The sequence below is a fragment of the Bacillus sp. (in: firmicutes) genome (assembly GCA_012842745.1).
Classification (GTDB): Bacteria; Bacillota; Bacilli; order Bacillales; family Bacillaceae_J; genus Schinkia.
This window is the reverse complement of the sequence record DUSF01000056.1, coordinates 115343-173013: the sequence shown is the minus strand read 5'-3', so window position 1 is coordinate 173013 and position 57671 is coordinate 115343. Positions and strand designations below refer to the sequence as shown.

Below are 57671 nucleotides of genomic sequence, written 5' to 3'. Positions count from 1 at the left end.
AAATTTTCGGTGCATATTGTGATAATTCACCACGTGGTTTCGAAAGTGTTTGTAGCATATGCTCTAAAATTTGCATACGGCCTTTTTTCGCTTGCATGAGGGCTTCCTCTAAAATTTCACGTGATAATCCATCAATCTTGATGTCCATTTGTAAAGCAGTAACCCCTTGGCTTGTCCCAGCCACTTTAAAGTCCATGTCACCAAGATGGTCTTCCATCCCTTGAATATCTGTTAAAACAGTATAGTCATCGCCTGATTTAACAAGTCCCATCGCTATACCTGCAACTGGCGCTTTAATTGGCACACCAGCATCCATCATTGCTAGCGTGCTACCACAAATACTTGCTTGTGATGTAGATCCGTTTGATTCAAGAACTTCCGATACACAACGGATTGTATATGGAAAATCCTTTTCAGATGGTATAACCGGCTCTAAGGCACGTTCACCTAATGCGCCATGTCCAATCTCACGGCGACCAGGTCCTCTAATTGGACCTGTTTCCCCAACACTGAATTGTGGGAAGTTATAATGATGCATAAACCGTTTTGATTCTTCAATGCCTAAACCATCTAAAATTTGCACATCACCTAAAGCTCCAAGTGTACAAATGCTTAATGCTTGTGTTTGTCCACGTGTAAATAGGCCTGATCCATGCGTTCTTGGCAGTAAGCCAACCTCAGATGATAAAGGACGGATTTCATCGATTTTACGGCCATCTGGACGGATTTTTTCTTTTGTAATTAAACGACGAACTTCCTCTTTCACAAGCTTGTACATAATTTCTCCCACTTGCTCTAACGTTCCTTCTGGAAGCTCTTCACGTTCTTCAAACTTTGCCTTGACAGCTGCTTTCACTTCGTTAATCGCATCTTCACGAGCATGCTTTTCAGCCACTTGAACCGCTTTTTTAATATCTTCTTCCGCCATTTCACGGACTTCAGCTTCAAGTGCAGCATCGAGTTCATAAAGGACTACTTCTGATTTTTCTTTGCCTACTTGCTTTGCGATTTCTTCTTGGAAGGCAATTAGCTTCTTAATTTCCTCATGTCCAAACATAATCGCTTCAAGCATCGTTTCCTCAGGCACTTCTTCTGCACCTGCTTCAACCATATTAATCGCATCTTTCGTTCCAGCAACTACTAAATGGATATCACTTTTTTCTTGTTGTTCAACTGTTGGGTTAATAATAAATTCGTTGTCTACGCGGCCTACTGTTACCCCAGCAATTGGTCCTTCAAAAGGAATATCCGAAACTGATAGCGCCAAGGAAGAACCAAACATCGCCGCCATTTCTGATGAGCAATCTTGGTCAACACTCATGACGATGCTGATTACTTGAACTTCATTTCTAAAACCATCAGCAAATAACGGACGAATCGGACGGTCAATTAATCGGCTTGCTAAAATTGCTTTTTCACTTGGACGGCCTTCCCGTTTAATAAAGCCTCCAGGTATTTTACCAACAGCATATAAACGTTCTTCGTAATTTACCGTTAAAGGAAAGAAGCTTAAACTTTTTGGTTCTTTAGATGCTGTAGCGGTGGACAGGACAGCCGTTTCTCCATATCGAATTAAACACGCTCCATTGGCTTGTTTAGCTAACTGACCAATTTCAACGGTTAATTTGCGGCCTGCCCAATTCATGGAGAAAATTTGTTTTTCATGTTCCATGTATCGAGACCCCTCTCATATATATTTTTTTATTTTATTGATGATTGCTTATGTTATTTATTATCTACTTTAATGTATGTAGTTATTTTCATAGTTCGATTGCTAATTCATACCAAAGATATTTGTGCTAACAAAAAAGCGGGAATATTCCCGCTTTCTGCAATAATTATCGACGTAATCCAAGTCTTTGAATCAATTCACGGTAGCGTGTAACATCTTTGTTACGAAGATAGGTAAGTAAGTTACGACGTTTACCAACCATCTTTAAAAGACCACGACGTGAATGATGGTCTTTCTTGTGAACACGTAAATGACCATTCAAATTGTTAATCTCTTCTGTTAGGACAGCAATTTGAACTTCTGGAGAACCAGTATCACTTTCATGAGTTTTAAACTCGTTGATTAGTTCTTGTTTACGTTCTTGTGTGATAGCCATCCTATTCACCTCCTTATCAAATATCCCCGATTACCGAGCAAGCGTTGGTGATTCGCATTGCCAAGCAATGGTTCTTTGTTCTTTAACAAATATAGAATACTATTATTTTAGACAAAATGCAAGTTTTTTCCCTTTCATTTCCTCGAAATAGTGGTTTGCTTCTTTCTTATCCCGCTGTATTTGTGAAACTAACTCTTTCACCGAATTAAATTTTTGTTCAGAGCGAATTCGTTTCAGCCACATGATTTGAACTTCTTTTCCATATATGGACTCATTAAAATCAATAATATGAACCTCTATCGATTGTTTAACAGTGTCTGGATCGTGAAAGGTTGGCTTGTACCCTATATTTAAAACACCATTATACCAAATTCCCGAAAGCTGAATGTATACAGCATAAACACCTGTATAAGGTAATATATAATTGGCAAGATGCTCTATATTAGCCGTTGGAAAGCCGATTGTCCTTCCGCGTTTTTCACCATGAATGACAACCCCTTTTGTTTTATAATAACGGCCAAGATAATTTGGTAAAATGTCAACTCGTCCATTTAGAATAAGCTCTCGAATTAAGGTCGAACTTACCTTTTCATTATTTTCAACAACCTTATCGACAACTGTTTGCGTAAATTGCTCTCTTGAATGAAAAGGCAGCGTCTCCATTGTCCCTTTTCCTAATCTACCATACGTATAATCAAAACCAGCTACAACATGCTTCACGTTCAGCTCGATTATGTATTGGTCAACAAATTGCTGCGGCAATAGCTCGGCAAATGAAGGCGTAAACTCAACAATAAACAAATAATCGATGCCAAGCTTCGTGATTTCTTCTTTTTTATCCTCTATCGATGTTATGCATTGTTCATGGGCACTGCTGTTTCGTAAAACAACTGATGGATGTGGATAAAAAGTCATAACCGCACTTTTACAGCCCAATTGTTCCGCTTTCTTAATGGCTGTTGTGATGACCTTTTGATGACCAAGATGCACCCCATCAAAATATCCTAATGCCACTACGATCTGGGGAAGCTCTTCCTTTTTTATAGTATGTGGATGTCTTATTTGAAAAATTTCCATATATCATTCACCTGCTTACATTAGAGACAAAAATTAATCATTTCTTATTACCTTCTCTGGTTTCATAAGCCCTTCTTTTGTTGGATGTGGCTTATAAATTGCAACACATTCTTTATTTTTATTAATAAGGGCAAACTTGTCAAGACCTTTACATTCTTCTGGCATGGTGAGAACTTGTCCATTTTTCACCCTAATCTCAAGTGTTTCATTAATTTCGTATTTCGTCAAATGGGAAAGGGCTCTTTCTATTGGGAAAAGTTTCAATCTTCCATTTTCAAACTGCTCTACAATTTCATCAAAGGTCAAACAATCAGTTGTTGTAAAACTTCCTGAAGCAACTCTCGTTAAATTGGACATATGGGCCGGGTAACCAAGTGCTTTCCCTATATCAACCGCTAGTGTTCGGACGTAAGTACCTTTACTTGCTTTCACATAGAAGCGAAATTTATTATGGGCATTGTCCAGCTCTTTGAACTCATCCAATAATTTTAATTCATATATAGTGATGATGCGCTGTGGACGCTCTACTTCGATTCCTTGGCGCGCATATTCATATAATTTTTTCCCATTTACTTTTACAGCCGAATACATCGGCGGCACTTGAGTAAGTTGACCATGAAACGTCGTTAACACCTTTTCAATTTCCTCAATAGGTAGTAAGCGATTGATTGTTTTTTCTTCGACAACTTCACCAGAGGCATCCTCTGTCGTTGTTGCCGTTCCTATCGTCACTTCGCCTTCATACGCTTTAGAGGAGTCTGTCAAATACTCCGCTACCTTTGTTGCACGCCCTATACAGATTGGCAAGACGCCATCAACGTCAGGGTCAAGCGTCCCCGTATGACCAATCTTTTTTGTTTTTAAAATCTTTCTTAATTTATATACACAATCATGGGAAGTTATACCTCTAGGCTTCCAAAGCGGCAAAATTCCATCCACATGTAAGGCCTCCTCTATAAATGAATGAATGACACAGAAAAAGGGGCTGACACAAAACAAACGTGTCAGCCTCTATGAATTAATGATCTTCTTTTTCTTTGTGTAGCTGTTCAATTAATGTTTCAATCCGGTTGCCATATTCAATCGATTCATCGAACTCAAAGGCAATCTCAGGTGTTTTTCGTAAACGAATTCTTTTCCCGATTTCGGAACGAATAAATCCATGTGCCTTTGCAAGAGCAGTTAATGTCGCTTGCTTTTGCTCTTCGTCCCCAAGGACAGTAATAAAGACCTTTGCTTGTTGCAAATCACCTGTTACTTGAACATCTGTAACAGTGACAAAACCGATACGAGGGTCTTTGATTTTGCGGCCAATGATCTCACTTAATTCTTTTTTCATCTGTTCTGCGACTCTTGTTGAGCGAAAATTACTCATATAAATCACCTCGAAATTATGCACTACTGGTTATTTACGTTCAATTTCTTGCATAACGTAAGCTTCGATAATGTCGCCTTCTTTAATATCATTATAATTTTTGATGGTCATTCCACATTCATAGCCTTGCGCTACCTCTTTTACATCGTCTTTGAAACGTTTTAATGTGTCAACTTCACCTTCAAAAATAACGACACCGTCACGAACTAGACGAATTCCTGAATCGCGGGTAATCTTCCCATCTGTAACATAGCAGCCAGCAATCGTTCCAACCTTGGATACTTTAAATGTATTACGAACTTCAACTTGACCAATCACTTTTTCTTCAAATTCTGGGTCAAGCATCCCTTTCATAGCTGCTTCAATTTCTTCAATCGCTTTATAAATAATGCGATGAAGGCGAATGTCAACATCCTCAACATCCGCTGTCTTTTTAGCATTGACATCAGGACGTACGTTAAAGCCGATAATGATGGCATTTGAAGCCGAAGCTAAAATAACGTCTGATTCAGTAATCGCACCTACACCAGTATGAATGATTTTAACCTTCACACCCTCGACATCAATCTTTTGTAAAGAAGCTGACATCGCTTCTGCTGAGCCATGAACATCAGCTTTGACAATTAGGTTAATTTCTTTCATTTCACCTTGTTTAATATGTTCAAATAAATCCTCAAGACTTACCTTATTTCTCTCACTGCGTTGTTCTTCAATATGTTTCTGTGCTCGAGCCTCACCGACTTGACGGGCTTTCTTCTCATCCTCAAAGACAATAAAACGGTCACCAGCACTTGGAACGTCATGTAATCCTGTAATCTCTACTGGTGTAGAAGGCGCTGCTGTTTTAACACGGCGGCCTACATCATTTACCATTGCACGAACACGGCCATACGTACTTCCAACTACGATTGGATCGCCAACCTTTAATGTACCATTTTGAACTAAGAGTGTAGCTACTGAACCTTTACCTTTATCAAGGTTTGCCTCAATAACTGTTCCAACCGCTAATCGCTTAGGATTTGCCTTGTACTCTTCCACTTCACTTACAAGTAAAATCATTTCTAATAGTTCATCAATTCCTTCACCTTTCAGTGCAGAAAGCATAACGAAAATCGTATCACCGCCCCAAGCTTCTGGAATTAAATTAAATTCAGTTAACTCTTGCATAACGCGGTCAGGATTAGCGCTCTCTTTATCGATTTTGTTAACAGCAACGATAATCGGAACACCTGCTGCTTTGGCGTGGTTGATTGCTTCTTTCGTTTGTGGCATGACACCATCATCTGCAGCAACAACAAGAATCGTAATATCTGTTACACTTGCACCGCGAGCCCGCATTGTTGTAAACGCTTCGTGTCCAGGTGTATCAAGGAATGTTATTTTCTTACCATTCGTTTCCACCTGGTAAGCACCGATATGCTGCGTAATCCCACCTGCTTCACCAGCGGCAACCTTTGCATGTCGGATTGAATCTAGCAATGTTGTTTTACCGTGGTCAACGTGACCCATAATCGTAACAACAGGAGGACGCTCCGCTAAATCTTCAGGCTTATCATCATTAATATAATTATCGAGGTCTGTCATATCAAGAACAACTTCTTTTTCAACCCCGACCCCGAATTCTGAAGCAATTAATTCAATCGTATCATCGTCTAAATCTTGATTGATAGTTGCCATAACACCAAGCATCATTAATTTTTTAATAATTTCGGAAGGCTCTTTTCCTAAGTTTTTAGCTAGTTCACCAACCGTTAGCGAATCTACATAACGAACAACCTTTGGCGCTTCTTCTTTTTTAGATGATTGTTGCTGTGGCTGCTGTTGATATGGCGGCCTTTTATTTTTTTGGTTTTGCTTTGTAGCTTTTTCATTTCCCTTATCTTTGTCCTGCTTCGGTTTTGTCTTTTTCTGACCTTTCATTTTAGCTTTTTGGTCAAGGTTATAATCCTCGTCATTAGAATGATTTACACCATCGCCTTGTTCTTTCTCGGTAATGGCAACCGTTGCTTCTTTCTTATTTTTCTGTTCAGGCATTTGTTTTTTATTTTCATTTTTCTTAGAATTAGCCTGAGGTTTTTCTTTCGTGAATGCAGTATCTAATACTTTAATTGCTTCTTCATCAATCATGGACATATGGTTTGCTACCTCGATATTATATTCTGTTAATTTCGTAATAATTTCTTTACTTGACTTATTATGTTGTTTCGCATATTCATAAACACGCATTTTACTCATACGTTCACCCCCAAGAAAATTAATCGAGCAACTCCACTAATTTCTTTGCAAAACCATTATCTAAAACAGCCACGACAACCCGTGCGTCTTTTCCAATTGCCTGACCTAACATATTTCGGTCTGTAACAGTTTTCAAAGGGATTTTATAATAGTGACATTTATCAGTGATTTTTTTTGAAGTATTAGAAGAGGCATCCATAGACAAAATCACAAGCTTCGCTTTGCCTTTTCGAATTTCTTTCAATACTAATTCTTCCCCGCTTGTTAGCTGACCTGCTCGATTGATAAGGCCTAATAAAGACATCCATTGTACTTGATTCAACCTTTTATTGCTCCTTTTCTAGAAAAACAAGTATTTCATCATAAAATGAATCTGGTATTTTAACATCTAAATGATGTTCAAGAATATTTTTCTTTTTCGCAAGTAACACGCATTCCTTATCCTTACTTAAATAAGCGCCTCTACCTGATTTCTTACCTGTTGGGTCGATTGAAACTTCCCCCTCTTTTGAGCGGACTATTCGAATGAGTTCACGTTTTGGCTTCATTTCTTGACTGGCAATACATTTGCGTAACGGTACTTTTCGAGCTTTCATCCAACCCACCCCTACTCTAAATCTTTATCTGCAAAATCTTCATTAGAAAGAAAATCATCTAATGGTGTAAAAAGAGGTTCCTCAGAAGACTCTTCATCGATAAGATTCTGAGCTTTTGCTTCCGATAAGCTTTTAATATCAATTTTCCAACCTGTGAGTTTTGCCGCTAAGCGAGCATTTTGACCGCGCTTGCCAATCGCGAGTGAAAGCTGAAAGTCTGGAACGACTACTGTAGTCGCTTTTTCATCTTCATCAACAATTACCTTTACGACTTGTGAAGGACTTAAGGCATTGGCAACATATTCAACAGGATCTTTTGACCAACGCACAATATCAATTTTTTCGCCTTTTAACTCGGTTACAATCGCTTGCACCCGCTGACCTTTTTGTCCAACACATGAACCAACTGGATCAACCTCTGGATTATCGGAATGGACGGCAATTTTTGAACGATCACCTGCTTCTCGTGAAACAGATTTGATTTCAACGGTGCCATCATAAATTTCTGGTACCTCTATTTCAAATAAACGCTTTAAAAGTCCTGGATGTGTTCTTGATACGAAAATCTGTGGTCCTTTTGTCGTTTTTTCGACCTTTGTAATAAAAACCTTGATGCGATCATGCGGTTTGTATGTTTCATTTGGCATTTGTTCACTGACAGGCAGGAGCGCTTCAATTTTTCCTAAGTTTACATAAATAAATCTTGAATCCTGCCTTTGTACAATACCGGTCATAATATCTTCTTCACGGTCGATATACTCTGAGTATATCACTCCTCTTTCAGCTTCGCGAACACGTTGCGTAACAACCTGCTTTGCTGTTTGTGCAGCAATCCGACCAAAGTCTTTCGGTGTTACTTCGATTTCGACAACATCTTCAACCTCATAATTTGGATTAAGCTTTTTCGCTTCCTCATGTGAGATTTCCAATCTTGGATCAAACACATCTTCAACGATTTCTTTTCTAGCAAAAACGCGCATTGTTCCAGTCATTGGATTGACATCAACGCGGACATTTTGCGCCGAATTAAAATTGCGTTTATAAGCTGATATTAACGCTGCTTCAATCGCTTCTAATAAAACATCTTTGCTAATGCCTTTTTCTTTTTCAAGTAAGTTTAAGGCATCTAATAATTCACTGCTCATTGTTTTCTCCCCTTTAAAATAATCAATCGAACGGTTTTAGTGGAAGGTAACAGCTAGCCTTGCACTAGCAACTTTATTGTAAGGAATTGAAAATTGCTTTTTTCTTGTTTTAATGGTGATTTCAATGATGACTGTCTCACCATCAAACGAAAGCAGCTTCCCTTCAAAAACTTTTTCATTTTCGATTGGTTCATATGTTTTAATATGAACTTGTTTACCAATTGCCTTCTTTACATCATCAGGCTTTTTCAGCGGGCGTTCAGCGCCAGGTGAAGACACTTCCAAAAAATACGGATATGTAATCGGATCTCGTTCATCAAGCCGTTCACTTAGTTTTTCACTTACTTTGCCGCAATCTTCAATATCAATTCCATTTTCCGAATCAATAAAAACGCGAAGATACCAATTCTTTCCTTCCTTTACAAATTCAATATCAACTAGTTCTAAATTCAACTCTGAAAGGATTGGCAAGACAAGTTCTTCCGCCACTTCTGTTACTTTTTTACTCATATTTACCCCCCTTATGACTAACGATTTGATATAAAATTCCCTGCTTAAAAAGCAGGGACAAGTAGATGAGTGTTATGCATTCCATAAGCAGAAATCATTGAAAATAAAAGAGCGGGTTTTGGCCCACTCTTCATCTTTTACCAGTATTTTTCGTATCATCGCCTTAAACTATACCATATAGCCTAAATTTATGCAACACACGAAAAGAGAAAGCGCCCGTTTAGCGACGTATGGACTGGAGCACATCGACCGAGATGAAGGAAACACGAAGCGCAAATGCGCTTCGATGTTGACTTATCGTAGGGAGGTGGCTTGCCCGTCTCGTCGCTGGGCGCTGTAGCTAGACAACATCTAGAATAGTGATAACTGGTTTTGATCTGGTAGCCCTTCTAGACAGCCTTGGTTTTCAAGATATTCTAACACTGTTTTCGAAATTTTACTTCGTTGCTGCAAATCCTCTTTTGATAGGAATTCGCCTTCTTCCCTTGCCTTGACAATATTTACAGCAGCATTTGTACCAAGGCCAGGAATCGAGTTAAAAGGTGGAATTAATGTATTGCCATCAACAATAAACTCAGACGCACTTGAACGATACAAGTCTATTTTCTGGAAAGAAAAGCCGCGCTCGCATGTTTCTAAAGCTATTTCCAGCACCGTTTGTAAATTCTTTTCCTTTGTTGATGCATCCAATCCTTTTGCATTGATTTCCTCTATCTTGCTTCGAATCGCATTGCTGCCCTTAACCATGGCATCGATATCGAAATCATCGGCACGGACTGTAAAATAAGCAGCATAAAAAAGAATCGGATAATGCACTTTAAAATAGGCAATCCGCACTGCCATTAATACATAAGCGGCAGCATGGGCTTTCGGGAACATATATTTAATTTTTTGACATGAATCAATATACCAATTCGGGACATTATTATTTTTCATTTCCTCGATAAATTCATCCGTTAATCCTTTCCCTTTACGAACGGATTCCATGATTTTAAAAGCTAATGAAGGCTCTAGACCTTTGTATATTAAATAGACCATGATATCATCACGACAACCAATAACTTCGCTTAACGTACACGTACCATTTTGAATGAGTTCATTGGCGTTATTTAACCATACATCTGTCCCATGGGATAATCCTGAAATTTGCACAAGCTCGGAAAACGTACTTGGTTTTGTATCTTCAAGCATTTGTCTTACGAACTTTGTGCCAAATTCCGGTATTCCTAATGTCCCGGTTTTACACATAATTTGTTCTTCTGTCACACCGATTGATTCGAGTCCAGAAAAAATTTTCATTACTTCTTTGTCGTCCGTTGGGATTGTTTTTGGATCAATCCCGCTTAAATCTTGAAGCATCCGAATGACCGTCGGGTCGTCGTGTCCAAGTATATCAAGCTTCAAGACATTATCATGGATGGAATGAAAATCAAAATGGGTTGTTTTCCATTCAGCACCAACATCGTCTGCCGGGTATTGAATCGGTGTAAAATCATAGACATCCATGTAGTCCGGAATAACAATGATTCCACCAGGGTGCTGGCCTGTTGTTCTTTTTGCCCCTGTACAGCCTGTGGCAAGCCGCTCCACCTCGGCATTTCGGAACGTTAAATTATGATCCGAAGCATAGCCTTTTACATAGCCAAAAGCTGTTTTATCGGCAACTGTACCAATTGTTCCTGCACGGTATACATAATCCTCTCCAAAAAGAACCTTCGTATAATTATGGGCACGCGGCTGATAATCCCCTGAGAAATTCAAGTCGATATCAGGAACCTTATCCCCTTTAAAGCCTAGGAACGTCTCAAACGGGATGTCATGACCATCTTTCTTGTAATTAGTGCCGCATTCCGGACAAAGCTTATCAGGCAAGTCAAAACCAGAGCTAACAGAGCCATCATCAAAAAACTCAGAATGCTTGCAATTTGGACAAACATAATGTGGTGGCAACGGATTAACTTCGGTAATTTCTGTCATCGTAGCAACGAACGATGAGCCGACAGATCCCCGTGAGCCTACTAAATAACCGTCATTAAGCGATTTTTTTACAAGCTTATGGGAAATTAAATAGATAACCGCAAAACCATGGCCAATGATACTTTTTAATTCTTTTTCAAGCCTCGCCTCGATAATTTCCGGGAGATTGTCGCCGTAGATTAGGCGAGCTCGCTCGTAGCTCATCTTGCGGATTTCTTCGTCTGCTCCTTCAATTTTCGGCGTGTATAAATCGTCTTTAATCGGTTTAATCTCTTCAATTTGCTCCGCGATTTTGTTTGTATTTGTAATCACAACTTCCTTCGCTTTTTCTTCTCCTAAAAAGGCCATACATTCAAGCATGTCATTTGTCGTTCGAAAATGAACAAGTGGCTGCGTTTGTCTATTTAGCGGATTTCCTCCTTGGGAAGCAATGAGGATTTTTCGATAAATATGGTCTTCTACATTTAAATAATGGACATTGCCTGTAGCGACGACCAACTTCCCTAACTTTTCACCAAGCTTGACAATGTTTCGTAAAATCGCTAGTAATGCTTGTTCATTGCGGATGAGCTCTTTTTCAATTAAATGATAGTAATTAGAAGGCGGTTGGATTTCTAGATAATCATAAAACTGAGCAATTTCCTCGGCCTCTTCAGGTGACTTTTGCATCATTGCTTCAAAAACTTCCCCTTTATCACATCCAGAACCGATAATTAAACCTTCGCGGTATTGAATTAACAAAGACCTTGGAATTCTTGGAACACGGTAAAAATAATCGATGTGTGAAAAAGATACTAGCTTAAATAAATTTTTTAAGCCCACGCTATTTTGAGCAAGCAAAATGCAATGGAATGGACGTGACCTTCGATAAGCATCCGATTGTCCCATATTTTTATTTAATTCGTCATGATAGCGAATTTCTTTTTCATTACTATCTTTTAGCATTTTTATTAATAAATAGCCCGTTGCTTCCGCATCATAGATTGCACGATGATGCTGGGTTAGTTCTATATCAAACTTTTTACACAATGTATTTAAACGATGATTTTTCAACTCTGGATATAAATATCTCCCTAATTCAAGCGTATCAATAACCGGATTTGCAGCTTTTTTCATGCCAATCTTTTGCAAGGCCATATTTAAAAAGCCCATATCAAAGCTGGCGTTATGAGCTACTAAAATATCGTCACCAATCCACTCATGATATTGTTTAATAACCTCGGCAATATCTGGCGCATCCTTGACCATATCATCAGTAATCCCTGTTAGCTCGATTGTTGTTGCTGAAAGGGGATGGTGTGGATTGGCAAATGCTTCAAAGCGATCAATAATTTCCCCATTTTTCACTTTCACAGCGGCAAGTTCAATAATCGTGTCATAAACAGCAGAAAGACCTGTTGTTTCTACGTCAAAAACAATATATGTTTCATCGGCAAGTAACCGATGACTAGGATTATAGGCAATCGGAACCCCATCATCAACTAGATTTGCTTCCAAGCCATATAATATTTTGACTCCATTCTTTTTACCCGCGGCATATGCTTCAGGGAACGATTGAACTACAGCATGGTCTGTGACCGCAATCGCCTTATGCCCCCATTTTCCCGCTTGCTTGACAAGGTCTGAAATGGATGTGACCGCATCCATTTGACTCATTGGCGTATGAAGATGAAGTTCTACTCGCTTTTCTTCTGCCGTATCCTCGCGCTCACTCGCTTTTATTTCATTTATATCTTGCGCCATCATCACAAGGTCGCGGACAAATGTATCATTTTGAATGCCGCCACGCACCTTAACCCACATGCCTTTTTTAATAGATTGTAACAATGGAACATCATCATTATCACGGGAAAATACTTTAATCATTAACGAATCAGTGTAATCGGTAATTTTGAATGTTAACAAGGAACGACCGCTGCGCAGCTCTTTTACTTCGCTGAAAAACACATAGCCTTGAATTGTGATGCGCCGCTCCTCCTCTTGGATTTCTTTTATCGGAACTGGATTATCTTTAATGATATAACCAATTGTAAGCGGGCCTGTTTGTTCTTCGACCTTCTCTTGGCTTGGCTTTTTATTCTGTTCAGAGAAGACAAGCGCTTCGAGCATTTTCGTACGGTCTTCTTGCTCCGTCTGATCCTTAAACTTGATAAACTCTTCATCAGATTGAATGATTTCCGTTTCAATCGCAAACAACGGAAAGCCTAACGTTTGAAAAATAGTTTCAAAATTTACCTGCTTCTTTTTAACTGTTGCCGCTTCTGGCTCATTGCGAACATTAAGAAAAAGCTTATTGCCATTCTGCTTCGGTTTTTGCTCCCTAAAAAGGGATAAGAGGGACGGTGAGATCCCCTCTAGTTGCTCGATTATAAACGGCCAATATTCCCGAATCATCGTCTCAGAAAAAGCTGGTGCTGAATATGATAACGAAAATGTTATAGTAGCAATATGTTGAAAAGTATTGATTAAATGAGATTTGAATAATAAGTACACTTCAAGAGGTAAGTGAGTTTCAAGTCTAAATTCAAAATGCCAAGACTTTGTACTCCGTTCAATTGTTAGCTTTTCAATCAACGCATCTTGAAAATATGAATCTATTATTTGTACGGGTAAAGAAATTTGCTCTACTAATAGCTGAAACCGTTCTTTTCTTATGGCGATATCTTTAGACATTCCATATCCCCCCTCTAAAACAAAAACAAATAAGGAAGGTACCTCAAGGCGAAAAAGAGGTACCTTAAATATGGTTGCTTTCACATAAATCTTAATAGGAATTAAGTTTTTCTTTTAAACAATCTATTAATTCAGCCACAGCTACTTCTACTACTTCGCCAGACTTACGAAGCTTTACTTCAACAATGCCTTCCTCGCACTTTTTACCAACGGTAACCCGAATTGGAAATCCAAACAAATCAGAGTCGGCAAATTTAACACCAGGCCGCTCATTGCGGTCATCATATAAGACAGAAATAGAGGCCCTATTTAACTGTTCATAAATCTCGTCAGCTAGTTCTTTTTGTGCTTCCGTTTTCATATTTATTGGAATAAGATGTACTTCAAATGGTGTCACTGAAACAGGCCAAATAATACCATTTTCATCATGATGTTGTTCGACGATTGCAGCAACAGTTCTTGAAACGCCAATTCCATAGCAGCCCATAATCATTGGGTGTGATTTTCCATTTTCATCAAGATAGGTCGCTTTCATTGACTCACTGTATACAGTACCCAATTTAAAGACATGGCCAACTTCAATGCCTTCCGCAAACTGAATCGTTCCCTTTCCATCAGGTGAAGGGTCACCTACTTGAATAAAGCGTAAATCAGCAATCTGACTCGGCTGAAAATCGCGACCAATATTTACACCAGTATAGTGGTAATCAGTTTCATTAGCACCGCAGACACCATTCACAACATATTGAACAGCTTGGTCTGCAATAATATCAATTTCCTCTGTTAACCCTATCGGGCCCACTGATCCAACCTCAGCTTTTAAAATCTCTAATGTTTCTTCTGGTGAAGCAAGCTCTACTACTTTTGCCTCTAATAAATTTTTCACTTTAATATCGTTGACTTCGTGGTCTCCCCGCACAACGACTAATACATATTTTTCATCAACTTTAAAAAGCAATGATTTTAAGCATTTTTCTTTTGATACATGTAAAAACTCGGAAACCTCTTCAATCGTTTTTTTATTTTTCGTTTCCACTTTTTCCAATGAAGCTAATGCCTCATTAGATTTTTCATATTGTACATGAACAGGTGCCATTTCGATATTAGCTGCAAATTCAGATTCATTGGAATAGGCAATCGTGTCCTCCCCGACTTCTGTTAGAACCATAAACTCTTGTGAATTTTTACCGCCAATCGCCCCAGAATCAGCAATAACCGCTCTAAAATTCAACCCACATCTTCTAAAAATAGTAGAGTAAGCCGTTACCATGTCATTATACGCCTCGTCTAAGCTCTCTTTCGAAGCATGGAACGAATAAGCATCCTTCATGATAAATTCCCGTCCACGAAGAAGTCCAAAGCGAGGACGGGCCTCGTCACGGAATTTTGTTTGTATTTGATATAAAATAAGCGGAAGCTTTTTATAAGAACTGATTTCATCACGAACTAATGACGTGATTACTTCTTCATGTGTAGGACCAAGGGCAAAGTCACGGGCATGGCGGTCTTTTATTCTAAATAACTCGGAACCATAATTATACCAGCGCCCTGTTTCCTGCCATAATTCCGCAGGCTGTAAAGTTGGCATTAATAACTCTGAACCGCCTGCAGCATCCATTTCTTCACGAACAATTTGTTCCACTTTTTGGAGAACCTTATTAGCTAATGGTAAATAACTATATACACCGGATGCATTTTGTCGCATGAAACCGGCTCTTAATAATAATTGATGACTTTTAATATCTGCATCAGCCGGAACATCTCTAAGTGTGGGAATAAGCATTTTACTTTGTTTCATCTTCGCACCTCTTCATTATAACAGCAATTATTTAGTTGATTAAAAGAACAAATTATAGGAAATATCTTTGAATATCATTCCAAGTTACAACAAGCATTAATAGCATCAATAAAGCAAAGCCAATAAAATGAACAATTCCTTCTTTTTGTGGATCAATCGGTTTGCCGCGTACCGCCTCAACGCCAATAAATAGGAGCCTTCCCCCATCTAGAGCTGGAAGTGGCAATAAATTAACAATCCCAAGGTTTATACTTAGACCAGCAGCCAATAAAATTAAATTGAAAATACCAGTTTGGGCCACTTGGTCAGTAAGATTGTAAATTCCGACAGGACCTGCAAGATCATCAATCGAAGACTGCCCAACAATGAGCTGTCCTAATGCAAAGATAATTTGTATGGTCAAATCATAGGTTTGTTCAAAACCATACACAACTGAACCAATAAGGGACTTTTCAAAAGTTTGATAAATACCAATATAGCCAATACCACTATTATCACGGAGTTTTGGAGTGACTTCGAAATCTAGCTGCTTTCCATTACGATCAACTATAAAGTGCAATGGTTTTTCAGCATTTTTTTGTATAATTCCCACCATTTCTTCCCAATTAGTTATTGCTACATTATCAATTGATAATACTCTATCACCTTGCTTTAAACCAGCCGAAACGGCTGAACTATCGTTTATTAATTCACCTAAAATCGGCTCTTTACTAGGAGTTCCGACAAGGCTGCCTAAAATAATGAACAACACTATAGCCAATATAAAGTTCATCATCGGCCCTGCAAAAATTTGCATCGCCCGCTGTGGGATAGTTTTCGAGGCAAACTGGCGATGGTAAGGAGCAATTTGTGTTTCTTGATCATCTGAAACTAACATCGCCCTTTCATCAATTCGAAACGTTTGCAACGCCTCTTCATCTTGTTCATATCCAGAAATAGACAATTGATAAACTAAATCAATATGTTCAACTTCAATGACTTTTGCATTCGGATATTTTGATTTATTATTGACGACAATTTTTGAAACTTTATCGTTTTTACCAAATACTAAGCCAACATTATAGCCAGGCTTTACTTCTACTAACTCTGGATCCTCACCTGCCACCCTAACAAATCCCCCTAATGGTAATAAACGGATTGTATAAAGGGTTTCATTCCTACGAAAGGAAAACACCTTCGGACCGAAGCCAATTGCAAATTCACGACAAAGCATTCCAGCTCGTTTTGCAAATACTAAATGCCCTAGTTCATGAAAAAAAACAAGCGCACCAAAAATAATAATGAATGCAATTACCGTGTTCAAATGAATAACCACCTTTTCAATTATTGTCTAATTTACAATAATGATTTAACGAATCTTCTCGTCTGTTCATCCACCGCTACAATTGTTTCTAAATCTGGATGGGAAAGAGGAGTATGTTGTTCAAGGGCCTGGGCAATATAATCCTCTATTTCAAGAAAGCTTATTTGTCCATTTAAAAATAGTTGCACTGCTTCCTCATTAGCAGCATTTAATACCGTTGTCATTGTGCCACCAATTTTCCCGGCGTCATAAGCATATTCTAAGCAACGGAATCTTTCTAAACTTACCTCTTCAAAATGTAGTTTTCCGACATCAATTAAGTTTAACCTTTTCAAAGTAGGTAGTGCAAGTCTTTCAGGATAGCTTAGTGCATATTGAATCGGAACTCTCATATCTGGTGAGCCCATCTGTGCAATCATACTCGTATCGTGAAACTCTACTAAAGAATGAATGATGCTTTCTCTGTGCATGACAACATCGATTTTTTCATAAGGCATATCAAACAGCCAGTGGGCTTCAATGACCTCTAGCCCTTTGTTCATCATCGTTGCTGAATCAATCGTAATTTTTGCCCCCATTGTCCAATTTGGATGCTTCAGAGCCGACTCAACGGTAACATCCTTTAATTCAGCTCGTGTTTTATCGCGAAAGCTTCCCCCTGATGCCGTTAAAATAATTCGCTCCAACGCTTTTTTATTTTCCCCATTCAAGCATTGAAAAATAGCTGAATGTTCACTGTCAACAGGTAAAAGATTGACATGATGCTTTTTAGCCGCTTCCATAACAAGATGACCAGCTGTTACTAACGTTTCTTTATTGGCGATGGCGATTGTTTTCCCAGCTTCAATCGCTTTTAATGTTGGCTTTAAACCTACACTTCCCATGACAGCATTAACCAAGACGTCCGTGTCACTATTAGCGGCAACTTCAATTAATCCCTCTTCACCATAGACAACCCTCACATGGTCGGGAACCTTTCGTTTTATGTATTCAGAACTTTCTTTATCAATGACTGAAACAACCTTTGGTATAAATGTATGTATAATTTCTAAACCCAATGTTAAATTTTTTCCGATTGAAATCGCTTCTAATTCAAATTGATTTGGATGCAACTTGATGATATCCAATGTTTGCGTACCAATTGAGCCAGTTGCTCCAAGTAAACTTATTTTTTTCATAGCTGCTCCTTATTAAATAAATTGCAAAAAGTGAAGAATCGGCAATACGAAAAGAAGACTATCAAACCTGTCCAAAATCCCCCCATGGCCGGGCAAGATTTGACCAGAGTCTTTGACAATATAATGTCTTTTTAAAGCAGACTCGACTAAGTCCCCCATCTGACCAAAAAAAGAAGTAATCATCGTAATAATCAATACAATTATCATGGAGGAGTGCAATGGACTAATCATTTGAAACACAAATCCTACTAATAATGCCGATAAAATTCCGCCGACAAAGCCGGCAACCGTTTTATTTGGGCTAATTTCCGGCCAAAGCTTTCTCTTGCCAAATGCCCTGCCAATAAAATAAGCACCAGAATCTGTCGCCCAAATAACAAACAAGGCAAAAAAGACAAAGGAAAGACCAGCAACTCTCGTTTCAATTAAATAATAAAAGCCTACGCCAATATATAAAGTTGACAAGATCATGAAGCCGGCATCATCAAACGTAAATTCATTTTTAGAAACGACCGTGTAAATCAAAAGCAGCATGACAACAATTAATGCAGCTTCGATTTTTGAAAAATTAGTACCGACCTGTTCAATTAAAAATGATTGTGGTAGTAATAAAACCCATAAAAATAGGAAACCAATCAAACCGGGTATTGATATGACTTTAATTTTTTTCATCCGCAATAATTCTTTTAACGCTATCGTTCCTAAAAGATAGACCAATATAACAAACGGTGTTTTTCCAATAATAACTAGTGGTAAAAAAAGTGCTGCTGCCAATATTGCTGTTCTTATTCTTGTTTTCATTTCAATTCACAACCTTTAATTAGACGCCACCAAACCTCCGGGCGCGACGCTGATATTCTATTATCGCCTCATAATAATGTCTTTCCTCGAAGTCAGGCCATAGTACGTCAGTAAACCAAAATTCTGAATAGGCTAATTGCCATAGCATGAAATTACTTAAGCGAATTTCCCCGCTTGTTCGAATCAATAAGTCAGGATCAGGTAAATCAGAACTCATTAGATAATTGGAAAATAACTCCTCATTAACGTCATCTATTTCTAGTTTACCATTATTGTTATCTTTTATTAACTGCTTAATGCCTTCAATAATTTCATAACGGCTTCCATAATTTAAGGCAAAGTTTAAAATAAGTCCATCATTGTTCTTCGTATCATCGATTGCTTTATTAATCGCTCTTAATGTATGTTGTGGGAGTTGGTCTTTGTTCCCCATCACACGCACTTGAACATTTTCTTCTACTAATTCAGGTAAAAATGACCCTAAAAATTCCTCTGGAAGCTTCATAAGATACTCAACTTCTGGCTTCGGTCTTTTCCAATTTTCAGTTGAAAATGCATAAAGAGTTAACGCTTTAACGCCGATTCCATTAGAAGCCTTAACAATTTTTCGAACTACTTTCATTCCTTCATGGTGACCAGCAATGCGAGGTAGCCCTCTTTTTTTTGCCCAACGTCCATTTCCATCCATAATGATTGCAATATGACTAGGTACGGAAGAAAGATCAATATGTTCTACCGAATAATTTGAAGCGCTAGCTTCTATTTTGTTCCTTCTAAAAGAGAACTTATCGAGCATTCGAATCCTCCACCTAAACTTTTTTGAATTAACTTAGTAAAAAAAACCCCCTGAATGTAAAGGTAGAGGGTTTCTTTGTAATTATTATTGTATCGCGAATTAGTCTAGACTTCCATTATTTCTTTCTCTTTTTCTTTCGTAATATTGTCAATTTCTTTTACATGGTTGTCTGTTTCTTTTTGGACATCATCAGTTAAGCCGTGAAGCTCATCTTCTGTTATCTGGGCATCCTTTTCAAGCTTTTTCAATTCGTCATTCGCGTCACGGCGAATATTTCTAACAGCAATTTTGGCATCTTCGGCCATCGCTTTTACATCTTTCACCAAAGATTTACGACGGTCTTCTGTTAATGGTGGGATTGAAATTCGAATAATCGAGCCATCATTTGATGGGTTCAGGCCAAGATCAGCCTTCAAAATTGCTTTTTCAATTTCATTTAGTACAGATTTATCATAGGGTTGAATCACTAAAAGACGTGCCTCAGGAACAGTGATGGAAGATAATTGATTTAACGGCGTTGGCGCACCATAATAATTGATTTGAATTCGATCTAACAAAGATGGATTTGCCCTTCCTGCCCGAACACTAGCAAGTTCACGTTTAAATGCTTGAATTGCTTTACTCATTTTTTCTTTTGCATTTTTAATTACCGTTTGTCCCATGATTATTTCCCCTTTACAATTGTTCCGATATTTTCACCATAGACTACACGTTTAATATTTCCTTCTTCCATGATGGAAAAGACAATAAGTGGAATATCATTATCCATACATAAGGAAGAAGCAGTTGAGTCCATAACAGCTAATCCTTCCTTTATTACATCAAGATAAGAAAGGGTTTCATATTTTACCGCATTTTTATCAACAGTAGGATCTGCACTATAGACACCATCAACATTGTTTTTTGCCATTAAAATGACATCAGCTTCAATTTCAGCAGCCCTGAGCGCCGCTGTTGTATCGGTTGAAAAATAAGGATTTCCCGTACCTGCTGCAAATATAACAACTCGTTTCTTTTCTAAATGTCGAATTGCTTTTCTTCTTATATAAGGTTCAGCTACTTGACGCATGTCAATCGAAGTTTGCACACGAGTTTCGATTCCCATACTTTCAAGACTATCTTGTAAAGCCAAGGAGTTCATACAAGTGGCAAGCATCCCCATATAATCCGCCGTTGCACGGTCCATGCCCATTTCACTACCGATTTTACCGCGCCAAATATTGCCCCCGCCAACGACGACAGCAACCTCGACGTTCATTTCGGCAATTTCCTTCACTTGTTTGGCAATGCTGTTAATAACGGCTGGATCGATACCAAAACCCTTTGGACCTGCAAGAGCTTCACCGCTTAATTTTAATACGACACGTTTATATTTTGGATTCGTCATGACTACCTCCACCGTTATAAAACCATTATTTATTTTAAAATAGGGAACACATCGTGTTCCCTATAGAATACCATTATTTTTTAATTTGGTTCATTACTTCTTCTGCAAAGTTTTCTTGACGCTTTTCCATTCCCTCTCCAACTTCATAGCGAACAAAAGCTTTTACAGATGCACCCTTTGATTGAACATATTTGCCAACTTTTTGATCTGGATCTTTAACGAAAGACTGGTCAAGCAAGCAAATTTCTTCAAAGAATTTGCCTAAACGGCCAATAACCATCTTTTCAACGATGTTAGCAGGCTTTCCTTCATTTAGGGCTTGTTGTGTTAATACTTCTTTTTCTCTTTCAGTTTCTTCTGCCGAAACTTCATCACGTGTAATATAACGTGGATTTACAGCAGCAATATGCATAGCAACGTCTTTTGCTACATCAGCATCATTTGTACCAGCAAGAACTGTTAAAACGCCAATACGTCCTCCCATATGTAGGTAAACGCCGAATGCTTCACTATCTTCTTTATCAACTAATTGGAAGCGACGTAAAGAAATTTTTTCGCCAATTTTTGCAATTGCAGCATTGATGTGCTCTTCTACTGCTGGACCATTTCCATTTAAACTTTGCGCTAAAGCTTCTTCTAAATTAGCAGGTTGTTGTGATAATAAATGTTCAGCCAATTCTGATACTAATTGTTTGAAAGCATCATTTTTTGCAACAAAATCTGTTTCAGCATTTATTTCTACAATAACAGCTTTATTACCATTTGTTAAAACTGTTGTAGTTCCTTCTGCAGCAATACGGTCAGCTTTATTAGCAGCTTTTGCAATACCTTTCTCACGAAGAAAATCAATTGCCTTTTCCATATCACCATTTGTTTCAGTAAGTGCTTTTTTACAATCAAGCATTCCAGCACCTGTTTTTTCACGAAGCTCTTTTACCATTTGTGCAGTAACTGCCATGTTGAATCCTCCTTAAATATTGATATGTATCCTTTATAAAGTTCATCTCTTTTAAAAAGGTGATAAAAGGCATTTCCCTCTTACCACCTTTATTATTGCTTTTATTATTCTGCAGCAACAGGCGCTACTTCTTCACCTTGTTTAGCTTCAATAATAGCATCAGCCATTTTTGCAGTTAAAAGTTTTACAGCGCGGATTGCATCATCATTACCTGGAATCACATAATCAATTTCATCTGGATCACAGTTTGTATCAACGATTGCAACGATTGGAATGTTTAATTTATGTGCTTCAGCAACCGCGATGCGCTCTTTACGTGGGTCGATAATGAATAAGCAATCAGGAATTTCTTTCATTTCCTTAATACCGCCTAAAAACTTTTCAAGGCGTTCTAATTCTTTGTTAAGATTAACAACTTCTTTTTTAGGTAACACATCAAATGTGCCATCTTCACGCATTCTTTCAATTTCTTTCAAACGTGCAATACGTTTTTGAATTGTTTCAAAGTTTGTTAATGTACCACCTAACCAACGTTGGTTTACAAAGTACATGCCACTACGTTCTGCTTCTTCTTTAACAGAATCTTGTGCTTGCTTTTTCGTACCTACAAAAAGAATAGTACCGCCATTTGCAGCTACTTCCTTCATGAAGTTGAACGCTTCTTCTACTTTTTTCACTGTTTTTTGCAAATCAATGATGTAGATGCCGTTACGCTCAGTGAAGATGTAACGCTTCATCTTTGGATTCCATCTACGTGTTTGGTGTCCGAAATGAACACCTGCTTCTAATAATTGTTTCATTGAAATTACTGACATTTTTCTTCCTCCTATTTGGTTTTGATTCCTCCGTACGTTTCATTTTAAAGCAACACTACGTATGTAGCACCACTGCTTTAATCAACGAACGTGTGTATTTAACACCGAAAGTTACTATACCATATAGTAACTCTTGAATCAAGTCTAATTATCCTTTTGACCATTAAATTTAAGTAGTAACTCGACTTCCGTTTTCCCCATATTAAGCTTTTTCGCTATTTCAGTTGGATTACGACCTTGCTCATGTAATCTAATCACTTGGGAAGCCGAAGATTCTTCGAACTCTTCATCACCGCTTGGTACTGGCGGTACATACTCAGTAGCTTCTTCAACCGAAGATGAGATTTTTGGCTTATTCAAATTTATATTTTGATAAACTTGTTGGGTCATTTTACTACGTAAATTCACCGGTGGTTCATATGTCTCTAGAGGTCGTGTTTCGTTTGAAAAATGATTGCTTTGTTCATCATTTTTACCTGACTCTTTGTTGTCCATACTAGTTTTTGCAGATTTTTCAATCATATTCAACAGTTTTTCGTTTTCTTCCTTCATTTCAAGCAAATACGATTGAAACAAATCTTCTATTTCATTTTGTATTTCTTTTTGCCTCGTTTCAATCTCATTTGAACGTTTTAAGCGCATTGATAATAAAATAATCCAAAAAAACGCAAGCAGGTGCAAAATAAAACTTATTACTAGTAATAATGGATACATTTTATCCCTCAATATCAATTAGATTTCCTTTATAGGGATGATGAGTTTCTTGTTGTTTCTGTTTTTGTTTCTTTTGTTTTCTATTTTTCTCAGAATCGTTCATTCCATTAGAGCCTTTGTGATCATTATTCAGCTTACTTTTTGTAGTTTCGTCGTATTTATTTACTTGTTTTCTTTTATCGCTTTCTTCTTTTAAGTGTTCTGCAGTCAAATGGTCTTGGGTATGTCGAGCTCTTTGCTGTAATTCTTCTTGCAATTTTCCTACATCTTGTGTTCTTGGAAGCGCAACCTGTAATTCTACTAGCTTTAAGCTCACTTTTATCACTTCCTTTTAACGGTTAATGAATGGCGTAGCTTAAAAAGTGCTTTTGAATGAATTTGCGAAATCCTTGATGTCGATAATCCTAGAACTTGACCAATTTCAGTTAGTGTAAGCTCCTCTTGATAAAATAAACTAACAACTAACTGTTCCTTCTCATTTAATTCACCAATTGTTTCTGCAAGCTCGTTATATAGTTCCTCTCGAACGATATGTTCTTCTGGCGTTAGCGTATTTTTATCGCGAATCGAAAAGCTCTGTCCATCTTTTTCATCAACATCTTTGTTTCCTTCATCAATCGATAAAATATTGGCAAAAAAGCCTTCCGTAATAACATTACTTACTTCTTCTTCTGTCATCTCAACTTCTCTAGCTATTTCTTCGACCGTGACATTCCTCATATATTTTTGTTCTAGCCGTTCAATCACAGCTTCGATTTTTTTATTTTTTTCTCTTAAACTTCGCGGTAGCCAATCTTCCTTTCGAAGTCCATCTATAATCGCACCTCTAATTCGGAATGAGGCATACGTATCAAATTTTAAATCCCTTGATCGATCAAATTTTTCGAGTGCATCGTATAGGCCGATAAGACCATAGCTTTTTACATCTTCTCTACTTACATTTTTAGGTAAACCGACGGCAATTCTTTGAACATGGTAATTAACAAGAGGCATATATAGACGTATTAATGAATCACCAGCTTGAGGATCCTTTTGATTGATCCACTTTTGCCATATTTGATCCTCATTTGATGGTAATCGCGCCATTGTACTCCTCCTTAAAGATGTATCAATATTAAATATCTTTAACTCCCTGATTTACTGTACGAATATTCAACAAGCGTGTACTCGGATTAAATTCGATTGTGCGGCCACTGTTGCCACCGACATCTTCTGCTATAATCGGTATGCGAAAACGCTGTAGTTCTTTTTTTACTGCTTCAACATTTCTAGGACCGATTCTCATCATTTCATTTTGGGAAGCAAATTGAAACATTTGCGCTCCACCGGCAATTTTAGCCTTAAAAATGCTTTGTTTACCACCTATACGCTGAATTCTATTAAGTAATTCTTCAATAGCAGTATCTGCATACTTAGCTAAGTTAATAGACGAGCCCTTCGCTAAAGACGAATCAGGAAGCATAACATGTGCAAGTCCGGCAATTTCTTTTTGAGTATCGTAAATGACCACTCCAACACATGACCCCAAACCTGATGTGCGTATGAGATTTGGGGATTCAACGATATTCATATCCGCAATCCCAACCTTAATAATATTAACAATCTCATTCATCAACAGGTACTCCCAACGCACTAAATATTTTTTCAAATGATCCAGGGTCTAGCAAAAGGAAAAAATGCCCCCTTACACTAGCATGAGTGAAGTCATCGTCTTCACTGACAGCCGTATCAATCACAATTACAAAATCACTCTCTTGTGATACTTCCATTAACCCGTAGCTAAGGATTGCCCCAACCATATCAATTCCTAAAGCAGGAACAGAAGGATAGAAATCCAACTTTGTAAAATCAGACAAAGCTGATAAATAAGAGCCTGAAAGAATGTTTCCAAGCTCTTGTAAAGCAGAAACAGATAGTTCGGAATAAGGAGGATTCTCAAAAGAGAAGTTTTCTTCCCCCGTCATTTGTTTAATATACTTTCTTGCTTGTTCAAGTGGGAGCATAAAATAAATACTACCAGGTGCATCACCCTCAATTCTAAGAAAAACAGAGGCAATGACTTTTTCTGATCCACCGACCAAATCCATCATTTCATCAAACGATACAATTCTTACGTTAGGTACGTTCATGTCTATTTTTTTTCCAAGTATTTTTGAAAGAGCCGTTGCTGCATTCCCAGCGCCAATATTCCCTACTTCTTTAAGAATATCTAAATGGTGACTTCTAATATGTTTAATAAATGACATATAAATTAAACCTCAATATGCTTAAAGTCCTTCATGCCTTCTGTATTTAAAACTTTTTCTAGATTCAATAAGATTAATAGCCTTTTATCAAGCTTTGCTACACCATTTAAATATTCCACTTCAATAGAGCCTACTACTTCCGGCGGAGGCTCAATAGCTTCTTCAGGGATATCAACAACATCATTAGCAGCATCTACAATTAAACCAACTTCCATATCTCCTACACCAACAATAATGATTCGTGTGCTTTCAGAGTACTCAGCTTCCTCGATTCCAAATCGGTTCCGTAAATCAATAATCGGTGTGACGACACCACGTAAATTCATAACGCCTTTTACGAATTTGGCAACCTTAGGTACGCGGGTAATATGCATCATTCGCTCGATTGATTGAACCTGTTGAACCGGAATGCCGTATTCTTCATCTTTTAATTGAAAAACGATGACTTTCAGGTCGGTTAAAGTAGTAGTAGACATTTTAGTTTCCTCCTCATCAGCATTATTTATCACCACAAAAAATCTATTTTATTAAAGCATTGCAATCAATAATTAAAGCAACTTGTCCATTTCCAAGGATTGTGGCGCCAGATATTGCAAATGCGGATGTTAAATAATTCCCTAGTGACTTTAAGACAATTTCTTGTTGACCTATGAAAGAATCGACAACAAGTCCAGCCATTTTGTCCCCTTTACGAACGATAACAACAGATAAAAGGCCGTCCTCTTCCCCGACAGTTGGTACTTCAAAGATATCCTTTAAAAATACTAAAGGTACGACCTTTCCTCTGAAATCAATCACCTTTTGATTATGGGCATTTAAAATGTCCTCTTTTTTTATAATAGCCGTTTCAATAATTGACGATAAAGGAATGGCATATTTTTCCTCTTGAATTTCTACTAGCATGACAGAGATAATTGATAATGTTAATGGTAGTTGAATTGAAAAAATAGAGCCTTCCCCATACTTTGAATCAATAGAAACTGAACCGCTAAGTGATTCAATCGTGTTTTTAACAACATCTAGACCAACACCCCGTCCGGAAACATCAGAAATCTTATCTGCTGTAGAAAAACCAGAGGCCAAAATAAGCTCGTACACTTGCTTATCGGTCATATTAGCTCCCATTTCAGCTGTGACAACACCTCTTTCAATTGCCTTTTTCAAGACTTTGTCACGATTAATGCCAGCCCCATCATCTTCAATTTCAATAAACACATGATTTCCACTATGATAGGCTTTTAAGACAACCCAACCTTCTTCTTGCTTTCCTTTTGCGCGACGTTCTTCAGGGGTTTCAACCCCGTGATCAATAGCATTTCGGATTAAATGAACAAGTGGGTCACCAATTTCATCAATAACCGTCCGGTCTAATTCTGTTTCCGCACCGATAATATCTAAATGAATTTTTTTCTTTAAATCACGAGCAAGCTGTCTTACCATGCGCGGAAAACGGTTAAATACTTGTTCAACCGGAACCATTCGCATATTTAAAATAATATTTTGCAGATCTCCTGAAATGCGTGACATTCTCTCCACTGTTTCATGAAGCTCTGGATTATTTAAATCATTGGAAATTTGTTCAAGACGTCCTCTATCAATCACAAGCTCTTCAAATAAATTCATTAAAATATCTAAGCGCTCAATATTAACGCGGATTGTTTTGTTAGAGACATTTTGCCCTTTTGATTTTTCTTTGCCATTCTCACTTTTTTTGTCAGACTCATCGCTAGCTTGTGAACCATTCGCATCCTGGTCATCTCTGTTATCCATTTGGATTTCTTTATTTAGATTTTTTTGATTTTGTCTATACTCTTCAATTGAAAATTCTTCAGCATCTACTCTTTCAATCTCTGAAACTTTCATAATGCGTTTTTCAATGTCTTCCGCACTTTCTCTAGAAACGAGGATGACGGAGAATTCATAGTCAAATCTTTCTTCCTCAAGGTCTTCAACAGAAGGATTGGCCTTAATAACCTCCCCTATTTGTTCTAATATTTCAAACACCATAAAAACGCGGGCACCTCTGAGTAAGCAATCATCCCTTAACTTTACAGTTATTTGATAACTATTAAAGCCTTGTTCCTTAGACTGTTCCAAAACAGTCAATTCAAACTGATCTAATTCCCCCATTGAGTCAAGCCCACCGTTTTTCGAAGGCGTCGGATCTTCTTGAACAGCATTTCGGTTGGCTGCCTTCGGATCTTCACCTTTTTCGATTAAAAGTAGTTTACTAACCACTTCGGTTACATCTCTTTTGCCGTCACCACCACTAGCAATATCGTTCACCATTGCTTCAAGGTCGTCGACAGAGGCAAAGACAACGTCTAAAATATCAGAATTGACTGTTACCTTATTATTTCTAATGGCGTCAAGAACATTCTCCATTTTATGGGTTAGATTTGCTAAATCCTCATACCCCATTGTTGCTGACATTCCTTTTAATGTATGGGCGGATCTAAAGATTTCGTTAACAATATTGATGTCACCTGGATCGTTTTCTAAAGCTAATAAATTCTCATTTATAGCCTGTAAATGTTCCTTGCTTTCATCGATAAACATTTCTAAATATTGGTTTGTATCCATATTGAACACCCCTTTAAGCATCAATGTACTTCATAATTGTTGGAGCTATTTTTTCCAAGTTCACGACTTCATCAACTAAATCAGTTGCAATAGCAGACTTTGGCATTCCGAAAACGACGGATGTTTCTTCGGATTCTGCAATTGCAATCGTATTACCCGCTGATTTTAGGGCAATTAAACCTTTTGTCCCATCTGAGCCCATACCGGTCATGATGACCGCAATTTTACGGTAATTTTTTATTCTGCTAATAGAATCGTACATGGCATCAACCGAAGGGCGATGACCATTTAGTGGCTCAGATTGGTCCAAATAAATCGAGAGAGCATTGCCCATTTCTTTTAATTTAAGATGATATCCTCCGGGTGCAATGTAGGCAGTCCCATTTTCGAGAATATCACCATTCTCTGCTTCCTTTACGATAATATCACTGATGGAATTCAATCTTACTGCTAATGATTTTGTAAACCCAGCTGGCATATGTTGAACGACTACAATCGGTGAATTAATTGTTGGTGGTAATTTGGTAAGAACTTGTTGAAGTGCTCTAGGTCCACCTGTAGAAGTCCCAATACAAACAATTTGTTTATTTCTATTTTTATTACGAGGTAACGCTGTAACAGTTGGCTTCATTTCTTCAACTGGCGAAAGTACTTTATTATTTTTATGTGATATACCTTGGATATTCGCTTTCGAAGCCATCAATACCTTTTGAATAATTTCGTCTTTTATTCTTTCTAAATCAAGTGAAATGGCCCCTGATGGCTTGGCAATAAAATCGACAGCACCGTTTGCAATAGCTTGCAAAGTGTTGTCAGCACCTTGCTGAGTTGTTGTTGAAAGCATAACCACTCTTGTTGGATAATCGCTCATAATAACACGCAGCGCCTCAAGACCATTCATTTCAGGCATTTCAACATCAAGTGTGACAACATCAGGCTGCCATTCCTTCACTTTTTCGATGGCATCTTTTCCATTTCTAGCTGTGCCGACAACATGAAAACGAGAATCCGCACTTAAAAAGTCTGTAATTAACTTTCTCATAAATGCTGAATCATCAACAACTAAAACTTTTACTTGATTTGTCACCTATCTACCCTACCTTTCTAATCTTAGCGCACTATTTTAGTTGACCATTATTATGTCATCTCAAACTAAGTCGCGAAATTCTTTTAATGGATTTTTATTATTTACTAAAATACTGACGAAGCTTGGAAATAAAACTATAGGAAGATGCAGATTTTTTTTGATTAAAATCACTTTTCGTATACCGATTGACAATCGTTAACATGGAGCGACTAACATTAGAATCTGGTGCATAAAGTAAAAATGGAGTTTGATGGCTAACTGCCTTAGATACTATACGATCATCTGGCAAATCGCCTAATGAAACAATATCCTTTTCTAAAAATCGTTTTACAGCACTTCCGAGCCGGTTTGACGTAGACAATGCCTGCTTTTCAGAAAAAGCCCGATTAATAATTAAATAAAAGGGCATTTCTGATTCCTTTAAATGAATATACTTCATGGCAGCATAAGCATCTGTAATCGATGTCGGTTCTGGTGTCACAATCACAATAATTTCATTTGCCGCCAAAATAAACTGCATGCTATCATCGGTAATGCCTGCTCCCATATCAAAAATAATATATTGATAATCCTCTACAAGCTCCTCAAGTTGACTAGCAAAGTTTTCAAACTTGCTTGTTTCAAGCTTAAAAATAGTCGATAAGCCTGTACCAGCAGCAACATACGAAAGATTCTCTGCACCTTTTTCAATAATGTCTTTAAGCTCCAGATCATTTTCAAACATATCGACAATGGTGTGCCTTGATGTTACCCCCATTAAAATATCGATATTGCCCATACCGATATCCATATCAAATAATAGCACTGATGCACCCGTTTTTCCTAAACCAAGGGCAAAATTTAACGAAAAGTTTGATTTTCCAACTCCGCCCTTTCCGCTAACGACAGCAATTGTTTTTGTCTTCGCCCCACTTTGCAGCTTTTCAATTTTTGCTCTTAATTTTTCAGCTTGATCTCTCATGTTTATTTACCCCAAAAACAGTATTTGCTATTGACTGTGGTGATGCCTCGATGATATCGTCAGGAACATTTTGTCCATTTGTTAAATAAGCAACTCCCGTTTTATACGTAAAGATAAGGTTTAACATTGCCCCATATCTAGATGTCTCGTCAACCTTCGTAAAAATAAGCTTATCAATTTTAAGCAACGAGAATTGATTAAAGATTTCAATCATATCCGAATACTTTGATGTTAAAGCAAGTACTAAAATTGTTTCTAGGTCTTCATCAAAATCAATAACAGATTTTAAATCCTCTACATATTGTTTGTTTCTAAAGTTTCTTCCTGTTGTATCAATAAATATTAGATCAAAATGGGAAAACTTTTCCTTTGCTTTTATAAAATCTTCAAGTGTATATGTAACCTCAAGGGGGACATTTAATATTTTGGCATATGTTTTAAGCTGATCAATTGCTGCGATCCGATATGTGTCGGTCGTAATAAAGGCAACCTTTTTCCCCTGCTCCAAAATAACCTGTGCAGCCATTTTCGCTAGTGTCGTCGTTTTCCCAACACCTGTTGGACCAACGACATTTATATATTTTTTCGAGCTATTTAAAGCACCGAATGATAATGAAGACATCTCATTGATAAAGAAGTCTTTTGCCCATTGAGTCATTTGGCCAAAATTTGCATTTCCTTGATTTCCATACCATTTTTCTAAAAGAAAGCTCATTATTTTTTCTCTTAATGGCAGTTCTATTTCTTGATCAATTAAAAATTGATTCATTTCTTTTAAAGGACCGGGATAATGCTCAAAATAATCCCGGTCATCATGATCTGTTATTTGTTTCATCATTGCTTTTAAATCGCGAATCTCTTGTAGCAATCGTTGATCAGTTGCGGGCCTTACTTCTTCTTTAACCCTTTCTTCTTTAACCTTTTCTTCGATGACTACTTTAGGCTCTATCCGAACTTGTGGTGAATTCTTTGGTGTTGGCTGCTTTTTCGAAATAGGTTGTGGGTCAACAGCAGCAATTACTTCGATATTTTTTTTCATAAAGAAGCCGAATATTCCACCTGTTTGCACAACCTTAGAATTTAGGATAACCGCATCGTTTCCTAATTCACTCCTGATCATCTTCATTGCTTCAGGCATGCTCGGTGCAATAAATTTTTTTACCTTCATTCTACATTCACCACCCCTACACTTTGAACTTCTACCGTTGATTCTAATTCATTATATGACAAAACAGGTATCCCAGGAAAATATGGTTCAATTAATTGCTTCACATACATGCGCACTGCTGGCGAGCAAAGAATAACAGATGCTTGTTCCAGCATTGATACCCTTTCCATTTCCGATGCGATATTTTCGATAAGTGTTTGTGAAACATTCGGATCAATTGACAAATAATTGCCATGCTCAGTTTGTTGAATTCCTTCGGCAATTATTTTTTCCACCCTACCGGATAAAGTTACAACTTTAAGTGATACACCATCGACCAAATATTGTCTTGTGATTTGCCTTGATAAAGCTTGTCTAACGTATTCTGCTAATAAATCTGTATCGCCAGTAAGGCGGCCATAATCCGCTAAAGCTTCAAAAATAATCGGTAGGTTGCGAATCGATACCCGCTCTTTTAATAGCTTCGCTAATACACGTTGAATATCTCCAACTGATAACGGATCTGGTGTAACTTCGTCGACAAGGATTGGGTACGACTCTTTCAAATGGTCGATTAACTGTTTTGTCTCCTGTCTTCCTAAGAGTACATTGGCATGATTCTTAATGATTTCTGTTATATGTGTCGAAACTACAGATGGCGGGTCAACAACAGTATACCCTGAAAGCTCTGCCTTTTCCTTCATTTCCTCAGTAATCCAAATAGCTGGCATACCAAATGCTGGCTCGACCGTTTCTATACCTTCTATACTTTCATCGTCAATCCCTGGACTCATTGCCATGTAGTGATCTAACAATAGCTCCCCTCTGGCAATTTCATTCCCTTTTATCTTTATACGGTATTCATTTGGTTGGAGCTGGATATTATCGCGAATGCGAACGACAGGGACGATGACCCCAAGTTCAAGGGCCAGTTGTCTCCTTATCATGACAATTCGATCTAATAAATCTCCGCCTTGACTTGTGTCCGCCAATGGTATTAATCCATAACCAAACTCGAACTCAATTGGATCAACATTTAAAAGATTAATAACACTTTCAGGACTTTTCAAATCAGCTTCTTCAACGTCTTCATCTGCTGTAGCAACTTCCATTTCTTGAATCTTCTCGCTATTTTTTGATATGAAATAACCACCAAATCCTAGTAGCGCAGCAATTGGTAACGTTATTACATTATCGATTGGTGTAAAAAGCCCAAATCCAGCAATTGTTCCCCCCGCTACATATAAAAGTTTAGGGAAGGTATAAAATAATTGCCCTACAATATCCGAACCTAAGTTTCCATTAGATGCTGCTCTTGTTACAACAATCCCTGTCGCAGTTGAAATAATGAGTGCTGGAATTTGGCTGACAAGCCCGTCACCAACAGTCAAAAGCGTAAACCTATGCGTTGATTCAGCAAGGGACAAGTCCATTTGCACCATTCCAATAATAATCCCAAAAATAATATTAATAACAGTAATAATAATCCCGGCGATTGCATCCCCTTTAACAAATTTACTGGCCCCATCCATGGCCCCGTAAAAATCTGCTTCACGCTGGATTTTTTCACGCCTTTCACGCGCCTCAAGCTCAGAAATCATCCCCGCATTTAAATCGGCATCAATCGCCATTTGTTTCCCTGGCATCGCATCTAATGTAAAACGAGCTGCTACCTCTGATACACGCTCGGCACCTTTTGTAATAACAATAAATTGAATGATGACTAAAATTAAAAATACAACAAAACCGACAAGTACATTTCCCCCAATAACGAAGGAGCCAAATGTTTCAACGACGTTACCTGCTTCGCCTTTACTAAGAATCGATCTTGTCGTAGAAACGTTCAAACCTAGTCGGAATAATGTTAATAATAATAGCAAGGAAGGAAAGATCGAAAATTGGAGAGCCTCCTTCATATTCATCGAAACAAGGATGACAATCAAAGCAAGCGTAATATTACAAATGATAAGTATACTTAATAACCATCCTGGTAAAGGGATGATTAGCATTGTAATGATTAATATTACACCTAACAGGACTGGAAGGTCTCTTGCTGACATCTACTTTCTCCCCAATCTAATCTATAAAGTAATCTCACGACTTTTTTATCATGTGAGACATTTGCAAAATTAAAATTATATTTTTCTTTTTAAGCGATATACATAGGCTAAAATTTCCGCTACAGCTTTAAAAAACTGCTCTGGAATGACGTCACCTATTTCTGCTTGAGCATATAACGCTCTTGCTAGTGGTCTATTTTCAATTGCAATAATATCGTGATGCTTGGCAATTTGTTTTATCTTTAATGCAATATAATCGACACCTTTAGCGATAACAATCGGAGCATCTGCTTTCGTTTCATCATATTTTAAAACGACAGCATAATGGGTTGGATTCGTTATGACGACATCCGCATTTGGAATCTCCTGCATCATCCGCTGCATCGCCATTTGTCTTTGCTTTTCCTTGATTTTCGATTTAATTTTCGGATCCCCTTCCATGTTCTTGTATTCATCTTTAATATCTTGTTTCGACATGCGAAGGCTCTTTTCATGTTCATATTTTTGATAACTAAAATCGAAAACCGCTAAAATCATTAATAAAATTGAAACGACTAAACCCATTTGAACGGTAATATACCCAATAAGAGCTAAAGATGCACCAACACTTTTTTGCGACAATAATAATACTTTATCGAAATTCAACCAAAGTACAATAAACGCCCCTGTACCGACAACTGAAATTTTTAATATAGATTTAAATAATTCAACAATGGCCCGAATAGAAAAAATTCGTTTTGCACCTGTAATCGGATTTAGCTTTGATAATTTAAATTTAATCGCTTCAGGTGAAAATAAAAACCCAAATTGGATATAATTTGCAGCCACACCGATAATCACAACTAAACCCATAATCGGAGCCACAAAATAGACAGCCTTGATTGAATAATCGATAAACATATGATGAATATTAGCTTCCGTAACATCCCAGAGCATGTATTCCTTTAATGTTTTCGAAATCATTGCGAGCATCTGCCCTTTTAAAAGCCCCCCCATGAACAGTAACAATAAAAAAACAAAAAAGAGCGTAAGTGCTGCACTAACATCTTTACTTTTGGCTACTTGACCTTTTTTTCGTGCATCTTCACGTTTTTTCGGTGTTGCTTTTTCGGTTTTTTCGCCTGAAAAAAACTGAAGGTCAAGCCGTACATAATATCGCATCCTATACGCCCCCAAAAATTTGCATCAAGCCTCGCATCGTAAACAACATTGAATTAAATAATTTTTGAAAAAGAAAAATAAATACTGGCATGACGATGACGAGTAAGAAAAAACTAACTAAAATTTTAACTGGCAATCCGACGACAAAAATATTTAACTGAGGAACCGTTTTCGCTGTAATCCCTAAGGCAACATCAACTAAAAATAAGCAGCCTACAATTGGGATTGCCATTTGAAAGGCAATAATAAACATTGAATTAAATGTACTTGCGATAAATTCCACAAGCCTTTCGCTGCCAAGTGGAAGCCACGGCTGCTCTAATGGAATCATTTGATAACTATAAAAAATGCCATCTAAAAGTAAATGATGGGCATCAATTGTCAGCATTAACAAAAGTGCAAACGTGTATAAATATTGTCCCATAATTGGACTCTGTGCACCTGTTTGCGGGTCAAGCACATTGGCCATGGCAAATCCCATCTGATAATCTATAAAGCCACCTGCAATTTGAATCGCAGACATCACCATAAATGCTACTAACCCAATGAATAAACCAACTAAAATTTCCTTCAAGACGAGCATAAAATAAGTTTCATCAATCGTTAAAACAGGATGCTGCATCGTTAAAAACATTAAATATGATAAAAAAAATGATAAACCTACTTTATGAGTATTAGGTATGTTCCGATAAGAAAAGAGAGGAACTGTTACAAAAAAAGATGTAATCCGAATAAATATTAATAAGAACACAGGAAATGCATTTATAATCTCAGCCATCTTTTACCCTACAAACTTGTAAAGATTATTAAATATTTGAAACGAAAAGTCGACAATCCTTGATAGCATCCATGGACCAAAAAAGACAAGGCCAGCCAAAACAGCGATAATCTTCGGAATAAATGCCAGAGTTTGTTCTTGAATTTGTGTTGTCGCTTGAAAAATACTAACGAGTAAGCCAACCCCAAGTGCTAATAATAATAACGGCAATGATACAGAAAGTACCGTCATGATTCCTTGTTCGGCAAGACTAATTACAAAATGAGAGTTCATTTAATCCTCCCCTACCTGACTGAATGAAGTTAAAAACTTATTAAGAGCGATTTGACAACAAGATACCAGCCATCAACCATTACGAATAATAAAATTTTAAACGGTAATGAAATCATCACCGGTGGCAGCATCATCATCCCCATCGACATGAGGACACTTGCGACAATCATATCGATTACTAAGAAAGGAACGAAAATCATAAAACCGATTTGAAAGGCTGTCTTAATTTCACTAATCGCATAAGCAGGTACAAGAGCTGTCAACGGAATATCATCAATTGTTTGCGGTTGTTCCATTTCAGCGTATCCTAAAAACAGCATTAAATCCTTTTGCCTCGTATGCTTACTCATAAATTCCTTCATTGGCTTTGCTGCTTCGTCAAAGGCTTCCTCTTGGGAAATTTGCCCATTAAAAAAAGGAGTCAAGGCTTTGTCATTAACTTCTGAAAAGGTTGGTGCCATTATAAAAAAAGTCATAAATAGCGCCAAACTAATCAGCACTTGTGTTGGCGGCATTTGCTGCGTTGCTAAAGATGTTCTGACAAACGATAGGACAATGATGATTCGCGTAAAGCTTGTCATTAAAATTAATATACTTGGAGCAATTGAAAGAACGGTTATGAGAATAATTAAACGAACGGTTGTCGCAACATTTGCTGGATCAGTACTATTAAAAAGATTTACGTCTAGGCCTGGCAGAAATTCATTCATTCGTTCCGATCCCTCTTAATTTTTTCATAAAGCTTTTTTCTCCCTTCCGCTAAATCCTCCAATTGTCCTTTCAACATATGACTAAAACTTTTTGATGAACTATCATTCTTTTTCGGTAAAATTTTATCAATAATCGTTTGTCCCACTTGCACAGAACCGATATCGATCTGACTCATTAGCTTGTCTATTTCAGCTTGAGAAGTAATTTCTTTCAATAATTGAATCGTTTCACCTACACCAACAATGAATACTGCTTCACCAATTCGTACTAATTGAATCGAGCGATTCGGTCCTAAAGTAATACCCCCTAAGTTTTCCATTGCTTTCATTTGCCCGAAAATGCGATTTTTTTTATTAATAAATCGTAAAATGATATAAATAAGAGCAATCACGACTGCTAAAGCAAAAAACATTTTGACAAAGTCAAACAAAGAAAACTGTGGGGCAATTTCTGGTGGTTCCGTGTCGGTTATAGTTAGATTTGTTTCAGTTTTGGACTCATTTGCTTCTGTTTTTTTATTAATGGACGATTCGTCCTTTTTACTATTAGTAAACATTTGATCAACAGTTTGGTTACCGGAATCTGTCTCCGCTTGGACGTTCAGCCCAAACGGAGCATATATCATAATGATGATTAATAATAGTAGCAATTTACGCAAGTACTTGCTACCTCCTCTTCTTTATCCAAGTGTTTTCTTAATCGCTTCTAATACACGCTCAGCTTGGAACGGCTTCACGATAAAATCCTTCGCACCTGCTTGAATAGCATCGATTACCATCGCCTGTTGTCCCATCGCTGAGCACATAATAATTTTTGCGTTAGCATCGGCTTTTTTTATCGCTTTAAGTGCAGTAATCCCATCCATTTCAGGCATTGTAATATCCATCGTCACTAAGTCTGGATTAAGCTCACTATATTTTTCAACAGCTTGAGCACCGTCTGCAGCCTCTCCCACGACTTCAAACCCATTTTTTGTAAGAATATCTTTAATCATCATTCTCATAAAAGCAGCATCATCAACAATCAGAATTCTATTTCCCACACTACATTCCTCCATCGATCCTATTTAATTATTGTAAATTTTTTAATCGATCTGACTGGCTAATAATATCTGTTACCCTTACCCCAAAGTTTTCTTCAATAACGACAACTTCCCCTTTTGCAATCAGTTTATTGTTTACAAAAATATCAACTGGTTCACCAGCTAATTTATCTAGTTCAATAATCGAGCCAGTAGACAACTCTAATATTTCTTTAACAGAACGTTTCGTCCTTCCTAATTCAACCGTAACTTGAAGCGGAATATCTAAGAGCATCGTAAGATTACTAGCTTCTTGCTGTGGCAGCGCCTGTTGACCAAACGATGAAAACACGACAGGCTGGATGTTCGCTGTGTTTACTGAACCAGTTCCTATATGCTGTGGACCACTATAAGCAGGTGCCACTGGTTGTCCAAAATGGCCCATCGGTACTTGTTGTTGAACAGGTTGACTTGCCACTCCCTGACCATATCCCATATTCATCGGCTGCAAGTCTGGCGGCGGTGCCGTTTGTAGTGCTGCTGCCATTTGCTGTTCTGCCATCATTGGTTGAGGTTCAGTCTTCGGAGCTAGTGTCTCCACTTCTGATACGCTACTTGTCTCTGGATTTAATAAACCTTCGACCATTTCCTTTGCGAAATCTAGTTGAAGCAACTGCATAATATTAGAATCTATTAAATCACCTATTTTTAAATTAAATGAAACTTGGATAAGGATCTCATCTGATGGAATCTTATCAGTACCAGAACCTGCCATAAAGTCAAGAAAATCAATACTTGGCGGTGAAATATCGACCTTTTTATTAAAAATTGTCGACATTGACGTTGCTGCCGACCCCATCATTTGGTTCATCGCCTCTTGAACAGCACTTAGCTGAATTTCCCCTAAATCTTGGGATGGATTTAAACCATTGCCACCTAGCATTAAATCAGCGATAATCGCCGCATCGTTTTGCCTTATAACTAATAAGTTATTGCCTCTAAATCCGGTTGTATACTTCACTTGAACAGCGACATATGGCTGCGGAAATGTATCTTTTAGTCGGCTTTTCATTACTACCGATACTTTTGGTGTCGTAATATCAACCTTTTGATTTAACAAAGTCGAAAGTGCAGTCGCAGAGGTGCCGAAAGAAATATTGCCTATTTCCCCCAGTGCATCTTGCTCAAGAGGTGATAAATAGTCATCAAGGTTTGGTAAATCTTCATTTAAACTTGATGAATCATCATCAAATGAGACATCGTCTCCCCCACCCTTTAATAGAGCATCAATCTCATCTTGTGATAACATACCATCACTCACCATCATTTTCACCCCCATTATATTTATCTAATATTTGAATGGCTGTATTTTGTTTCAACTTACCTGGTTGGCCAATGAATTTCGGATGATCAGCAATTCTAATTTCTAATGGCTCATCAACTTGTCTATCAAGTTGAATAACATCGCCAATGTTTAAGTTTAAAAACTCTTTTACACTAATAACAGACTCACCAAGAATGGCCTGTATTGGGAGCTCCGCTTTTTTAATACGTCTTTCTAATAAAGAGATTTCTTCAGGCAAGCGCTCTTTTTTCGATGTCTGCATCCAATAGTGGACAGATAGCTTCGGAATAATTGGCTCTAACAATACATGCGGCAAGCATATGTTAATCATCCCGCTTGTTTCACCGATCGTTGTATTTAACGAAATAACAATAACGGTTTCATTTGGTGAAACCATTTGCAAAAACTGTGGATTCACTTCAAAGTCTGTTAAGATTGGATCGATTTCAGCAATCGAAGCCCATGCTTCCTGAAGATTTTCAGTAGCCCTTTCAAATAAATTGGACATCACCTTTGTTTCGATTTCTGTTAAATTTTCGACCTTATTAAGACTATCCCCTTTTCCCCCTAAGACGCGATCCATCATTGCATAGGCAATATTTGGATTGACTTCTATTAACAAACGCCCTTCAAGCGGTGGTACATCAAAAACATTTAAAATCGTCATTTTCGGTATCGAGCGAATAAATTCTTCATATGGGATCTGGTCAACAGAGGCAACCGTAATTTGCACATATGTTCGTAGCTGTGCAGAAAAATGGGTTGTCAATAGCCTAGCAAAGTTTTCATGAATCCTTGACAAGCTCCGGATTTGATCCTTTGAAAACCGTAAGGCACGTTTGAAATCATATATTTTGACCTTTTTTTCTTTTTCTTCCTTTTTAAGTTCCTCTGCATTCATTTCCCCTGCTGAAAGCGCTGAAAGCAGTGCATCTATTTCATTTTGGGATAAAACTTCTTCAGCCATAATATCTCACCTCCGAAAAAGGGCAGCTTTTTCTCTATTGAATCAACCGATTGGTAATGTAGACTTTTTCAACTGTTCCTGTTTGGACAATTTCGTTTATTCGCATTTTTAATGTATCCTCAACTTCAAGAAGCCCTTCCTTTGTTGTAAATTGCTCACCTTTCATCGAAGCAAGCTCTTGAATAAGAATGTTCTTAATTTGGAAGTTTCGTTTTTCAAGTTCTTCTTTTGTCTTTTTGTTATTAGCTTGAATTTTAAACTGAATCACTAAATAGTGACCATCATTAAGATTTGTCGTCATTTCTTCGATATCAACCGTTGTTTCAAGAATATCATCGATGGACGGTTCTTTCGGACCATCCGATTTTGTAAGATTTGTAAGAACAAAGTAGGCCACCACACCTGTTAATGCAATTGTAACTAAAATGATAATCATTATATTGAGAAGTTTATTTTTGCCCATTTACTCCTCCTCCCCTTTTTGTATATGTCCTAGTATTGTAATATCACGATAAAATTCCTTCACTAAAAGAATAACATCATCTTCTCTTTCCCGCACGACAATTTTTTTCCCACTTGTTAATGTAAGTGTCGTATCAGGAAACGATTGAACTTCTTCGATATAAAGCGCATTTATGTAAAATTGTTGACCATTTAATCTTGTAAGTTTAATCAAAATAGTTGGGAGTCAAGCGGCTAGGCCTAACTCCCTACCTCCCTACATTATCGTTTCAAATTAACTAATTCTTGCAAGATTTCGTCTGATGTTGTAATAATTTTTGTATTTGCTTGGAAACCACGTTGCGCGACAATCATTTCTGTGAACTCTTCAGATAAGTCAACGTTCGACATTTCGAGAGCACCCGCGACAATGTCACCATAACCAGGAGTTCCAGGTTGACCTTGTGCACCAGTACCAGAGTTTGCTGAAGGTATATATAAACTATCACCTATTTTTTCAAGCCCCCCCGGATTCTCAAAACTCCATAAGTTTATTGTCCCAACAGTAGCAACGGTATTACCAGTTGTTGTAGTTACCACTCCATTCGCACCAATACTGAATGAATCAACCGCATTTGTCCCAGTAGTAGGAATATTTATTTTTGCTTTTCCATCAGTTGTTAAATATAATCCATCTGCATTTACAATGTTCCCTGCTGCATCAAAATAAAAATTACCAGCCCGTGTATAATAAGTGTTCGTACCATCAGACACCATAAAATAACCATCACCGGAAATCATTAAGTCTAAAGGTCTACTAGTTGTCATTGAACTTCCTTGTGTATCAATAGTGTCAATGGATGCTAGGGCACTTCCTAAACCAACTTGTCTTGGGTTAACACCACCTTTTCCATCTGCAGTTGGCGCAGTTGCCCCGGCAACTTGCTGGCTTACTAAATCCTTAAAGGTTGTTCTACCTTTTTTAAACCCATACGTATTAACATTGGCAATATTGTTGCCGATGACGTCTAACTTAATTTGAAAGTTTTTCATTCCAGAAATACCTGAATACATTGAACGTAACATAATTTTTGCTCCTTTTTGTTTTAATTTCACTGCGTCAATCGGTCGGCAGTGTATAATTTGAGCTTCCTTACGGTCCAGCTCTTAATCTATCAAACTTTTAAATCAAAATGGTGCCATTAATATTTGTGAAAATTTGTGAGCTTGCTTCGTTTCTGTCCATTGCTGTAATGACGGTGTTGTTTTTCGCACTGACAATGAAGGCTGCTTTGTCTGTAACAACTAATGAGTCACTGACGCCTTTACCTTTTGCTTCATTCACTTTTTGTTCGATTTTTTGCCAAAGTGCTTCATCGATTTTAATATTTCTTTCGTTTAACCGTTTTTCAGCATGCTTACTAATCTTTAAGGTTGACTCCTCTTGAAATGTCCCTAACAACTGTTTAAATGATGGGCCATTTTGTTCAAGCGGCTTTCTTACGTGCTGCTGTTTAATCTGTGTGAGTGGATGGTAGTTTACTTGATGTATTCGATGATCCATTTCTCCACCACCTATTCCGAGGTTGTCTCTTCATTTGGTTCAACAATTTCGTTAGCGGTATTATCGGTTGCATCGCCACTTCCAGCTTCAGTATTTGCTGACCCTTCATTTTCAGGTAGCTGTTCTTCATCTAAAGCAGGGGGTGCTATATTATCCGCAGTATTTTTCGCGATTTTTATAATTTGTTCGCCTTTTATAACAGTACCATCATCAAGCCCATACGATATTTTGCCATTTTTCATAATTACGGATGTAATAATTGAATCGACTTCTTCATCATACTTATTCATCCAAGAGATTCTCATCCCAACCATTTGGCTTGACATTGACAATTGATTATCATATGCACCGTTGTTTTGGTTTTTAACGCTTTTCACTTCATCTTGGTAGATGACTCTGCCATCATCTAAATGAAGCTCAACAACACCATTTGGTGCGACATTAACTGATTTAATTTGGCCTGAACCTTTTTCAATCGTTGGGTCTAATTCATTACCGTCAGCATCATAATTTGCCGTAACGATTTCCCAGTCTACTTCTTTGCCAATCCAGTCTACATAAGATGCTAAGACATTCGTCTTTTGGAATTCCATAAATTTCTCGAAGCTTGCAGTCATCCTTGTCATTTGTTCCAACGTGGAAAACTGGGCCATCTGGGCGATAAATTCTTTATCTTCCATTGGGTTTAATGGATCTTGGTTTGCCAGCTGTACCATTAATATTTTTAAAAATTCGTCCTTCCCAAGATCTTTTACCGGTGCCTTCCTCTGCGTCTGTTTGTGATAATCATAATACAGGCTTGGGTCGTCAATCGCATATGTCATTTCCTTTCACCTCATTCCTACACGATTAAATTTAATAATTCATCCTTAAACGAATTTTGCTCAGAGGAATCCTCCTCGTTGCTATTTTGTTTTAGTTCATCTTGCTGTTTCTGTTTAGACTGGTTTCCATCTTGACCATTATTCTTATTGGCATCATCAAACTGGCGATCACCTTGATATTGAATCTCAAATTTTTCAACATTAATATTTTGTGTTGTGAAAACATGCTTTAATGAGTTCATGTTTCCTTCAATGACTTGTTTGGCTGCCAATGATGAAGCTATAATGCGGGCGCTCATTTCCCCATTTGTTTCAATCAGCTTAATCATCAATGTACCTAAATGGGCAGGATTCAACCGAATCATTAATTGGTTTGTTCCATTAGGCAATGTGCTGAATTTGCTTTGTTTCATAATATTGTTCAATTGCTTTAAAATTTGATCCTCTGGCAATTCAGAACCTTCTTGCTGCTGAACATTTAGTACATACTGTTGAATACGGTTAACGGAGCCACCCTCTTTAATCGAACTTGCAATAAGCTGATCAAACGTTCCTTCATCGATTCCTTTTGGAGTTGTTCCATCAACAAATGGCATTCCTTTACCTAAAGACTCTTTTTGATTACCGCTATTATTTGCGTCACTTTGATTACTTGCATCCGTATATAGTACCCGTTGAACAATTTGTCTAAGCTCATTTTTATCTAGTTTAGACAGTTGCTCATCGTCACCATTACTTTTCTTGTCCACCATTTCAGCAAGCTTACTTAAAAGAAATTGGTCTGTCTTTAATCCATCTGTTTGCTTGAACTCTTCTGGTAATTGTCCTTTACTCTTTAGCTGATAAAGCGTCAAAAGCAAAAGTCCAAGCTGTGCTTGACTGTCAGTCTTTGTTTGTGCCAATAACTCTTCAAAGGATTGGCCTGATTGAATAAAACTTGTTAAAAGCTCCTGAACTTCTTGCGGCATTTGCTTCAAAAATGCCAACACATTTGGGTCTTGCAATAGCTTAGGATCAATAAAACCTTCATCGATCGGAATCATTTCTAGCAATTGTTCGACCGCTGTCTGCAATTGACGTAATGTAAACTGTGTCGATTCAGCAGCTTGGCTGTTTTCGTTTGACGTAGAAGCAGTCGTATTTCTAACTGTTTTTTTGGTAGCTTCAGCACTTCGGGAACTGCTTACATTCTCATGTAACATTTTCGCAAATCGGCTTGGCTGCTCGCTCGTTTTACGTTGTGTTTCTACGTGTTTCGAATAATCCGCCTTTTGTGTCTTTTGAAAAGTTGCTTGATTTCCCATAAATAAAGTTGTCGCATTCATTTTCTCACCTCCTTTCAAAATTCCATTCTTTACAATTCTTAACCATTATTAATTTCGGTGGAAGTCTTTTCTTCCTCCGCTTTTAATAAAACAGTTAAGTCTGCTGCTTTAACTGGGTCCATTTTCTCCAATACAGCTGCACGGGCCGCGTTATTCATTCTAATTAAAATTTCAAGGACATCTTCATTTTTCATGTTTGCAAAGATTTCAGCTGATTTTTTCGCTGACATCGTCTCGTACACTTTTACAACCTCATCAAGCCTTACCGTAGCCTTCTCTTGTTTCTTCTGCAAAGCTTGCAGCTTTTTATTAAGGTCGTCGATTTCTTCTTGTGATACTTGCAAATCGTTTTGCTTACTTTCAATTTCTGCTTTCAAATCTTCAATTTCAACTTTTTGATCCTCAATCGTCGCTTTTAATGAATGGATATTTTCAGTTGTTGTCTTCGATTTTGTTTTGTCACCTGCCATGATTGACGATACCACAGGTATTTTGCCACTGTACTTATGAGCTAAATCAAAGACATTAAACCCTGTAACTGTCATAACGACGAGGGCTACAACGATGGCAAATAAAAGCGGAATAATAAAACATGCAAAAAGCCATTGCAATTTGCTATATTTCTTTTCGCCTTCTGCTTCTACATGACTAGTATTTGGTAGTTGCTGCTCTTTACTATTACTCATATAAACACCTAATTTCCCCGATACATGAATTGTTGAATCGAGATTTCATCCATTAATTTATTCTCTTCTGCTTTTTCAAGCTGGATGTAGGCATCTCGGGCTTTTTCTCTTATTTTTTCATACTTTCTCACTTCAATATTTTTTTCAAGAAGAAGCTGCTGTTTTAATTCCATATTTTTTCTTGTTTTTGCAACTTGAAGCTGAGATTCGCCGATTGATTTTTCAAGCAGCAACATAAAGCGCTGTTGGCTTTGAATTTGACCAATATACAAACCCGATTGGAATTGGCTATTTTGCTGTGCTTCGACATCTTCCTTTTGTTTCAGCAATTCATAAAGCTTTGTTGCAGCTGTCTCAAATTTATGTACAGCCTCATTGTATTCACCAATTACCATATCTTTTTCGTTTTCTTTAATTGTTAATAATTTCTCAAATTTATATTTAAATGACAACAATATTCCCCCCAAAAATTACACATCATTCTCGAATAACTGAATGAGGGTTGATATGGAATCGCTTTTCTTCACATTTTCGTCTGTTTCCTGTTTAAGAAATGAAATGATTTTCGGATAAAACCGAATTGCTTCATCAATCGTCTTAGAAGAACCGCGCTTATATGCCCCGATATTGATTAAATCTTCGGATTCAATATAGGTGGCAAGCAAATCTCTTAATCTCTCAGAAGCTTTGCGATGCTCTTTCGTTACAATATTATTCATGACACGGCTTACGCTTTTTAACACATTAATAGCTGGGTAATGGCCTTTATTAGCTAGGGCTCTGTCCAAAACGTAGTGTCCATCCAAAATCCCTCGGACCGCATCGGCAATCGGTTCATTCATATCGTCCCCGTCAACAAGTACAGTATAAAAGGCTGTAATTGAACCTTTTTCGTTCGTGCCTGTACGCTCAAGGAGTTTCGGTAAAATAGCAAATACAGAAGGAGGGTACCCTTTAGTCGTTGGCGGCTCCCCAGTCGCTAAGCCGATTTCCCTTTGCGCCATCGCTACACGTGTGACCGAGTCCATCATCATCATGACATTGTAGCCTTGGTCACGGTAATATTCCGCAATCGCTGTAGCCGTATAGGCCCCTTTAAGTCTCATGAGCGCCGGTTGATCAGATGTCGCACAAACAACAACAGATCGTCTTAGCCCTTCTTCTCCTAAGTCTCTTTCAATGAATTCTCTAACCTCACGGCCGCGCTCACCAATTAAACCAATAACATTTATATCTGCTTCCGTATTGCGGGCAATCATACCCATTAAAGTACTTTTCCCAACACCACTACCAGCAAAGATTCCAAGCCTTTGTCCTTTCCCTACTGTTAATGTACTATCAATCGCTCGAACCCCAACTTCCATTTCTTCAGAAATCGGTGGTCGTTTCATCGGATTTGGCGGCTCTTGATCCGTTGCTGCTGATGATAAGCCCTTTGGAAGTGGACTTTCATCCATCGGAAATCCAAGTGGATCTAAAACTTTGCCAATAAGCCCTGAGCCAACTTTTATTTGCAGGGCATCTCCCGTTGCCTCAACAAGGCAACCAGGTGAAATTTCCTGAATATTTGTGTAGGGCATAAGCAAGACAAAAGAGTCGCGAAATCCTACTACTTCAGCTCGAATGATGCGCTTTTTCTTAATCCCTACATGAATATAGCAAAGATCTCCGATAGAGCTTTCTGGCCCCCGTGATTCAATCATAAGGCCAATCACTCTAGTAACTCGACCATATCTTTTAAATGTATCAATCGTATCAATAAGAGAGCTAAGATTAGTAGCCTTCATCTTCCATTTCCCCCTCCAATAATTGGAGTAGCTTAGACTTCATTTCATGCAGCTGTGTATCAACGCTTGCGTCAATCCTTCCGAATGATGATTCGATGATACAATCTGTTTGTTCAAGCTCATCATTAGGGATAATATAAAGCTCTGTTGTCGGATTAGTAAAAAAGTTTTTTATTTCTTCTTTTTGTGATAAAAGCAAATCATAATAGACTGGATGGATATGAATTCGCACGTCTTGATGGTCTTTTACCTCTTTAATGACTCGTTTCACGAGATTTAAAAAAGTTTCGGGATTTAAATCGAGCGTAAAACCGATTATTTTTTCGGCTGTTTTTAAACCTAAGTGAAGAATCGTCGTTTCAGATTGTTCAATGTTTTTAAGATAATCTTGTTTACTTAAATCTACAGTCTCTTTAGCAAGATTAATTAACATTTTATACTCATTAAAGCCATCGTGTTTGCCAAGATTTAACCCCTCGGTATAACCTTCTTGTTTCGCTACCTCAATCCAATGTTCTTTTTCCGTTTCCCAGTTTTCTTTTTCTGTTTCAATTTGATGCATTATTTCCTGGAGACGGCTTTCTGCTTCTTTTAAAATTGTGAGGGCCTCTTTTTCAGCCTCTCTAATAATTGCTTCTGCTTGCTCCTCAGCTTCTTTAAGGTCAAATTCGTTTCCTGTTAATTCATCAACATCGTTATTTTCCTCAAAGAAGGTACGTTCACACGGAAACGGCTTTAATGATATGACCCTTGTATTCCCTTCCTCTGTTTTTGCAAAAGGAGATTTGATTACTCTAGACAATAATATCATCCCCTCCGCCGCGGGCAACTACGATTTCTCCGGCTTCTTCCAATCGTCTAATTGTAGCCACAATTCTCGTCTGTGCTTCTTCAACGTCACGAAGACGAACAGGCCCCATATATTCCATCTCTTCCTTGAAAGTATCTGCCATCCGCTTTGACATGTTTTTAAAGACAATTTCTCTAACTTCTTCACTTGCTACTTTAAGCGCAAGCATTAAATCTTGATTCTCACAATCACGAATAACACGTTGAATCGCGCGATTATCAAGTGTAACGATATCTTCAAAGACAAACATTCTCTTTTTAATCTCTTCCGCAAGCTCTGGATCTTGAATCTCTAAGGCATCTAAAATGGTTCGTTCCGTGCTTCGGTCTACACCATTGAGCACCTCAACAACAGCCTCAATCCCACCGGTTTGTGTGTAGTCTTGCGTTACCGTTGTAGACAGCTTTCGCTCTAGGATTTGCTCAACCTCATTAATGATTTCCGGTGATGTACTATCCATTATAGCAATCCGCTTGGCGATATCTGCTTGCATTTCTTGTGGTAACTCAGACAAGATTTGCCCAGCTTTTTCTGGATCAAGATAAGATAAGATTAACGAAATAGTTTGCGGATGCTCGTTTTGAATAAAGTTCAAGATTTGCCCAGCTTCTGCTTTTCTAGCAAAATCAAAGGGCTTCACTTGTAAAGATGATGTCAAGCGATTAATAATTGATGCCGCTTGTTCCACCCCTAACGCTTTCTCTAATACGGTCTTCGCATAACCAATACCGCCTTGTGAAATATATTCTTGCGCAAGAGCGATTTGATGAAATTGTTCAAGAACTTCTTCTTTTTGTTTTGTATCAACTTTTTTTACGCTTGAAATCTCTAGCGTCAGCTTTTCTATTTCTTCCTCTGATAAATGTTTATAAACTTGTGCAGACACTTCTGGTCCAAGAGAAATTAGGAGTATAGCCGCTTTTTGTCTTCCTGTTAACCCCTCAGAATTTCTAGCCATATTGAGTCCCCCTACTCTTCAGCCAACCATGATCGTAATAATTTTGCAAATTCATCAGGTTTTTCTTTTGCCATTTTTTCAAGCTGTTTTCTCCTTGCAACGCCTTCCGTTTCCTGTTCTGTATTAATATCAGGAATATCAGCCGAAGCTACTTCTTGTATAGCTGCCAAATCTTCGAGCTCTTGTTTGTTCTTGCGGCGGCGAAGTAAGAAGATAATTGCAAGAATGATAGCCAATAATAGTAAAACACCAACGATAATAAGTAGTAAATTGTTGCGAAGCATATCCATAAGTGTTGGTTCTGGTAGCTTTTCAATACCATTGAATGCTTGCCAAGTTACATTTACTTTTCCAGCTAAGTTAGCTTCTTTATTATCAATCGTTGTTTGAATAATTCCATTTAACATATTTTGAATTTCTGTCCCCAGCGTTTGCATTGTTTGTTCATCTAAATCGGTATTATCAATCGCTACTTGAATTCCTAAATCTTTCACTTTGTAAGGAGAACCTTCGACCGTTTCGGCAATTCTCGTTACATCATAATTAATTTTTTCTTCAATATTTTCATAATTTCCATTTTGTCCATTTTGTTCTACATACGTATTTGGTATATCTGCTTGTCCTGTACCGGGAACTCCCCCTGGTGGATTGCCGTTACCTGTATATGATTCCGTTATTTTTTCTGCAGCTATTGCAATCCCTTTCATATTTTCCTCGTCAATTGGTTTTACAATGTCACTCTTTGTATTAACCTTTGACGTATCAATATCGGCCGTCACTGCCACGATTACTTTATCTCTTCCCATCATTAGCCCAAGCATTTGTTGAACCCGATTTTGAATATCTCTTTCTATTTGCTTTTGAATCTCATACTGGTCGTTAAAATTAGCCGAGGCACCATTTTGAGAGGCAAATAATTTTTTCGGGTCTAAATTCTCAAAATATTGGTTCGTAATGACGATATCTTCAATAGGCAAGTTAGCAACACTTTTTGAAACTAGATGATAAAGGGCTTCAATCTGTTCATCCTTGAATTTATAGCCTGGTTTTTGATGAATTACAATCGATGCTGAAGCAGTCCCTTGCTGTTCACCAATAAAGACACTTTGCTTTGGCAGTGAAATCATCACCTCTACATCTTGAACACCGTCAAAGCGCTTGATTAACCTTTTTAATTCATTTTGAACAGCCGCATTTTTCTTCATTTCAAATTCTTCTTGAGTCATCCCAAATCCGCCTTCACCGAAGGAAGAAAAATAAGGTTCTCCGCTCTCAGGTATACCTTCTGCTGCTAATTCAACAGTGAGTGCCTCTACCATCTCTTTCGGTACTGAGATAGATGTACCACCATTTGTAATTTCATTCTGAATTCCTTTTGAATCCAATGTCGCTTTTATTTGCCCAGTTTCCCTAGGAGATAAATTGCTATAAAGAGGGACGAGATCCGGTCTTGAAGCAAAAATTGAAACGAGAACAAGAAGGACAATAATGGAAGCTGCAGAACCAGCGATAATAATCTGTTGTTTTTTTGTTCTAGCATTCCAAAAATCTAATGCTTTATTTTTGAAGTTTAGTAGCTTCTCGTTCATAATAGCCCCCAGCGTATTCCTCTAGTAATCTTTTCTCTAAAAAAAAACAGCTTACACTTGCATTCTCATGATTTCTCTATATGCATCAATGACTTTATTTCGCACTTCTATCGTTGCTTGCATCGTAATGCTCGCCTTTTGCGATGCAATCATAACATCATGAAGATCCGTTATTTCGCCTTTTACAAACTTTTCTGTAGTGATATCTGATTGTAACTGTGCCGTGTTCAGTTCGTTAATGGCGTTTTTCAATGCATTTGTAAATTTTTTATTAACATCAGCTGCGGTAACCTTCGGTGTAGTTTGATTATTCATTATGTTAACTGGTTCATTAAATTTAATGGGTGAAATTCGTTCCACTTAAATGACTCCTCCTATTATTTCCCGATTTCTAACGCTTTCATCATCATGCCCTTCGTTGCGTTAAAAGCTGTCACATTCGCCTCGTATGATCTTGTAGCACTCATTAAATCTACCATTTCCTTTAAAGGATCTACATTTGGCATTGCAACATATCCATCTACATTTGCATCTGGATGGTCGGGGTTATAAACCATTTTAAATGGCGTTTCATCTTCAACAACGGCTCTTACTCTTACACCTTTTCCTGGAGTAGAAGATTCTTTCATTGCCTTATTTAAATAACCATTGAAAGAGCCTGAAACTGGTTCAAGATCAACCATTTTTCTACGATAGGGCTGCCACTCGCCATTTACAAAATCCGCTCTTGTCGTTTCGGCATGGGCCATATTCGATGAAATAACATCCATGCGAAAGCGCTGTGCTGTAAGCGCAGAAGCGGATATATTCATTCCATTAAAAACGCGCATTATGAGTTACCCCCTTTTAAAGCTTCCTTCAAAGCATTAAACTTTCCATTCAACCTATCGACTATAACATAATAGTAAATTTGATTTTCAGCCATTTCTACCATTTCCTTATCAATATCAACATTGTTTCCATTATGGTTATAGGAGGTAGTGGCTCTCGTGTTCACTTCAATTTTTGAATTTCTTTGCTTAAATTCAAAATGTCGGTAATCAGTGCGATTTGCTTGTAATGTCGCCCGGTCCAATTCTGTTTTAAAACTTACTTCCTGAGCTTTAAAGTTTGGAGTGTGGACATTTGCAATATTGTTTGATATTACTCTTTGCTTTAACGCTGAATATGTCGAAGCATTCTCTAATAATTTTATAGAATTTGAAAATAGTTTCATAATAAATCCCCTCACCCATCATTTTACTATGTATGTAGTCCAAAAGATTTAAGTAAATGTTCCCATGAATGAATACATTTAAATTTATTATAAATCATTTATAAACAAAATATAACAGAAAAATCGTGTTGTCGACAGATGTATTAAAAAAATAGGAAAAAATACCTATTTTACTAATATAATACAAAAAGAAAAGACTGTCTATACTAGTTTCAAAAACACCAACATACATACCGCTTATTTAACGTATGAAAAGTCGGCGCCATCACTAATATAACAGCCTTTTTCATTTAATTTGTTTTTAATTTTGACAATTCAATTAAAAATTTATCATTTAATACTTTAATATAAGTACCTTTCATTCCAAGTGAGCGTGATTCAATGACACCCGCACTTTCTAATTTCCTTAAAGCGTTAACGATTACGGAACGCGTGATACCGACACGGTCAGCAATTTTACTTGCAACTAAAAGTCCTTCATTGCCGTCAAGTTCATCAAAAATATGCTCAATGGCTTCTAACTCACTATATGACAATGAACTTATTGCCATTTGGACTACCGCTTTGCTTCTTGCTTCCTCTTCAATTTCTTCAGCCTTTTCGCGAAGAATTTCCATTCCAACTACAGTTGCCCCATATTCAGCTAAAATCAAGTCATCATCCGAAAAAGCATCTTGTACTCTGGCGAGAATTAACGTGCCTAAACGCTCACCGCCACCATTAATCGGAACGATTGTTGTTAAACCCGCTTGGAAAATGTCGCTATTTTCAACAGGAAAAGCTGTGTATTCACTGTTGATGCCGATGTTCGCCGATGTCTCCGTTACATTAAATAAATTATTTGTATATTCGGTCGGAAACTGCCGTTCTTCTAACATCAATTTCATTCTTTCATTCTCAATTTGCTGTTTAATTGCAAAGCCTAATAATTTTCCGCGTCTACTTACAACATAAACATTCGCCTCAATGACATCACTTAAAGTTTCAGCCATTTCTTTGAAGTTTACTGGTTTTCCCCCAACTTTTTGCAGCATCGCATTAATTTGTCTAGTTTTATCAAGTAACCTCATTTTTTACCCCTCCTACAATCGAACCGATAATTACAATATATATTGACTTAAATCCTTATTTCTTGCGATTGTACTTAATTTTTCTTCTACATACTCCGGCGTAATCATAACCATTTCAAGGTTGATATCTGATGCCTCAAATGATAGATCTTCTAAAAGCCGTTCTAATATTGTATGAAGCCGCCTTGCCCCGATATTATCTGTTTCTTGATTAACCTCATACGCAATTGTCGCAATCTTACGAATAGCATCGTCAGAAAATTCAAGTTTTATACCTTCGGTCTGTAATAATGCCTCATATTGTTTTAGAAGGGCATTGCTTGGCTCCGTTAAGATTCGAACGAAATCATCGACAGACAAACTAGTAAGTTCGACACGGATTGGAAAACGTCCTTGCAGCTCCGGTATCAAATCAGAAGGCTTAGCCATATGGAATGCCCCTGCTGCTACGAATAAAACATGATCTGTCTTCACAGGTCCATATTTCGTTACAACTGTTGATCCCTCGACAATCGGTAAAATATCACGTTGGACTCCCTCACGAGAAACATCTGCAGAATGTTGGTTTTTACCAGCAATTTTATCAATTTCGTCGATAAAAATAATCCCCATTTGTTCAGCCTTTGAAACAGCTTCACTAGTAACTTCATCCATATCGATTAATTTATTTGCTTCATCCTGTGTCAATACTTTCCGAGCTTCTCTAACAGTAAGTTTGCGCTTCTTTTTCTTTTTTGGTATTAAAGAGCCTAACGTCTCCTGCATATTCATACCCATTTGCTCCATTCCAGATCCTTGCAAAAGGTCGAACATTGATGGCTGTTGTTCTTCAACCTCAACGGTAACAAGATGATCTTCTAACTCACCGAGCGCTAATTTATGGGCCATTTGCTTTCTTTTTTGTGCGATATCTACATCATCGGAATGCTCTTTATTATAATCTTGCGTTTGATTTTGACCACCAAACAACATTTCTAATGGATTTCGATATTGTGTTTGTTTCTCTTTAGCTGGAACTAACAATTCAACGATTCGTTTGTCGGCGTTTTCCTCCGCTTTTGTGCGGACACTTTGCATTTTTTCTTCTTTCACTAAGCGGATTGAGGTTTCAACTAAATCACGAACCATTGATTCCACATCCCTACCAACATAGCCAACTTCGGTAAATTTCGTTGCTTCAACTTTTATAAACGGTGCTCCAACTAGTTTCGCAAGTCTCCTAGCAATTTCAGTTTTCCCAACACCAGTAGGCCCAATCATTAAAATATTTTTAGGTGTAACCTCATCACGAAGTTTGTCATCTAATAAGGTGCGGCGATAGCGATTTCTTAAGGCAACAGCTACCGCACGTTTTGCCTTGTCTTGCCCGACAATAAATTGGTCAAGACGTTCAACAATTTGACGTGGAGTTAAATCCTTCTTCATCATTGATCCCTCCAGCTTAAAGTTCTTCCACAATGATATGGTTATTTGTATAAACACAAATTTCAGCAGCGATTTGTAAAGCGGATTTGGCAATTTCTTTAGCAGATAGGTGCTCACCAGCATAGCGCTTTAAAGCTCTTCCAGCGGATAAAGCATAATTCCCGCCAGACCCAATCGCTAAAATACCATCATCCGGTTCAATAACTTCACCTGTTCCAGATATTAAAAGCAGATAATCCTCATTCATAACAATGAGCATTGCTTCTAATTGTCGCAAAACTTTGTCGCTGCGCCATTCCTTTGCCAGTTCAACGGCCGCACGTTGGAGATTGCCATTGTACTCCTCTAATCGTCCTTCAAATTTCTCAAATAATGTAAAAGCATCGGCAACTGAGCCTGCAAAGCCTGCAATCACTTTTTCATTATATAATTTACGAACTTTACGTGCAGAATGTTTCATAATAACCGCATTGCCTAATGTAACCTGACCGTCCCCGGCCATCGCACATTTACCATTATGGTGTATCGCAAAAATCGTGGTTGCATGAAATGATGAACTCATAAAAGCCCCCCAATATGATTGTGAAAATCCAAGCATAGAAAACAGCAGCAAATATTTAATTTCCTGCTGCTTCGAAAGTACACTTTTGCAAATAACACTGTATAGCCTCATAAATCTTACCATACTGCTATAGTAAATTGCAAACTTTTTATAAAGAATTCACAAAATTCTGAATGGACTTTAACGCCCGTTCAGCAAGCTTTTCATATCTCTCCTGTTTGTTCTTAATTTTTTGCGGAAGCGGTGGGAATAATCCGAAATTTGCATTCATTGGCTGGAAGCTTTTAGCATAAGCCGTTGTAATGTAGTTCGCCATGCCGCCAATCGCTGTTTCTTCCGGAAACGTTATAGCGCTTTGGCCTTGCGACAATCTTGCTGCATTTAATCCTGCTACTAACCCTGATGCTGCAGATTCAACGTAACCCTCAACCCCTGTCATCTGTCCCGCAAAAAATTTCTGTTCATCACTTTTTAACTGATAAGTAGGTTTTAACAAATTAGGTGAATTTATAAAAGTATTGCGGTGCATCACACCATAACGGACGATTTCAGCGTTTTCCAAACCAGGAATGAAACGAATGACATCTTTTTGCGCACCCCATTTTAAATGTGTTTGAAACCCAACTATATTATAAAGCGTACCTGCCGCATTATCTTGTCTAAGCTGGACAACAGCAAATGGCCTTTTCCCTGTTCTTGGATCCTCTAATCCAACAGGTTTTAACGGGCCAAAAAGCAGCGTCTTTTGGCCACGGTTTGCCATCACTTCAATTGGCATACAACCTTCAAAGAAGATTTCTTTTTCAAATTCTTTTAACGGTACCGTTTCAGCTGTGACTAAGGCCTCATAAAAAGCCTGAAATTCTTCCTCGCTCATCGGACAATTAATGTATGCCGCTTCACCTTTGTCGTATCTTGATTTAATATAGGCCTTTTCCATATTTATACTATCTTTTTCAATAATCGGCGCAGCAGCATCATAAAAATAAAAATAATCTTCCCCTGTCAACTGTTTAATTTGCTCTGATAACGTAGCTGAGGTTAAGGGACCAGAAGCTATAATCGTAATTCCATCTGGAATGATTTGCACCTCTTCATTAAAAACAGTAATGTTTGGGTGACCTTTAATCTTTTTGGTCACCCTTTCAGAAAATTCATGGCGATCCACAGCTAACGCTCCCCCTGCAGGTACAGCACATTCATCTGCAGAGCTGATGATAACGGAATGAAGTTGACGCATTTCTTCTTTTAATACACCAACCGCGTTCGTTAATGTATTAGCTCTAAGAGAGTTGCTGCAAACTAATTCCGCGAATTGCCCAGTTTCGTGGGCGGGGGTTTGCTTTACGGGTCTCATTTCATAAAGATGCACTTTAACACCACGATTGGCTGCTTGCCATGCCGCTTCACTTCCAGCAAGCCCCGCACCGATAATCGTAATAAAATTTTGAGTCAAGATTGAGCCCTCCAGTAGATGTCGTAAAACTGATAATATTATGGTTGTGGTTCTTCTTTGTAGTCACAGTTCGCACATTGAACTTGCATACCTTGCTTCGTTTTCTTTTCCACTAATAAACCATTGCATTTAGGACATAAACGAGCGAGCGGCTTATCCCATGATAAAAATTCACAGTTAGGATATGTGTCACAACCATAAAAAATCCGCTTTTTCTTACTTTTTCTTTCTATTATATTGCCTTCTTTACAGCTTGGGCATTTTACACCGATTTCTTTAACGATTGCTTTTGTGTTTCGGCATTCGGGAAAATTGGAGCAGGCCATGAATTTTCCAAAACGCCCCATTTTATAAACCATTGGATGCTCGCAATGTTCACAATCTTCCCCAGCAGGTTCATCCTTTATTTCTACTTCTTGCATTTCTTTTTCTGCCACTTTCAATCGCTTTTCAAAATCACTGTAAAACTCATCAATAATTTGCACCCAATTTGTTTGGCCTTCTTCAATTTCATCAAGACTTGTTTCCATTTTTGCAGTAAATTCCAAATCCAAAATCTCCGGGAAAAATCCCATAATTAATTCAAGGACAATCGTTCCTAGTTCCGTTGGGATAAAGCGTTTATTTTCTAAAGCCACATAGCCCCGTTTTTGAATTGTATCCAAAGTTGGCGCAAATGTTGATGGTCTGCCAATTCCGAGCTCTTCTAAAGTTTTTACAAGCCTCGCTTCCGTATACCTTGGCGGCGGCTGTGTAAAGTGCTGCTTCGGGTCAATTTCCTTTGAAACAACTGACATTCCTTCCATTATATCCGGAAGCAGCTTATCCTCATCATTTGTATTGTCATCATTTCCTTCAATATACACTTTCATAAAACCTGGAAACTTGACTTTCGAACCATTCGCACGGAAAATGACTCCCTCATTGACAATGTCAACAGTCATCGTATCCATGACCGCCGGTGCCATTTGACTGGCAACGAAGCGTTCCCAGATAAGTCTATAAAGTCTTAATTGGTCACGGCTTAAAATAGCTTTAAGGCTGTTCGGCGTCCTTAAAATGGAAGTAGGCCTAATCGCTTCATGCGCATCTTGAGCATTGGCCGCCTTCTTCTCAGGTTTTTTAACAGACGGTGCTGTATAGTCTTTTCCAAATTCTGCTTCTACATATTGGTAAGCTTCTGTTTGCGCTGTCTCCGAAATTCTAGTGGAATCCGTTCTCATATAGGTAATTAGACCAACAGTGCCTTCTTTTCCTAAATCAATACCTTCATAAAGCTGCTGAGCAATCATCATCGTTTTTTTTGCACGAAAGTTTAATTTTCTCGCTGCTTCCTGTTGCAAGGAAGACGTTGTAAACGGTACAGCTGGATTGCGCTTTCTTTCTCGCTTTTTTACTGATTCAACTGTGAACTGATTGCCCTTTATACGATTCAAAACATTGTTCACTTCATCTTCGTTATGTAAATCGAGCTTACTGCCGTCAATTCCGAAGAAGTTTGCTTCAAACGTTTCGCCACCCGCATCGAACATTCCATTAATGGACCAATACTCTTCAGGTATAAATTGTGCAATTTCTTTTTCACGGTCAATGATTAAGCGTACTGCAACAGATTGCACACGTCCTGCACTTAACCCCTTTTTTACCTTTTTCCATAAAATCGGGCTAATATTATAGCCGACAAGTCGATCTAATATTCTCCTTGCTTGCTGTGAGTTTACTAAATCGATATTAATAGGCCTTGGATGTTTGAAGGCATCTTTAACCGCATCCATTGTTATCTCATTAAAGACAACACGACAATTAGAATTCTCATCAATATTAAGTGTATGGGCTAAGTGCCAAGCAATCGCTTCCCCTTCGCGGTCCGGGTCGGCTGCGAGAAAGATTTTCTTCGCTTTTTTTGCTGCGGCTTTCAACTCTTTTAATACAGGTCCTTTCCCACGAATTGTAATATACTTCGGTTCAAATTGATGTTCTATATCAACACCCATTTGACTTTTCGGTAAATCACGAACATGGCCCATTGATGCTTTCACTTTATATTTACGTCCAAGATAACGCTCAATTGTTTTCGCTTTTGCTGGCGATTCAACAATTACTAAAAAATCTGCCATCTACCATCCCCCCTA

Annotated in this window: 59 protein-coding genes (1 of these 59 cut by a window edge); all 59 read right to left on the bottom strand. The window is 37.8% G+C overall.

All coding sequences use genetic code 11. The features are described 5' to 3' along the window. A protein-coding gene (gene pnp / locus GX497_15870; protein ID HHY74671.1) for a polyribonucleotide nucleotidyltransferase crosses the window boundary here: on the bottom strand, positions 1-1672 show its 5' portion. The gene continues 446 nt to the left of window position 1, outside the view; only the first 1672 of its 2118 coding nucleotides appear in the window; it begins with the start codon at positions 1670-1672; its stop codon lies off the left edge, out of view. A gap of 166 nt (positions 1673-1838) precedes the next feature. Continuing rightward, a complete protein-coding gene (gene rpsO / locus GX497_15865; protein HHY74670.1) occupies positions 1839-2108 on the bottom strand; it encodes a 30S ribosomal protein S15 in 270 nt (89 codons plus the stop codon). A 102-nt stretch (positions 2109-2210) separates the two neighbouring features. Continuing rightward, entirely contained in the window at positions 2211-3185 is a 975-nt protein-coding gene (gene ribF / locus GX497_15860) for a bifunctional riboflavin kinase/FAD synthetase (protein ID HHY74669.1), read from the bottom strand. A 33-nt stretch (positions 3186-3218) separates the two neighbouring features. Beyond that, positions 3219-4124, bottom strand: a complete 906-nt coding sequence (gene truB / locus GX497_15855; protein HHY74668.1) for a tRNA pseudouridine(55) synthase TruB — start codon at positions 4122-4124, stop codon at positions 3219-3221. Positions 4125-4203: 79 nt separating this feature from the next. Continuing rightward, positions 4204-4560, bottom strand: coding sequence for a 30S ribosome-binding factor RbfA (rbfA, locus tag GX497_15850; GenBank protein ID HHY74667.1), 357 nt, complete (start codon positions 4558-4560; stop codon positions 4204-4206). 30 nt (positions 4561-4590) lie between these two features. After that, positions 4591-6795 (bottom strand): translation initiation factor IF-2, encoded by a 2205-nt coding sequence (infB, locus tag GX497_15845; GenBank protein ID HHY74666.1) that lies wholly within the window; start codon positions 6793-6795, stop codon positions 4591-4593. A 19-nt stretch (positions 6796-6814) separates the two neighbouring features. After that, positions 6815-7117, bottom strand: coding sequence for a YlxQ family RNA-binding protein (locus tag GX497_15840; GenBank protein HHY74665.1), 303 nt, complete (start codon positions 7115-7117; stop codon positions 6815-6817). A gap of 4 nt (positions 7118-7121) precedes the next feature. Next, entirely contained in the window at positions 7122-7391 is a 270-nt protein-coding gene (locus tag GX497_15835; protein HHY74664.1) for a YlxR family protein, read from the bottom strand. An 11-nt stretch (positions 7392-7402) separates the two neighbouring features. Continuing rightward, complete coding sequence (gene nusA / locus GX497_15830; protein HHY74663.1) at positions 7403-8536, bottom strand: transcription termination/antitermination protein NusA; 1134 nt, start codon at positions 8534-8536, stop codon at positions 7403-7405. Positions 8537-8572: 36 nt separating this feature from the next. Beyond that, the gene (gene rimP, locus GX497_15825; GenBank protein ID HHY74662.1) at positions 8573-9046 is read right to left on the bottom strand and encodes a ribosome maturation factor RimP; all 474 of its coding nucleotides are present in this window, start codon (positions 9044-9046) and stop codon (positions 8573-8575) included. 351 nt (positions 9047-9397) lie between these two features. Next, positions 9398-13696 carry a PolC-type DNA polymerase III gene (locus GX497_15820; GenBank protein ID HHY74661.1) on the bottom strand — a complete coding sequence of 1433 codons (4299 nt, stop codon included), beginning with the start codon at positions 13694-13696 and terminating at the stop codon, positions 9398-9400. 91 nt (positions 13697-13787) lie between these two features. Further along, the gene (locus tag GX497_15815; GenBank protein HHY74660.1) at positions 13788-15494 is read right to left on the bottom strand and encodes a proline--tRNA ligase; all 1707 of its coding nucleotides are present in this window, start codon (positions 15492-15494) and stop codon (positions 13788-13790) included. Positions 15495-15546: 52 nt separating this feature from the next. Then, entirely contained in the window at positions 15547-16797 is a 1251-nt protein-coding gene (gene rseP / locus GX497_15810; protein HHY74659.1) for an RIP metalloprotease RseP, read from the bottom strand. A gap of 32 nt (positions 16798-16829) precedes the next feature. After that, entirely contained in the window at positions 16830-17975 is a 1146-nt protein-coding gene (locus tag GX497_15805; protein HHY74658.1) for a 1-deoxy-D-xylulose-5-phosphate reductoisomerase, read from the bottom strand. 12 nt (positions 17976-17987) lie between these two features. After that, positions 17988-18776: a phosphatidate cytidylyltransferase gene (locus GX497_15800; protein HHY74657.1), complete on the bottom strand. Its 789-nt coding sequence runs from the start codon at positions 18774-18776 to the stop codon at positions 17988-17990. Between the two features lie 19 nt (positions 18777-18795). Further along, on the bottom strand, positions 18796-19572 hold the full coding sequence (locus GX497_15795; GenBank protein ID HHY74656.1) for an isoprenyl transferase: 777 nt from the start codon (positions 19570-19572) through the stop codon (positions 18796-18798). A gap of 104 nt (positions 19573-19676) precedes the next feature. After that, entirely contained in the window at positions 19677-20234 is a 558-nt protein-coding gene (frr, locus tag GX497_15790; protein ID HHY74655.1) for a ribosome recycling factor, read from the bottom strand. Positions 20235-20236: 2 nt separating this feature from the next. After that, positions 20237-20959: a UMP kinase gene (locus GX497_15785; GenBank protein HHY74654.1), complete on the bottom strand. Its 723-nt coding sequence runs from the start codon at positions 20957-20959 to the stop codon at positions 20237-20239. A 73-nt stretch (positions 20960-21032) separates the two neighbouring features. Then, positions 21033-21917 (bottom strand): elongation factor Ts, encoded by an 885-nt coding sequence (locus tag GX497_15780; GenBank protein HHY74653.1) that lies wholly within the window; start codon positions 21915-21917, stop codon positions 21033-21035. Between the two features lie 104 nt (positions 21918-22021). Next, positions 22022-22732: a 30S ribosomal protein S2 gene (rpsB, locus tag GX497_15775; GenBank protein HHY74652.1), complete on the bottom strand. Its 711-nt coding sequence runs from the start codon at positions 22730-22732 to the stop codon at positions 22022-22024. Positions 22733-22876: 144 nt separating this feature from the next. After that, positions 22877-23446, bottom strand: coding sequence for a coupling factor for flagellin transcription and translation (locus GX497_15770; GenBank protein HHY74651.1), 570 nt, complete (start codon positions 23444-23446; stop codon positions 22877-22879). A 1-nt stretch (position 23447) separates the two neighbouring features. Then, positions 23448-23762 carry a hypothetical protein gene (locus GX497_15765; GenBank protein ID HHY74650.1) on the bottom strand — a complete coding sequence of 105 codons (315 nt, stop codon included), beginning with the start codon at positions 23760-23762 and terminating at the stop codon, positions 23448-23450. Positions 23763-23767: 5 nt separating this feature from the next. After that, positions 23768-24532, bottom strand: a complete 765-nt coding sequence (locus GX497_15760) for a FliA/WhiG family RNA polymerase sigma factor (GenBank protein HHY74649.1) — start codon at positions 24530-24532, stop codon at positions 23768-23770. 28 nt (positions 24533-24560) lie between these two features. Beyond that, on the bottom strand, positions 24561-25058 hold the full coding sequence (locus GX497_15755; protein ID HHY74648.1) for a chemotaxis protein CheD: 498 nt from the start codon (positions 25056-25058) through the stop codon (positions 24561-24563). Beyond that, complete coding sequence (locus GX497_15750) at positions 25051-25692, bottom strand: chemotaxis protein CheC (GenBank protein ID HHY74647.1); 642 nt, start codon at positions 25690-25692, stop codon at positions 25051-25053. Before GX497_15750 ends, GX497_15755 begins: the two co-directional genes overlap by 8 nt. A 5-nt stretch (positions 25693-25697) precedes the next feature. Then, the gene (locus GX497_15745) at positions 25698-26168 is read right to left on the bottom strand and encodes a purine-binding chemotaxis protein CheW (GenBank protein ID HHY74646.1); all 471 of its coding nucleotides are present in this window, start codon (positions 26166-26168) and stop codon (positions 25698-25700) included. Between the two features lie 43 nt (positions 26169-26211). Then, positions 26212-28275 carry a chemotaxis protein CheA gene (locus GX497_15740; GenBank protein ID HHY74645.1) on the bottom strand — a complete coding sequence of 688 codons (2064 nt, stop codon included), beginning with the start codon at positions 28273-28275 and terminating at the stop codon, positions 26212-26214. A gap of 13 nt (positions 28276-28288) precedes the next feature. Further along, positions 28289-29362, bottom strand: coding sequence for a chemotaxis response regulator protein-glutamate methylesterase (locus tag GX497_15735; protein ID HHY74644.1), 1074 nt, complete (start codon positions 29360-29362; stop codon positions 28289-28291). Between the two features lie 97 nt (positions 29363-29459). Beyond that, positions 29460-30323, bottom strand: coding sequence for a MinD/ParA family protein (locus tag GX497_15730; GenBank protein ID HHY74643.1), 864 nt, complete (start codon positions 30321-30323; stop codon positions 29460-29462). Next, positions 30307-31491, bottom strand: coding sequence for a flagellar biosynthesis protein FlhF (gene flhF, locus GX497_15725; GenBank protein ID HHY74642.1), 1185 nt, complete (start codon positions 31489-31491; stop codon positions 30307-30309). Before flhF ends, GX497_15730 begins: the two co-directional genes overlap by 17 nt. After that, positions 31488-33530 (bottom strand): flagellar biosynthesis protein FlhA, encoded by a 2043-nt coding sequence (gene flhA, locus GX497_15720; protein HHY74641.1) that lies wholly within the window; start codon positions 33528-33530, stop codon positions 31488-31490. Before flhA ends, flhF begins: the two co-directional genes overlap by 4 nt. Positions 33531-33605: 75 nt before the next feature. Then, a complete protein-coding gene (flhB, locus tag GX497_15715) occupies positions 33606-34691 on the bottom strand; it encodes a flagellar biosynthesis protein FlhB (GenBank protein HHY74640.1) in 1086 nt (361 codons plus the stop codon). A 1-nt stretch (position 34692) separates the two neighbouring features. Next, on the bottom strand, positions 34693-35469 hold the full coding sequence (fliR, locus tag GX497_15710; protein ID HHY74639.1) for a flagellar type III secretion system protein FliR: 777 nt from the start codon (positions 35467-35469) through the stop codon (positions 34693-34695). Positions 35470-35472: 3 nt separating this feature from the next. Continuing rightward, positions 35473-35742: a flagellar biosynthesis protein FliQ gene (fliQ, locus tag GX497_15705; protein HHY74638.1), complete on the bottom strand. Its 270-nt coding sequence runs from the start codon at positions 35740-35742 to the stop codon at positions 35473-35475. Positions 35743-35771: 29 nt separating this feature from the next. Further along, entirely contained in the window at positions 35772-36452 is a 681-nt protein-coding gene (gene fliP / locus GX497_15700) for a flagellar type III secretion system pore protein FliP (protein ID HHY74637.1), read from the bottom strand. Beyond that, positions 36449-37111: a flagellar biosynthetic protein FliO gene (gene fliO / locus GX497_15695; GenBank protein ID HHY74636.1), complete on the bottom strand. Its 663-nt coding sequence runs from the start codon at positions 37109-37111 to the stop codon at positions 36449-36451. Before fliO ends, fliP begins: the two co-directional genes overlap by 4 nt. Positions 37112-37132: 21 nt before the next feature. Next, positions 37133-37495 (bottom strand): response regulator, encoded by a 363-nt coding sequence (locus GX497_15690; GenBank protein HHY74635.1) that lies wholly within the window; start codon positions 37493-37495, stop codon positions 37133-37135. Between the two features lie 28 nt (positions 37496-37523). Then, positions 37524-38798: a flagellar motor switch phosphatase FliY gene (gene fliY, locus GX497_15685; protein HHY74634.1), complete on the bottom strand. Its 1275-nt coding sequence runs from the start codon at positions 38796-38798 to the stop codon at positions 37524-37526. Further along, on the bottom strand, positions 38788-39786 hold the full coding sequence (gene fliM, locus GX497_15680; protein HHY74633.1) for a flagellar motor switch protein FliM: 999 nt from the start codon (positions 39784-39786) through the stop codon (positions 38788-38790). Before fliM ends, fliY begins: the two co-directional genes overlap by 11 nt. Before the next feature lie 34 nt (positions 39787-39820). Next, a complete protein-coding gene (gene fliL / locus GX497_15675) occupies positions 39821-40249 on the bottom strand; it encodes a flagellar basal body-associated protein FliL (GenBank protein HHY74632.1) in 429 nt (142 codons plus the stop codon). Then, positions 40250-40462: a flagellar FlbD family protein gene (locus tag GX497_15670; GenBank protein ID HHY74631.1), complete on the bottom strand. Its 213-nt coding sequence runs from the start codon at positions 40460-40462 to the stop codon at positions 40250-40252. Between the two features lie 47 nt (positions 40463-40509). Continuing rightward, on the bottom strand, positions 40510-41313 hold the full coding sequence (gene flgG / locus GX497_15665) for a flagellar basal body rod protein FlgG (protein HHY74630.1): 804 nt from the start codon (positions 41311-41313) through the stop codon (positions 40510-40512). Between the two features lie 97 nt (positions 41314-41410). After that, positions 41411-41791: a flagellar protein gene (locus GX497_15660; protein HHY74629.1), complete on the bottom strand. Its 381-nt coding sequence runs from the start codon at positions 41789-41791 to the stop codon at positions 41411-41413. Positions 41792-41802: 11 nt separating this feature from the next. Continuing rightward, complete coding sequence (gene flgD / locus GX497_15655) at positions 41803-42615, bottom strand: flagellar hook assembly protein FlgD (GenBank protein HHY74628.1); 813 nt, start codon at positions 42613-42615, stop codon at positions 41803-41805. Positions 42616-42632: 17 nt separating this feature from the next. Further along, entirely contained in the window at positions 42633-43940 is a 1308-nt protein-coding gene (locus tag GX497_15650; GenBank protein ID HHY74627.1) for a flagellar hook-length control protein FliK, read from the bottom strand. 38 nt (positions 43941-43978) lie between these two features. Further along, on the bottom strand, positions 43979-44626 hold the full coding sequence (locus GX497_15645) for an MgtE protein (GenBank protein ID HHY74626.1): 648 nt from the start codon (positions 44624-44626) through the stop codon (positions 43979-43981). 8 nt (positions 44627-44634) lie between these two features. Continuing rightward, positions 44635-45078, bottom strand: a complete 444-nt coding sequence (gene fliJ / locus GX497_15640; protein ID HHY74625.1) for a flagellar biosynthesis chaperone FliJ — start codon at positions 45076-45078, stop codon at positions 44635-44637. 18 nt (positions 45079-45096) lie between these two features. Then, entirely contained in the window at positions 45097-46413 is a 1317-nt protein-coding gene (gene fliI / locus GX497_15635) for a flagellar protein export ATPase FliI (GenBank protein ID HHY74624.1), read from the bottom strand. Continuing rightward, on the bottom strand, positions 46400-47215 hold the full coding sequence (fliH, locus tag GX497_15630) for a flagellar assembly protein FliH (protein HHY74623.1): 816 nt from the start codon (positions 47213-47215) through the stop codon (positions 46400-46402). Before fliH ends, fliI begins: the two co-directional genes overlap by 14 nt. Beyond that, positions 47208-48221 carry a flagellar motor switch protein FliG gene (fliG, locus tag GX497_15625; protein HHY74622.1) on the bottom strand — a complete coding sequence of 338 codons (1014 nt, stop codon included), beginning with the start codon at positions 48219-48221 and terminating at the stop codon, positions 47208-47210. The genes fliH and fliG overlap by 8 nt, the downstream gene beginning before the upstream one ends. A gap of 11 nt (positions 48222-48232) precedes the next feature. Then, a complete protein-coding gene (fliF, locus tag GX497_15620) occupies positions 48233-49810 on the bottom strand; it encodes a flagellar M-ring protein FliF (protein HHY74621.1) in 1578 nt (525 codons plus the stop codon). Positions 49811-49861: 51 nt separating this feature from the next. Then, entirely contained in the window at positions 49862-50125 is a 264-nt protein-coding gene (gene fliE / locus GX497_15615) for a flagellar hook-basal body complex protein FliE (GenBank protein ID HHY74620.1), read from the bottom strand. Between the two features lie 62 nt (positions 50126-50187). Continuing rightward, entirely contained in the window at positions 50188-50640 is a 453-nt protein-coding gene (gene flgC / locus GX497_15610; GenBank protein ID HHY74619.1) for a flagellar basal body rod protein FlgC, read from the bottom strand. After that, a complete protein-coding gene (flgB, locus tag GX497_15605; protein HHY74618.1) occupies positions 50640-51026 on the bottom strand; it encodes a flagellar basal body rod protein FlgB in 387 nt (128 codons plus the stop codon). The genes flgC and flgB overlap by 1 nt, the downstream gene beginning before the upstream one ends. 290 nt (positions 51027-51316) lie before the next feature. After that, entirely contained in the window at positions 51317-52096 is a 780-nt protein-coding gene (codY, locus tag GX497_15600) for a GTP-sensing pleiotropic transcriptional regulator CodY (protein HHY74617.1), read from the bottom strand. Positions 52097-52126: 30 nt separating this feature from the next. Beyond that, positions 52127-53524 carry an HslU--HslV peptidase ATPase subunit gene (hslU, locus tag GX497_15595; protein ID HHY74616.1) on the bottom strand — a complete coding sequence of 466 codons (1398 nt, stop codon included), beginning with the start codon at positions 53522-53524 and terminating at the stop codon, positions 52127-52129. Positions 53525-53537: 13 nt separating this feature from the next. Beyond that, positions 53538-54083 (bottom strand): ATP-dependent protease subunit HslV, encoded by a 546-nt coding sequence (gene hslV, locus GX497_15590; protein HHY74615.1) that lies wholly within the window; start codon positions 54081-54083, stop codon positions 53538-53540. A gap of 148 nt (positions 54084-54231) precedes the next feature. Next, positions 54232-55542, bottom strand: coding sequence for an FADH(2)-oxidizing methylenetetrahydrofolate--tRNA-(uracil(54)-C(5))-methyltransferase TrmFO (gene trmFO, locus GX497_15585; GenBank protein ID HHY74614.1), 1311 nt, complete (start codon positions 55540-55542; stop codon positions 54232-54234). A gap of 35 nt (positions 55543-55577) precedes the next feature. Further along, positions 55578-57656, bottom strand: a complete 2079-nt coding sequence (gene topA, locus GX497_15580) for a type I DNA topoisomerase (GenBank protein HHY74613.1) — start codon at positions 57654-57656, stop codon at positions 55578-55580. Between the last annotated feature and the right edge of the window lie 15 nt (positions 57657-57671).

Excerpts from the sequence above, each read along its gene's own strand:
- flgD (HHY74628.1), bottom strand. The coding sequence starts at position 42,615 with ATGACATATGCGATTGACGACCCAAGCCTGTATTATGATTATCACAAA.
- GX497_15745 (HHY74646.1), bottom strand. The coding sequence starts at position 26,168 with ATGTCTACTACTACTTTAACCGACCTGAAAGTCATCGTTTTTCAATTA.
- rpsB (HHY74652.1), bottom strand. The coding sequence starts at position 22,732 with ATGTCAGTAATTTCAATGAAACAATTATTAGAAGCAGGTGTTCATTTC.
- fliR (HHY74639.1), bottom strand. The coding sequence starts at position 35,469 with ATGGCTGAGATTATAAATGCATTTCCTGTGTTCTTATTAATATTTATT.
- fliY (HHY74634.1), bottom strand. The coding sequence starts at position 38,798 with ATGGTGAGTGATGGTATGTTATCACAAGATGAGATTGATGCTCTATTA.
- GX497_15645 (HHY74626.1), bottom strand. The coding sequence starts at position 44,626 with ATGAGTAATAGTAAAGAGCAGCAACTACCAAATACTAGTCATGTAGAA.
- codY (HHY74617.1), bottom strand. The coding sequence starts at position 52,096 with ATGAGGTTACTTGATAAAACTAGACAAATTAATGCGATGCTGCAAAAA.
- fliL (HHY74632.1), bottom strand. The coding sequence starts at position 40,249 with ATGGGCAAAAATAAACTTCTCAATATAATGATTATCATTTTAGTTACA.
- rimP (HHY74662.1), bottom strand. The coding sequence starts at position 9,046 with ATGAGTAAAAAAGTAACAGAAGTGGCGGAAGAACTTGTCTTGCCAATC.
- GX497_15815 (HHY74660.1), bottom strand. The coding sequence starts at position 15,494 with ATGAAACAAAGTAAAATGCTTATTCCCACACTTAGAGATGTTCCGGCT.
- hslU (HHY74616.1), bottom strand. The coding sequence starts at position 53,524 with ATGATGAAGAAGGATTTAACTCCACGTCAAATTGTTGAACGTCTTGAC.
- ribF (HHY74669.1), bottom strand. The coding sequence starts at position 3,185 with ATGGAAATTTTTCAAATAAGACATCCACATACTATAAAAAAGGAAGAG.
- GX497_15795 (HHY74656.1), bottom strand. The coding sequence starts at position 19,572 with ATGCTCGATAAGTTCTCTTTTAGAAGGAACAAAATAGAAGCTAGCGCT.
- GX497_15835 (HHY74664.1), bottom strand. The coding sequence starts at position 7,391 with ATGAAAGCTCGAAAAGTACCGTTACGCAAATGTATTGCCAGTCAAGAA.
- rbfA (HHY74667.1), bottom strand. The coding sequence starts at position 4,560 with ATGAGTAATTTTCGCTCAACAAGAGTCGCAGAACAGATGAAAAAAGAA.
- GX497_15785 (HHY74654.1), bottom strand. The coding sequence starts at position 20,959 with ATGACGAATCCAAAATATAAACGTGTCGTATTAAAATTAAGCGGTGAA.
- hslV (HHY74615.1), bottom strand. The coding sequence starts at position 54,083 with ATGAGTTCATCATTTCATGCAACCACGATTTTTGCGATACACCATAAT.
- flgB (HHY74618.1), bottom strand. The coding sequence starts at position 51,026 with ATGAAACTATTTTCAAATTCTATAAAATTATTAGAGAATGCTTCGACA.
- flhB (HHY74640.1), bottom strand. The coding sequence starts at position 34,691 with ATGCGATATTATGTACGGCTTGACCTTCAGTTTTTTTCAGGCGAAAAA.
- fliP (HHY74637.1), bottom strand. The coding sequence starts at position 36,452 with ATGAATGAATTTCTGCCAGGCCTAGACGTAAATCTTTTTAATAGTACT.
- frr (HHY74655.1), bottom strand. The coding sequence starts at position 20,234 with ATGGGACAAACGGTAATTAAAAATGCAAAAGAAAAAATGAGTAAAGCA.
- GX497_15780 (HHY74653.1), bottom strand. The coding sequence starts at position 21,917 with ATGGCAGTTACTGCACAAATGGTAAAAGAGCTTCGTGAAAAAACAGGT.
- fliE (HHY74620.1), bottom strand. The coding sequence starts at position 50,125 with ATGAATAATCAAACTACACCGAAGGTTACCGCAGCTGATGTTAATAAA.
- topA (HHY74613.1), bottom strand. The coding sequence starts at position 57,656 with ATGGCAGATTTTTTAGTAATTGTTGAATCGCCAGCAAAAGCGAAAACA.
- fliQ (HHY74638.1), bottom strand. The coding sequence starts at position 35,742 with ATGAACTCTCATTTTGTAATTAGTCTTGCCGAACAAGGAATCATGACG.
- flhF (HHY74642.1), bottom strand. The coding sequence starts at position 31,491 with ATGAAGGTAAAAAAATTTATTGCACCGAGCATGCCTGAAGCAATGAAG.
- GX497_15760 (HHY74649.1), bottom strand. The coding sequence starts at position 24,532 with ATGGCGCGATTACCATCAAATGAGGATCAAATATGGCAAAAGTGGATC.
- GX497_15730 (HHY74643.1), bottom strand. The coding sequence starts at position 30,323 with ATGAGAGATCAAGCTGAAAAATTAAGAGCAAAAATTGAAAAGCTGCAA.
- fliF (HHY74621.1), bottom strand. The coding sequence starts at position 49,810 with ATGAACGAGAAGCTACTAAACTTCAAAAATAAAGCATTAGATTTTTGG.
- GX497_15750 (HHY74647.1), bottom strand. The coding sequence starts at position 25,692 with ATGTCATTTATTAAACATATTAGAAGTCACCATTTAGATATTCTTAAA.
- fliI (HHY74624.1), bottom strand. The coding sequence starts at position 46,413 with ATGAAGGCTACTAATCTTAGCTCTCTTATTGATACGATTGATACATTT.
- GX497_15820 (HHY74661.1), bottom strand. The coding sequence starts at position 13,696 with ATGTCTAAAGATATCGCCATAAGAAAAGAACGGTTTCAGCTATTAGTA.
- GX497_15650 (HHY74627.1), bottom strand. The coding sequence starts at position 43,940 with ATGAATGCGACAACTTTATTTATGGGAAATCAAGCAACTTTTCAAAAG.
- flhA (HHY74641.1), bottom strand. The coding sequence starts at position 33,530 with ATGTCAGCAAGAGACCTTCCAGTCCTGTTAGGTGTAATATTAATCATT.
- fliG (HHY74622.1), bottom strand. The coding sequence starts at position 48,221 with ATGGCTAGAAATTCTGAGGGGTTAACAGGAAGACAAAAAGCGGCTATA.
- GX497_15755 (HHY74648.1), bottom strand. The coding sequence starts at position 25,058 with ATGAATGAGATTGTTAATATTATTAAGGTTGGGATTGCGGATATGAAT.
- GX497_15805 (HHY74658.1), bottom strand. The coding sequence starts at position 17,975 with ATGAAAAAAATAAGTTTACTTGGAGCAACTGGCTCAATTGGTACGCAA.
- flgG (HHY74630.1), bottom strand. The coding sequence starts at position 41,313 with ATGTTACGTTCAATGTATTCAGGTATTTCTGGAATGAAAAACTTTCAA.
- nusA (HHY74663.1), bottom strand. The coding sequence starts at position 8,536 with ATGAGCAGTGAATTATTAGATGCCTTAAACTTACTTGAAAAAGAAAAA.
- infB (HHY74666.1), bottom strand. The coding sequence starts at position 6,795 with ATGAGTAAAATGCGTGTTTATGAATATGCGAAACAACATAATAAGTCA.
- GX497_15770 (HHY74651.1), bottom strand. The coding sequence starts at position 23,446 with ATGTATCCATTATTACTAGTAATAAGTTTTATTTTGCACCTGCTTGCG.
- GX497_15740 (HHY74645.1), bottom strand. The coding sequence starts at position 28,275 with ATGGATACAAACCAATATTTAGAAATGTTTATCGATGAAAGCAAGGAA.
- flgC (HHY74619.1), bottom strand. The coding sequence starts at position 50,640 with ATGCGCGTTTTTAATGGAATGAATATATCCGCTTCTGCGCTTACAGCA.
- fliM (HHY74633.1), bottom strand. The coding sequence starts at position 39,786 with ATGGCTGAAGAAGTTTTATCCCAAAATGAAATAGATGCACTGCTTTCA.
- rpsO (HHY74670.1), bottom strand. The coding sequence starts at position 2,108 with ATGGCTATCACACAAGAACGTAAACAAGAACTAATCAACGAGTTTAAA.
- GX497_15660 (HHY74629.1), bottom strand. The coding sequence starts at position 41,791 with ATGGATCATCGAATACATCAAGTAAACTACCATCCACTCACACAGATT.
- GX497_15800 (HHY74657.1), bottom strand. The coding sequence starts at position 18,776 with ATGAAAACAAGAATAAGAACAGCAATATTGGCAGCAGCACTTTTTTTA.